The sequence below is a fragment of the Paenibacillus sp. FSL H8-0280 genome (assembly GCF_045040665.1).
Lineage (GTDB): Bacteria > Bacillota > Bacilli > Paenibacillales > Paenibacillaceae > Paenibacillus > Paenibacillus xylanexedens_A.
Genome location: NZ_CP150296.1, coordinates 2,537,542 through 2,595,212 on the forward strand (window position 1 = coordinate 2,537,542; position 57,671 = coordinate 2,595,212).

Below are 57,671 nucleotides of genomic sequence, written 5' to 3' on the forward strand. Positions count from 1 at the left end.
GCCTTGGAGGAACCAACGAGGAGGTGAACAGTATGAATCCTGCAATCACGATCGCTCTCGTTGTGGCCGCGCTAATCATTGGGTTCGGAGTAGGGTATTTTATTCGCAAATCTCTTGCAGAGGCTAAAATCTCTAGTGCGGAACAAGCTGCCGTACAAATCGTGGAGAACGCGAAGAAAGAGGCAGAGGCACTGAAGAAAGAAACGGTGCTGGAAGCGAAGGATGAAATCCATCGCATTCGTGCTGAAGCTGAAAAAGACACTCGTGAACGTCGGAATGAAATTCAACGACAAGAAAGACGATTGTTGCAAAAAGAAGAGTCGCTGGATAAAAAATTGGAATCACTCGAACGTAAAGAAGAGCAAGTGGCTAACAAAGAGAAACGAATTGATGAGACTCAGCAGCAGATCGAAATGATTTACAAAAACCAGGTGACAGAGTTGGAACGTATATCCAACCTCACCATGGAAGACGCACGCAGTATCATACTGTCCAACGTAGAACAGGAAGTCCGTCATGAGACGGCTCAAATGATCAAGGACATTGAACAACAAGCGAAGGAAGAAGCGGACAAGAAGTCCCGCGAGATTATTACACTCGCCATCCAACGTTGTGCGGCTGACCACGTAGCGGAAACAACGGTATCTGTTGTTACCCTGCCAAATGAAGAAATGAAAGGCCGGATTATCGGTCGTGAAGGACGTAACATCCGTGCGCTTGAAACCCTTACAGGGATTGACCTCATTATCGATGATACGCCAGAAGCTGTTATTCTGTCGGGCTTTGACCCGATTCGCCGTGAAATCGCCCGTACTGCCCTGGAGAAACTGGTGGCTGATGGACGTATTCACCCGGCACGGATTGAAGAGATGGTTGAGAAATCCCGCAAAGAAGTGGATGAGCGTATCCGTGAATACGGTGAGCAAGCTACCTTTGAAGTGGGCGTGCATGGTCTGCATCCGGATCTGATCAAAATTTTGGGCCGGTTGAAGTTCCGTACAAGTTACGGTCAGAACGTCTTGAAACATTCCATGGAAGTCGCTTATCTGGCTGGACTGATGGCTGGCGAACTAGGAGAAGACGTAACTCTGGCAAGACGTGCAGGTCTATTGCATGACATCGGTAAAGCGCTGGATCACGAAGTGGAAGGATCACACGTCGAAATTGGCGTGGAACTGGCGAAGAAATACAAAGAACATCCGGTTGTAATCAACAGTATCGCGTCCCATCACGGAGATTGCGAAGCGACTTCGGTCATTGCCATGTTGGTTGGCGCAGCAGATGCGCTCTCCGCAGCAAGACCAGGCGCACGCCGCGAAACGCTGGAAACGTATATCAAACGACTGGAGAAGCTGGAAGAAATCTCAGAGTCCTTCGAAGGTGTCGAGAAATCGTACGCCATTCAGGCCGGACGCGAAGTTCGCGTTATGGTACAGCCTGAGAAGATCGATGATGCTGAAGCCTTCCGCTTAGCCCGTGACATCACGAAGATGATTGAGAATGAACTCGACTATCCGGGTCACATCAAAGTCACCGTCATCCGGGAAACCCGTGCGGTTGAATACGCAAAATAGAGCATTACGGAAAAGTGGCCGCAGTAGTGGGCCACTTTTCCTGTTGATAGCCTGTTAAAAGGCAACTACACATCATGGAGCATGAGATAGAGTCCTGCAAAGGTTCAACATTTGAAGTAAGAGGACTTTGCAGGAATTGAGGAGGCAGTAATCAATGAAAGTTTTGTTTATTGGTGACATTGTAGGTAACGTGGGACGTAAGGCATTAAAGGAAAATTTACCGTACCTGAAAACGAAGTATAAGCCACATGTAGTGATTGTGAATGGTGAAAATGCGGCAGCAGGTCGTGGCATTACCGGTGCAATCGCAAATGAGTTTTTCAACTGGGGTGTACATGGTATTACACTTGGTAATCATACTTGGGACAATAAGGATATTTTTGATTTTATAGATGATGAGCCCCGCATGATTCGTCCAGCGAACTTTCCACCAGGCACACCAGGACGAGGGTACACGGTTGTCAAAGGCGAAGGGAAAGAGCTAGCGATTGTCAATCTTCAAGGAAGAACGTTCCTGCCTGCTCTGGATTGTCCATTCCGTGTAGCTGATGAAATTGTAGATGAGCTGCGTCAAGACCATAAATGTATTTTAGTCGATATGCATGCTGAAGCAACGTCAGAAAAGATTGCCATGGGATGGCATCTGGATGGACGTGCGTCTCTCGTTGTAGGTACACATACGCATGTACAAAGTAATGATGATCGGATTTTGCCTGGAGGAACGGCTTACTTGACGGATGCAGGCATGGTAGGACCTCGTGACGGCATATTGGGCATGGAGCGTGAGGCCGTGCTGCGTAAGTTCTACACCCAGCTACCTGTACGTTTTGTTGTGGATGATGGCAAATGGCACTTCCATGGTGTTTTTGTTGAAATTGATGAAGCCACAGGTGCGGCAACACGCATCGAAAAAATTCGTCTGATGGAGGACGAGTGGCGCATGGAATAGGGGTATTGTCCCAATTTGCAGGGAAACCCGTCTAAAAAGAAGGAATTTTTTTGCCTCCCGCGAATAACATCTAGTAAGTGGAAACAAACTTTCAACATTCCCAGGGAGGTACTTACCATGGATGTATTAAAAGTTTCAGCAAAGTCCAATCCTAATTCTGTAGCCGGCGCTCTTGCAGGGGTTCTTCGTGAACGTGGAAATGCTGAACTGCAGGCAATTGGAGCGGGAGCACTGAACCAAGCCATTAAAGCGGTAGCGATAGCCCGGGGATTTGTAGCACCAAGCGGAGTTGACCTGATTTGTATTCCAGCTTTTACAGACATTGTGATTGACGGCGAGGACCGAACGGCCATTAAGCTGATTGTGGAGCCCAGATAATACATGCAGTATGCATTGAACCTGTTTACGATGTAGACAGGTTTTTTTGCGTTTTTTTGCAATCACATATTGAGGAGGGTTTAAGATGTCCATGTCTGATTGGCGTGTAGCTGATTTTCACTGTGATGCACTGAGCAAAATTTTGATGCAGCCTGCTCTTTCATTCCAAGATGCTCCACAACTGGATGTGAACTTGCAACGTTTGAAAGAGGGGAATGTAGGGTTGCAGGCGTTCGCCATCTATTTACCCGAAGTGCTAGGCAGAGGCAAGTTTGAACATGTGATGGGGCAGTTGGAGATTTATCGTAGACGTGTAGAGAGAAGTCAGGAGCGGCTTGGTGGTACACAGACGTTGTTATGGCGTGAACAGGTGGCTCAGGTGGGGCAAACAGAGGGTCCGTGGGGATTAATCACACTGGAGGGTGTGGATGGCCTGGAGGGCAACCTGTTCTATCTGGAGTTATGTTATCAGATGGGCGTTCGAATTATTGGACTAACGTGGAATTATGCCAATTGGGCGGCTGACGGAGTCATGGAGAAGCGAGGAGCAGGTCTGACCGAGAAGGGGAAAGAACTGGTGCGCCAGTGTAATGAAATGGGAATGCTGTTAGATGTGTCACATTTGACGGAGAAAGGTTTCTGGGAACTGGCTGACTTGAGCAAACGTCCGTTTATCGCCTCCCACTCCAACAGCTATAGCGTATGTCCCCATGTGCGTAATCTGAAAGATGATCAGATTCAGGCCATCATTGCCCGGGAAGGGCGGATCGGACTGACGTTTGTACCCTGGTTTGTAAAGCAGGAGGGTGAGGTACGTATAGAGGACCTGCTGCCTCATATCGAGCAGATCTGTTCTCTCGGCGGGCAGAATCATCTGATGATGGGGTCTGATTTTGATGGGATTTCAACGTATATTCAGAGACTTGAACACTCAGGACACTATCCGAGAGTGACTGAAATCCTACTCAAGCATTATGATGAACAACTGGTACGGGGCTGGTTGTGGGGGAATGCGATGAGTTATCTGGGGGAACACTTGCCAGAGAGCAATCCGAAGATGCAGATGAAGGGGAATTCCATGAAATAGTGAACTGGTGTGTGCGTTGAATGGGTTGAATTGAAACTTGTTTTCCAAATAAAGGAGGGGAATGATGGTGAAATAAGTGTATTTCATGAATTTTCACCAGTTCGTTTTCATTTCACTCCAAAAAGGGGTATAATACCATTGGATTGTTAAGAGCCTGAGTACAGGCCATAGATAAACAAGGAGTGAATTTACAATGAGTAAAACAGTACCTGTGGGCGTATCTGCCCGTCACATTCATGTATCCCAAGAGCACGTTGAAATTTTGTTTGGCAAAGGTTATGAACTGACTGAATTTAAACCTCTGTCCCAGCCTGGCCAATACGCTGCTAACGAAACTGTAGCGGTAATTGGTTCGAAAGGACAGTTTGATAAAGTGCGTATCCTTGGACCTGTTCGCCCTGAAACGCAACTGGAGATCTCCATGACAGATTCATTTGCGATTGGTGTTAAAGCACCTGTACGTGAATCTGGAAGCATTGAAGGTACACCAGGAATCACAATTAAAGGTCCTGCTGGCGAAGTAACGATTGATAAAGGTGTTATCGTTGCTGCTCGTCACATTCACTTCCATACTTCTGATGCTGCTAAATGGGGTATCGAAGACAAACAATTGCTGAAAGTTCGCCTGGGCGGAGATCGTGGTCTGGTACTTGAAAATGTACTAGCTCGTGTATCCGACTCTTTCGCACTGGACATGCATATTGATACAGATGAAGCTAACGCTGCTGGCGCTCGTAATGGCGACACTGCTGAGATCATCGATTAATTACATGTAATAGCTTCAGCCCCCAATTATGGCGGTCTGAATAACATATAAACCTGAGCACAGCCAACAGGGGCCGATTAATTTCAGCCCTAACGGCAAGGCTCAGGTTTTTGTGTTTTCTGAGTGTTCTTCTGAGCATGGCATGTTTCGGATTAGACGAAGGGACATGCGCTTTGGATGTGGAACTACAGCCCAATTCATGCTATAATTTGCTGTAATGCTCTTTTAATGTTCCAAGCAAGATTTTCATGTGGAACAGGGATGAATGAACGATTTTTTATTAATAGAGGCTGTAAGGAGTGACCGAAGGAAATGGCTAAAGACTCAAAAAAGGATTACTCCCAATATTTTGATTTCTCCGATGCCAAAGTAATTTCGCAAGATGAATTCAGCAAAAAGATAAGAATCCGGGGCCGTGAGATTAACATCAAATCGGAACCCAATCATCGTCAGGAGAAACAGCGGGGCAAGGAAGACGTCCAAGTGCTTTACGAAAATGCCGTTCCCGATGAACTGAAAAACATAGGGAAAGGTAAACACTATATTGTATATACGTATGGATGTCAGATGAACGAGCATGACTCGGAGACCATCAAAGGACTCCTTGAGTCTATGGGATATCAGGCTACAGAGAATCGCAAAGAAGCTGATATTATTCTGCTCAATACGTGTGCCATACGGGAAAATGCGGAAGATAAAGTATTTGGTGAGCTGGGTCACCTGAAAACATTAAAACTCGAACGTCCGGGATTGTTACTTGGCGTATGCGGGTGTATGTCCCAAGAAGAAGGTGTCGTCAACCGAATCATGCAGAAACATGGATTTGTGGATATGATCTTTGGTACACATAACGTGCATCGACTGCCACATCTAATTCAGGAAGCATTGTTCAGCAAAGAAATGGTTGTTGAGGTGTGGTCCAAGGAAGGCGACATCATTGAGAACCTGCCGAAGAAACGTGAGGGTATGCGCGGCTGGGTGAATATTATGTATGGCTGCGACAAGTTCTGTACATATTGCATCGTTCCGTTTACACGGGGCAAAGAACGCAGCCGTCGTCCGGAAGATGTCATTGCCGAAGTTCGGGATTTGGCACGACAAGGCTTTAAGGAGATCACGTTGCTTGGTCAAAATGTGAATGCGTACGGCAAGGATTTCACCGACCTGAACTACAGCTTTGGTGACTTAATGGACGCCATTCGCCAAATTGATATTCCGCGAGTACGGTTTACAACCAGTCACCCACGTGACTTCGATGATCGCTTGATTGAAGTCCTGGCCAAGGGCGGAAATCTGGTGGAGCACATTCATCTTCCGGTGCAATCTGGCAGTTCGGAAGTACTCAAACGTATGAGCCGCAAGTATAACCGGGAACACTATCTGAAACTGGCTGACAAAATTAAAAAGGCCATCCCGGATGTTGTGTTGACAACGGATATTATTGTTGGTTTTCCGGGGGAAACGGAAGAACAGTTTGAAGATACACTTTCCCTTGTCCGTGAAGTAGGGTATGATTTTGCCTATACCTTTATTTATTCCCCACGGGAAGGTACACCGGCTGCGGTGATGGAAGACAACGTACCGATGGAAGTGAAGAAGGAACGTTTGAAGCGCTTGAACGAAACGATCAACGAATACAGCCACCGAAGCAATGAAGAGCAACGCGGCAAAATCGTTGAAGTGCTCGTTGAAGGCGAGAGCAAGCGGAATTCCGAAGTTCTGGCAGGACGTACACGCAGCAACAAGCTGGTGCATTTTGAAGGACCCAAAGAATTGATCGGTACTTTCGTACAAGTGGAAATCACCGATCCGATGACTTTTTATATTCGGGGCAACCTGCTCTCCGAGCCGGTAGCTGCCAATCAGTAATACACACAAAAAAATAAGATGAATGATTTTTTGCACTTAGCGGGGTTACGCCGAGCGTAGCGAAGGTGACGGAATCGATTCTGTAGAAGCGAAGCGTTCGCCTTTGTCTCCGAATTTTAACCTTGAACAATCTTAATCGAAAAAATTCGGAGACAACAGCGATCAAAAGAACGATCCGACACCGCAGCGGTCACTCAGCAGTCGACTGAGCTTAATGCAACATTGAGTTTTCATCTTATATCATCTCATAGAATGGAGCGATTTCAGTGGCGCAGGAAGAAGTGCAGTACAACCATTATGGAATGCCAACCTACGATACGCGCAATCTGGTCATACGCGACGACATTATGGGAAAAGCCAAAGAATTGGCTGATATGCTCGGAACGAGTGAGGAAGTTAGACAGTTTCAACAGGCTGAAACCAAAATTCGGGATCATGAGCGCATCCAGCAGTTGATTGCAACGATCAAGAAAAAACAAAAAGAAATTGTTGCTTTTGAAAGCTTCAAAAATGTGGAGATGGTCAGCAAAATTGAACAGGAAATTGAAGATCTGCAAAGCGAACTGGACAGTATTCCATTGGTTACGGAATTCCAGCAGAGCCAGAGCGACATCAACTACTTGCTTCAACTCGTGATCTCTGTAATCCGGGATACGGTTTCTGAAAAAGTAAACGTGGAGGCTGGAACGGATTCACCTCCGACCAGTTGCGGTTAAATGACGGAAGGGTGCGGACGCTGTCCGCGCCTTTTTTGACGATTATAGAATTATAAGTTTTCAGCGTAGCTGAAGGATTCGATAATCGCAAGAAAAGCAACTGCTAAACCACGAATGTGGCATCATCGATAAGGCTTCGATCGGAAGCTTTTCTTACATTACATAACCGTAAACGTGGAGTGGCTATCGCCAAGTACTCGGAATATAATTCCAAGCAAAGCTCCACGCTGTGGGGTTATTTTGTGTGGCGCAGCTGATTTTTAATGATAAAGGCACATGACATCAAGAGAGCTTGATACGTACAGTGAATAAAGGAGAAATGAATAATGAGTATTTTGGACAAAATGGTTGAAGACGGAGACGGACGATTCTGGGGATTTCTCGGCTGTCGTTATATTAAAGGAGACGGCAAAGAAGTACAGATCGCGTTGACAGCAGGCGAACATCATACCAACTCCATGGGGATTATTCATGGAGGTGTATTAACTTCACTGATGGACCAGGCGATGGGTATGGTCGCAACAGCAGCAATGGAAGTGGACGGCTGTGTGACAACAAATCTGAACGTACATTTTCTCGCACCAATGAAACAAGGGGAGTTAACGGTGACAGCTACGGTACTGCATCAAGCAGGACGCAGTGTTACGACTCAATCGGAGGTTCGCGATGCATCGGGCACGTTGGGATGTATGGCTACGGCGACATTCCGCATAGCACGCCCGAGAACGTAACGCACGAATCCTGCGGTTGACAAAAGATATTATTATGTCATAATGAAATTATCAAAATGAAAATAGTCGGTGGTGCCCATGAGCGAAAACTACGAACACTTCAATGCAGAGAGCGACGAACAAGCAGCACGTGCTTATAGTTCCAAAAAATATCGTACCCCCGATGGTGTTCCTGCGGATATCGTTATGTTTACCTTGACCAAGCGGGAACGCAAGACAGTGACGAAGACACTTCCCATTCGGGAACTGAAAGTGATGCTGATCAAGCGCAAAGGCTGGCCTTTTGCAGGCAGATGGGCATTACCCGGTGGATTTTGTCAGGAGAATGAATCCATCTATGGTGCAGCTAAGCGTGAGCTGATGGAAGAGACAGGTGTAGATGGTGGACATCTGGAGTACTTGAATGTATACAGTCAGCCGGGTCGTGACCCGAGGGGCTGGATTATCTCCCACGCGTTTTTCGCGCTTGTGGAAGAATGGATGTTGGATCAACGCCAAGCAGCAGATGATGCTGAGGATGTTGGATTGTTCACCATTCAGGAGGCGCTGCAAGAACTGGAACTGGCCTTTGATCACAGAACAATCATCGAAGACGCTTATCGACGTATTCAACAGCAGATGCTGGAAACGACGATTGCTCGTCAGTTCCTGCCACGTGATTTTACATTAAGTGAATTATATCAGGTTATTCAAAGTGTTGTACCGGATTTTGAAGAACCAAACTTCATTCGCAAAATTACGTCTACCCGCAGCCGTAAAGGCATTGTGGAAGAAGTAAGAGATGAAGAGGGGAACCTGGTGAGTTCCAACCAGTACTCGCAGCGTCCGGCGCAGCTATATCGTTTTACAGAACTCGTACCACGCCTGTCCATCTATACGTAATAAGGTGTAGATGTGTCAATCTGATTGAATCAGGATCAACCATTTCTGGGCTGAGGGAGTGTTGACGATGAAAGCACTGATTGTCATTGATTTTACGAAGGATTTTGTGACAGGTTCTTTGCCTGTAGGTCAGCCGGCAGTAGAGATCGAAGAGACGATTGCAGCTGTAACCGAGGCCTATTGTAAGAACAAACATGAGGTAATCATGGCTGTGGATCTGCACGAAGAAAATGATCCGTATCACCCGGAGACTGTACTTTTCCCACCTCATAACATCAGAAATACGGAGGGAAGACAGTTGTATGGTCGTCTTGCCCAAGTGATGGAAGAACGGAAAACAGATATACAGTGGATGGATAAGACGAGATATAGTGCATTCTGTGGGACCGATCTGGAACTCAGACTGCGAGCACGTGGTATTACGGATATTGCACTGATTGGGGTATGCACGGATATTTGTATATTGCATACCGCAGTGGACGCTTACAATAAAGGTTTTCATATTACGGTATATGAAGATGCAGTTGCCAGCTTCAATCCGGCAGGGCATGAGTGGGCACTTGGACATTTTCGTTCCAGCCTTGGTGCTTCGGTGGTTAAGGCGAGCGAGACGGTCTTGGCTTAATTTTCTCCATAGTCATGTTTGGCTAACTCCATGTTAGGAACCGGATGAATGTGGTGAATGGTGTATAGAGTTTTTTTCGGGAGACTTGTTTGTTTAATACGGATGAACAGAATCATGAAGAATAAGTCTCCATATGTTAACCCGTGTTCACAGATGAAATCTGGGGGCACGAGCGGAAGTCAGAGAGGATGAGACAAATGCAGACAACTAGCCTGGCTTTACATACGGATAAATATCAGATCAACATGATGTACGCCCATTGGGTGAATGGTACTCACAAGCGGAAGGCGGTATTTGAAGCCTATTTCCGTAAGCTTCCTTTTGGCAACGGATATGCGGTATTTGCCGGATTGGAACGGATTGTGAACTATATCAGCCAGCTTCGGTTTACGATGGACGACATCAAATTTTTATCCAAACAAGAGGAAAATTACGATCCGGTCTTTCTGGAAGAGTTGCTCCAGTTTTCATTTCAGGGGACGATTCATTCCATGAAGGAGGGTGCAATTGTTTTCCCTGACGAACCGCTCATTCGGGTAGAAGGCTCCATTATGGAGACACAATTGGTGGAGACGGCGATACTTAACTTCATGAATTATCAGACGTTGATTGCAACCAAGGCTTCGCGGATCAAACAGGTAGCACAGCAGGATATTTTGCTCGAATTCGGCACACGGCGTGCACAGGAAGCGGATGCTGCTATCTGGGGCGCACGTGCCTCGTATGTAGCAGGTTTCCATGCAACGTCCAATATGCTTGCCGGAGAGCGCTTCGGAATCCCAACAGCAGGTACACATGCCCATTCCTGGGTACAGAGCTTTATGAGCGAACAGGAGGCGTTTGACGTGTATGCCAAAGTGTTGCCTGATCAGGTTACACTGCTGGTCGATACCTTTGACACGTTGAACAGTGGGGTACCTCACGCCATCAAGACAGCCAAGAAGTTGGAGAGCCAAGGCAAAAAGATGAATGCCATTCGTCTCGACAGTGGTGACCTAGCGTACTTGTCGATTCAGGCACGTCAGATGTTGGATGAGGCTGGCTTGGATTATGTGAAAATTGTTGCATCCAATGATTTGGATGAAAATACGATTTTCAACCTGAAGGCTCAAGGAGCACGGATTGATACATGGGGTGTTGGTACACAGTTGATTACGGCTTCTGACCAGCCATCTTTGGGTGGAGTGTACAAATTGGTGGAGCGTGAAGTAGACGGTGCCATGCTGCCTACGATCAAAATATCTGCCAATCCTGAAAAGGTGTCCACTCCAGGTAAAAAGGAAGTGTTCCGGATCATTGATCCGAAACACGGCAAAGCGATTGCAGATTATATCTGCTATCCAGAGGAAGAGCAGCCGCTACAGGGCGGACCGCTCAAGCTGTTCAACCCGCTACACCCTTACCTGAAAAAGACGGTCACCCGCTACGAAGCAGTGAATATGCTGGAGCCAATCTTTGTGAATGGACGCAAAGTGTATGAACTGCCTAATCTGGATGAGATTCGGGCGTATCACCGGGAACAGATGAACCTCTTCTGGCCTGAATACCAACGGAAGCTCAACCCGGAGATCTACCGTGTGAACATCAGCCCTGCGGCATGGAATATGAAGCAGAAGCTCATTGCGGAACATGTGAAATCCACAGAGGAATGATCTACACATAAGAAATGCAGAGAGGCATAACCAGTGAGGGATACTGGCTTATGCCTTTTTGATGCCTATAAAATGTATACGTTCTTAGCGGAGTTGAACGATTCGATGATCACAAGCAAAATTTCCGCTATACGCGTTCTGTCTTCTGTGAAAGTACGCCGATAGTCTATGGACGTTATTCTTATATGATCCTTATGGGATGGGGATGGACCAGTGATGTAAGAAATCTCATGGACAGACTGCCAAGGTAGCAGGCTATACTGGATAATAGTCATGCCCAATTCAAGAGGTTGTAGGGGAAAAGTAGTAATTATTTCTCGGGAAAGCGCAGGAGCCGCCAAATTCTGCATCGCATTGTTTCAATCCCGCAACTGTAGGGGATGAAAGTAAGAGGAGGTGCAGACATGAGATGGATATTAGGACTGGTCTGGATCGCTTTTATTGCCTATGCATTGTTGTTGGCACCGGGACAGTCACCAGGAAGTGATCCGATATTCAAAGAACTGATTACAATGCAAAGCAAAGAACCTTGGTTACTTACGGTATTTTCGTGGTTAGGTATTTTCCCGGCAGTTTATGCCTGTATGCTGTTAAGAACATCTGTGAAAGAACGAGGCCGTGTACCGACTTGGCCTTTTGTTATACTTTCTTTCGGACTGGGTGCCTTTGCGCTGCTTCCTTATTATGCATGGTCGTCATCCGCGAATAGATCTTCGGGTTACGCAAGCTTACATTTTGGTCGTCAGCGGGAGTCGGGAATTGGACGGGTAGCAGCCCACAAGCTGACGCATGTAGTCCTTCTGCTGTTGACGCTGGGGACGGCATTCTATGCCGTGACGCAAGGTCATCCGGATGTATATATGGAAGCATTCAATCAATCTGCCTTTGTACATATCATGACGATTGATTTTGTAATACTGACCTTACTTTCCATGGTTGCGATATACAGGGATGCTAAAGCGAGTCGACGTTCACCAGCTTGGACCGCGGCAGGCATCATCCCTATTGTGGGTCCACTAGTCTATCTGTTGACGCTCAGGAGAGACAGAGCTTGATCAACAACATCTGACGAATCCAGAAGTAAAAGGAGCCGTTAAGCATGAATACGAACAATTCATGTGCTTAATGGAAAAATATACAAAATCCAAAAAAGGAGTGGCTATCGATGAAAAACCATTTTAACGCATATGTTGTCCGTAAAGAAGAACAGGGCGGAGTGAAAGCTGCTATAGAGCAACTGAAGAAGGAAGATCTGCCAAATGGAGATGTAACGGTACAGGTGCAGTATTCCAGTGTCAATTATAAAGACGGACTCGCGACCCTTGAGAAAGGCGGTGTCGTTCGTGAGTACCCGATGGTACCGGGGATTGATCTGGCCGGAACGGTAGAGGAGTCGGTCAGTGGACGTTTTGCACCAGGAGATCGGGTGATCAGTACAGGATTTGAACCTGGCGTATCCCACTACGGAGGGTACAGCGCGTATGCTCGTCTGCGCAGTGAATGGCTGGTGCCTCTGCCACCAGGTCTCAGTGAGAAAGAAGCCATGGCAATTGGAACCGCAGGATTTACGGCTGCACTATCGGTAGATGCGCTGTTACAGGCTGGAGTGACACCGGAGATGGGCAAGGTTCTGGTTACGGGTGCAACGGGTGGTGTTGGCAGTATGGCAGTTGCCATTCTGGCGAAACTAGGCTTCGAAGTAACAGCCAGCACAGGCAAGAAGGATCAGGAGGAGTCATTGCTCCGAAACTTGGGGGCATCAGAGGTTATTACTCGTGAAGAAGCTGATGCTCCAGTTAAAGGAGCCATGGGGAAACAGCTATGGGCGGGAGTTGTTGATCCAACAGGAGGACCGGCTCTTGCGGAGCGATTGAAACAGATTCAATACGGAGGTGCGGTAGCGGTATCCGGGTTAACTGGAGGCACAGCTTTTGAATCCACGGTACTTCCGTTTATTTTGCGTGGCATCCAGCTTATTGGTATAGACTCTGTATATTGTCCGATGGAACGTCGGGAACGATTGTGGAAATTGCTCGGCGGAGAATGGAAACCGGAGAGCGCGCTGGAACTGGGAATCCGCGAAATTTCTCTAGATCAATTGCCTCATACGCTGGAGACGATACTCCAAGGTGGTGCAGTAGGTCGTACGGTGGTCAATACGATATCAGATCTGCCATCCGCATAAGATTCTAAGTCCTTAGACATGCTAATTCTACCTGATTGGGTCACAGTACACGTGGCTGGAAAGGAAGGATTGGCATGTGGTTTGGTAGAAAAGGGCGAAGTCTGGTTGGAAGAACAATGAAGTTGGTACTTGTAAGTGGCGTGTTGATCACGAGTGTCTGGTCCCTGGTGGCTTGTTCGGCATCATCCATTGAACAGGAGCGGAAGGTCTACACCCGCGAAGCGACAGATGAAGGAAATGTGCGGGCACAGAGTCAAGGACACGGATTAAACGGTGAATTGGTGAGTGAGATCAGTAAGAGTTTTGAAGCAAAAGGCATTCAGCTGATGAATAATATGTTTGCCGATGACGGCCATGGTGGGATCTCTTATATGTATTTGTTAAATGGAAGTGGCAGACACATCGTGAAAGTCCATATTTTCAGTGATGCGACAACCCGGGCTGCCAGCATGAAACAAATGTATAGTGAGGATCGTGATGAGGCTGTCTTGGAGAATGCGCTTGGCCGGACAACGATTCGCAGCAAAGAGTACGTCTCACTCGTTTATACAGCTTCTGGTGGGGAAAAGGACAAGTATGAACAGGATGTGTTGCAGGTGTTCCAACATGTGTTGGAGCAATTAAGGTAAGAGAAGATGGGAGCACAGAAAACTTTCAATCCTTACCATACAGCTGAAAATAAACCCGAAAAACCCGTCTGATCTTTCAGACGGGTTTATATATTTCACGCATCACATGCCGCAGCTCGGGCAAAATGAGTTTTTCCATGGCCAATTTGACGGCTCCTTTGGAACCCGGCATGGAGAATACCGCTGTGCGTCCAATCGTTCCAGCGACGGCTCTGCTCAGGATGGCAGCGGAACCGATATCTTCGGTGTAACTGAGAAAACGGAAGATCTCACCAAAGCCCGGAAGTTCTTTGTCGAGTAGTGAAGACACCGCTTCGTAGGTTGTATCTCGGGGTGCAATCCCTGTTCCGCCGCTAAGTAACACGGCTTCGATATCATCACGAACAGCTGCATCTTGCAGGATGCTTCGAATGTTCTCCGTTTCATCTGGTGTGATGATGTATTCAACGATCTGATAACCTGCTTCATTCAGAAGCTGGTGCATGAGCTGGCCACTGGTGTCAGTGTCTTTAGTGCGTGTGTCCGATACTGTAACAATCATGCACGATACCGTGGTCGGAGCTTCCTGGCGATGTTGTTCCACTGAATTAGTCATGAAACTTCCTCCTTCAATCAACATGTCCTCATAGCATAGACCATCCGGTAGAATCAGGCAATGTACTTGGGAAGAGTTGAACGTTATTGCACAACGAATGCGGGATGGTGTACACTCGCTAGATATAGATAGATCAGGTTACAAGAAGGACAATCAGAGAGGTGTATACGCATGAATGAAACGATTTTAAAAGAACAATCCATACCTGTATATATACTGTCAGGTTTTTTGGGGAGTGGCAAAACAACACTGCTTGTTCAGTTGATCGAATATTGGCAACAGCAGGGTTTGCGTCCCGCAGTGGTTATGAATGAGTTGGGTGAAGTCAATCTGGATGGTCAGATTGTGGATTCCACCGTCCCGATGACAGAGATGTTAGGTGGATGCATCTGTTGTACCGTACGTGGTGACTTGGGATTGCAACTTGCCGATCTCGTTCAAGAGGAATCACCGGATGTGATTATCATTGAAGCAACCGGTGCGGCAAATCCAATGGAGATTCTGGATGCGGTAACGGAGACCTCACTCTACATGCGACTGGAACTGAAAAGTCTCATTACTGTTGTGGATGCAGCGCATCTATCTGGCCTATATCAGGAGCAGAAGGGGCAGACGTTCAAACTGATGCAGGAGCAGATTCGTTGTGCGTCTGTGCTTCTCTTAAACAAAACGGATCGGGTGAGTGCACAGGAACTGAAGGATCTGGAGCAGCTTTTGGCAAAATGGAATGGCTTCGCACCTGTAATTCCTACGGTGAAATGTGAGGTGGAGATGGATCTGTTGCTTCGCAGCGGGGCAGACGTACACGTGCGTGATTCAGCTTCTGAAGCAGGTAAGCCGGCTCACCAAGAGCATCATGTGCATACGGAAGCTTGTGGTACACATGGCTGCAATCATGGTCATGAACATACAGATCACACGGTCCAAGACGATGCTACAAATACTGACGCATCCCATAGCCATGTCCATGACCATGGTCACGAACATTCCGCGCCTCATGCATCACACGAACATGTTATGGTGTATACACATTATTTCAGTCATCCGGTGAACAGCGAAGCATTTGAACAATTTGTATCTGCTTTGCCACGGGATGTATATCGAGCAAAAGGCATCTTATCGTTTAGTGACACGGCGAGCCGCTTCTGGTTCCAGTATGCCTACCGTGAATCGGATTACATGAAGATTACACCTCAGGGAGATGTCCCTAATGTTGCTGTGTTTATAGGTGAACATTTTGACCAAACTGTCATTCGTGACCAATTACTGGAATTGGAAGCGATAAAGTAGGTTAGATGATTCAATATTCCTCCGAACTGGGTATTAAGATGCATAGCAAACTTTGCCTGGGAGGTAACTTTAAATGACACAACAACAATATCAACAATGTATCGATGCTTGCTTGGAGTGCATGAATGCATGCAACGTATGTTACATATCGAGTCTGAAAGAATATGATCTGGCGATGTTGCGTGATTGCATTCGTTTGAATCGGGAATGTGCGGAGATCTGCAGTTTTGCTGCACAAGCGATGACACGTGGAAGTGATTTCATTGCTGAAATATGCGAATTGTGTGTGAAAGCTTGTGAAGCTTGCGCCGCTGAGTGTGGCAAACACCACCATGATCACTGCCAAGCATGTGCAGAGGCTTGCCGCAGATGTGCAGAAGCTTGCCGGTTGATGGCAGCAGTAGCGTAAATATTATTTCACTGGAATATATAATTAAAACCGATAATGACCGTTGTCCCCTAAGGGAAGGCAGTGAACACAAGCATCTGAGACGATGTGCCTATGTGTTGCCTTTCAGTAGGGGATTTTTAATGCAGGTTGCCAATTCTGATCGTGGTATGTATAATGATGGCAATGAATTGAAACGAAGAATATCAATGATCGGGAGAGTAGCCAGATCCATACATGACAGCGAGCCGGGAGAGGTGGAAGCCGGTATGACATGACCTGAGTGAACCGCACCCGTGAGATGGTTATCCGAAAAGATGTACGTATCCCGATTGGGATAGACCATATCTGTCTGAGGGTAACCCGGCTTGCGACCGTTATACGCATCGAGCGGAACAGGTTCTACTGGTATGCATGTTGATGCATATTAGGAGTAGCTGTTCACCTAGAGTGGTACCGCGGGAACTGTTAATTCAGCTCTCGTCTCTTATTTAGAGACGAGAGCTTTTTTGTGTTTATTTTCAGCCAATAATGAATGGATAAGGAGTGTTTGACATGTTGATGAAGCAGGCTGCGGCCGATATTACCCCTTTAACGGGTTTGAATGAAGAAGAGGTTCTGAGATTACTGGAAGTCCCACCACAGGCGGAGATGGGTGATGCAGCATTCCCTTGTTTTGTATTAGCGAAGTCATTAAAAAAAGCACCGACAGTCATTGCGACCGAGCTCGCAACGGGATTGCAGGCATCTGGAATTGAAGCGACTCCCGCCGGGCCGTATGTAAATATCCGTTTTAACCGGGAGAAGCTCGCGCCGAATCTGCTGAAAGAACTGGGGAATGTGGCATTTGGTAAGCTTCAGCTTGGTCAAGGTTCGCGTGTTGTGATTGATATGTCTTCCCCTAACATCGCAAAACCCTTCGGAATTGGACATTTGCGTTCTACTGTAATCGGTGCAGCACTGTATCGGTTGTATAACGAAGCGGGTTATACCTCTGTAAGTGTGAATCACTTGGGAGACTGGGAACCCAGTTTGGCAAGCAGATCGCAGCATACAAACGGTGGGGCAATGATGAAGCGTTGCAGGCAGACCCGATCCGTACGTCCCTGGAACTGTATGTGCGCTTCCACGATGAGGCGGAGAACGATCCTTCACTGGAGATTGAGGCACGCGAGTGGTTCCGCAAGCTGGAGCAAGGGGATGATGAAGCACAGCGGTTATGGACGTTCTTTGTGGAAGTGAGCATGAAGGAATTCAACCGGATGTATGAACGTCTGAATGTGCAGTTCGACCATACGCTGGGAGAGAGCTTTTACAATGACAAGATGGGGGCAGTGGTTGAAGAACTGAAGGTAAAAGGTTTACTTGAAGAGAGTGATGGTGCACTCGTGGTACGTCTGGAAGATGAGAACATGCCCCCGTGCCTGATTATCAAAAAAGACGGAACAACAATCTATCCTACTCGGGATTTGGCTACGGCAGTCTATCGTCATGAGGTGATGAAGGCAGATCGGTTGTTATACGTGGTGGGAGGCGAGCAGAAGTTACATTTCCGGCAGGTATTTGCGGTCCTATCCCGGATGGGTCATGAATGGTCTGTGAAGTGTGAACATATCCCGTTTGGCTTAATGCGTTTTGAGGGACGGAAAATGTCTACCCGCCGCGGTAAAGTCGTCTTTTTGCAGGAAGTGTTGGATGAGGCAGTCGCTCGTGCCTTGCAGATTATTCAGGAGAAAAACCCGAATCTAGAGAACCCGCAGAAGGTGGCTGAGGCTGTTGGTGTAGGTGCCATTGTCTTCGGTGATCTGCGTAATAGTCGGTTAAACGATGTGGACTTCTCATTGGAAGATGCGGTGAGTTTTGAAGGAGAGACCGGACCTTATGTGCAGTATACCCATGCCCGGATTCAAAGTGTGCTTGCCAAGGCAGAAGAGGCGATCCGTATTGAAAATGAAAACCCTTTGACTAACGGCACGATTGCAGATGATGTAAATGACACAGGGACGACTTCATCCCTTATCGGCGATACCTCATGGGCATTGCTGAAACTGCTTGGTGAATATCCCGAGTATCTGGAAAAAGCAATTCATCGGAATGAGCCTTCGGTCATTGCCAAATATACAATAGATGTCGCTCAGGCGTTCAATCGCTTCTATCACGCCGAACGGATTGCGGATGCGTCATCTGATGTAAGATCCTTCCGGGTGGCATTGGCCAAACGGACTGCCGAACGCCACGCGTACAGTTTACATTTGCTAGGTGTGCAAGCTCCAGAGCGGATGTGATCCCAGGTGATAAGGAGTATACGTGGACTTTTCAAAAAAGCGGATCAAGATGTACCAGACTCATCAGGTCGAGGTATGTTGCTTCAACAAGTGAGCAAGCGATTAGGCAATGCTCAAGTACTGAATCAAATTAATCTGGAAGTGAAACAGGGCGAATGTGCTGTGCTTGTTGGCAGAAACGGCTCTGGCAAAAGTACGTTGCTACGTATGTTGGCAGGTATTTTGTTACCAGATACAGGATCGATCCAGCGCACAATGAAGGGTTCTGATGGGTATGCAGTAGATGGCCTGACACGTTTACCCTTTACCTCTGGAGAGTATTTGTGGGACATGGGACGGATTCGGGGCATTCGCCCCGAAATACTGCGTGAGCGGATTAGAGAACTTAGTGAACTTTTATATCTCGATACCGCGATCGATCAGAAGTTACCCTTATTATCGAAGGGCACACTGCAAAAAGTAAATTTGATTCAGGCCCTGTTACCTGGACCGGGTGGTCTTTTGCTGTTGGATGAACCGTTATCAGGCTTGGATATTCCAGCTCAAGAGGCAGTTGTATCCTTATTGGGACAATGGAAGGATGAAGGGACATCCATCGTTACAGCTTGCCATGAACCGTTGCTTATTGAACGTTTGGCAGACCAAGTAATTGTGTTGAAGAAAGGCAGCGTGCTCCGCTACTGGAGTCGTGAAGATATACTTCAAGCTGGCGAACCCGTTGTACGTATTCAAAGTCTAACGGAAGCCGGAGAGGATCTGGTTAACGATCTATCCATTGTACAACAACAACCGGGAGTACTGTCTTTAGTTCGTAATACAAGCTCAGGAATATCCAATTCTTGGTTGTGGGAGTGGAAAGTGGTTCAACAATCAACAGATGATGTCCTCAGAATAATTCTGGCATCCGGAGGTTCGGTTGTGTCAGTACAACAGGAAGAAAGTCAATTACATATGGAAAGTCTGCTGGAAGGACAACATCCAGCTGTACATGCGAGTCATAGAGGTGTCACAGAATCTGTGGACTTAAGCTCTTCCATGGATGATGCGGGGGGAGAAGCACAATGATCTATCTGACCCGATATTTGTTAAGGCATCACATTCGCTCACAGAAATATTTTGCACCGGTTATCTTTTATATCATCGCCATGCTGCTGATCTATTCTTACAAACCCAACCCTATTGCCGACAGTTACAGTGTTACGGCTATGCTGTCATTTCTGGCAGCTGCTTGGCTCGGAGTAATGGTGATGAATACCGAACCTGCAAAGCAGTATCAATTACTCGTCCTTCATGCAGGAAGCAGGCGTAAGGTTGTAATAAGTCAACTCATCTGTGCCTGGATAATGCAATTCATGCTCACCGCAATCACTGTGCTGTATCCCGTGTTCGCTGGAATGTTCGAGAGACAACCCACAGGTGAGGAGTGGATGATGACTTGGTTAGGACATCTGGGGTTATCACTGCTGGGATTAGGCATCAGTGTATTCTTTCAAAAATCGTACATTCCCTTGCTTAGTCGAAGTATGCCTGCCCTCATTATTGTATTATTACTATCGTTTATCCAAGGTTCCTTAAGTGAACGTTTGCCTGAATCGTTAGAATGGCTTGGCCGCATTCTTCCACCAGCCTTTTATCTGGTTCGTGAGATGATGTTATTTGATGAATCAAAGATGGACTCTTTTGTTTCGGTTATGCTGTGGACTGTGCTCTATGCATTAGGGTTACTTATCATCCATGTGTGGCTGTCCGGAAGAAGAGATCTGCGGAGTTAGAAGACGCGCTTCCCGATAACTTGAATGTTGCTCTTGGTTTGGTTAGGATAGAGGGACATGGAATGGTTAACATTGTACGGTTGAAGGGGGCGCTCGCATATGCAAAATACAGATATCCAGAATGGTGACATGCTGGACAGCGAACACTCCAGGGAATTGTTTGCCTATTACGGATTGGCAGTGTACTACGGGCAGGCGCTTGAACAGCAGCTGGTCAATCTGATTTTATTAATGAAAATGTCTCAGGGCAAAGCCGTGTCTGAAGAGGATCTCGAAGATCTGTACGAACGAAAAATGAGCAGTTCACTGGGGCAGCTCATTCACGAAGTGCGCCATCATTTTACATTCTCTGAGGAAGAGACTCGCCAGTTGAATGAATTATGGCAGCAACGTAACCGTATTGTACATCATTATTTTAAGGAAAGAATTCATGAGACATTCAGTCCGGAAGGACGATCACGCATGATTAAGGAATTGGAGGATTTCAAAGACCGTGCACAGGAGTTGGAGATCCGTCTTCAGCAATATACGGGTGCCTGGATTGCAGAGCTTGGTCTGGATGCCGAATCCGCAGCAGCTCTGCAAACGCTGGAGCGTATGCATACCGAGAGTATGCAAGCAAGGGCTTTGGAAGAGGATGAATGACAAGCAAACGGATAACGAAACGCTGGATATTAATTACGGCTCTGGCTGTAGTATTGGTTGGAATCCTGTGGACTGTGGTTACAGCAATACGTATATCTGCATATACGGATGAGGATTCATCCAGGATATCGGACGCAGCAATCATTCTGGGCGCAGCCGTGGCGGGGGATAACCCTTCACCTGTATTTCGCGAACGTATTGAACACGGGATTGAATTATACCGTCAGGGTACCGTTCGTAATCTGCTTTTCACAGGCGGGTCAGGTGATGATGGAGAACATACGGAAGCTGAAGTGGGTCAGAAGTATGCCATCGCACATGGAGTAGATCCTGCGGACATTCGCATCGAGACCAAATCCAGAATTACCGAGGAGAATCTGGTCAATTCAATTCCAATTGGTGAACAAGCCGGTTATCAAACCTATACAATTGTGAGTGATCCGCTGCATATGAAACGGGCCATGAAGCTGGCTGCCGGGCTGGGTATGGATGCCGTACCATCTCCGACACGAACAACGGCTTATCGAACCTGGCGCAGCAAGTTTCCTTTTCTCGCAAGGGAGACTGTGATGTACATGGGATATACGATCAAAGGATGGATAGACAATTCGCAGCAGCCGTGAGGTTGCGCGCGGATTGTTTTTTTGTCTGGACGAAATAAACAGTAACCGAACATGCCTTCAGATGAAAATACAAAAAAACCGATCTACACCGCAAACCCTGAGGTAGCTGTGTAGATCGGTTTTTGTTTTGCCGTCGAGTACATCATTTTGATTGGTTACTTAAAGAGCTATCTGTTTTACTCTGTTATGCATTGCCTCCGGCAAAGGAGGTTGAGGTTGGAATGATCTCACCCGACGGATTCTCGAGAGTTGCGACCGCTGCTGCTTGCGCACCTTGCTGAAGCTGATACATCTTATAATAGCGGCCTTTAAGCTCCATCAGTTCATCATGTGCACCTTGCTCAACGATACGCCCACGATGCAGAACCAGAATCTGATCTGCCGAACGAATAGTGGACAGACGGTGAGCAATGATGAAGGTGGTACGTCCTTTTTTGAGGACTTCGAGTGCGTTCTGAATCAAAGCTTCTGTTTCCGTATCGATATTGGCTGTCGCTTCATCCAAAATGAGGATGGCCGGATCAAACGCCAGTGCCCGAGCAAAGGAGATCAACTGACGCTGTCCAGCAGACAATGTGCTTCCTTTTTCGATGACAGGTTCGTCAAAGCCTTGAGGCAAATGAGCCAGGATACGTTCAGCGCCTACATCACGCAGTGCCTGTTCAATTCGCTCACGGGAGATCTTCTCATCGCCGAGACTGACGTTGGAAGCAATGGTGCCTGTGAACAGATACGGGTCCTGCAATACAATCCCCATATGCTCGCGAATCCACTGTTTAGGCAGATCTTTGACGTTCTGACCGTCAATCGTGATCTTGCCTTTTTGCGGATCATAGAACCGGAATAGCAGGTTGATGATTGAGCTTTTACCTGAACCGGTGTGACCGACCAGAGCGACCGTCTGACCTTGGGATGCTTTGAATGAGATATTGTTAAGCACGTAATCTTTTTTATAGGCAAAGGATACATCATCGAAGACAACATTCCCTTTGTATCTTGGCATGGAGCCATCGGTTACAGCTTCTCCCTTTTCATCCATCAGCTCAAAGACGCGACCAGCGGATACGAGGGAGGAGTCCAGGTTGGCGAGCTGATTCACCATGCCGGTAATCGGCTGGAACAAGCGGCCCAGGACATCAACGAAGGCATACAGAACACCCAGGGAGATAATACTTGTGCCATCCAACACACTGGAACCGAAGTACCACAGGACAACCGCAAAGGCGATATTCCGTAATACGTTAACCAAGTTGTGTGAGGTGAAGGCATTCAGGTTAAGCATTTTGTTCTGGTGTTTCATATAGTCATCATTCAGATCTTCGAATTCCTGTTTGGTTTGTTTCTGATGGCGGAATACGCGGATAATGGACATCCCCTGAATGGACTCGTTAATGATTGCATTGATCTCACTCAGTCGGGATCGAATGATCGTGTTGTAGCGAGTAGCGAATTTGCGATAGAGCACAATCCATGTAATGAGCATCGGCACAACGAATAATGAGATTAGACCCAGGCGAACATCGAGCAGGAAGAGTGCGACATACACACCTGTAATCGTGATGATTCCTGAGAAAAAGTTCGAAAGAACGGCAACGAACAGATCCTTGACGGCTTCTGTATCGTTTGTGACCCGAGATACAACTTTACCTGCGGGCAGGTTATCAAAAAAGTGCACCGGCAGTCGCTGAATATGGGCATACACATCGTTACGCAGTCTTTGAATGACTTTGTTGGCCGAGGATTGCAGCCAGAAAGTTTTACCAAACTCCATAATGACCGAGATCACAAGGAAGATCATGTAATACACAATTAATTGATAGATGCTGGGCATCTCCGGTTTGTAAAAAGCAAACAGTTCACCAGCGGACAGGGGTGTTGCCGCATATTGGCCTGTTACCTCACCTGCGCGTGTAACCGTGAGGGTTCCATCCGTATATGTGCGGTCCCCGTCAGGTGCGCTTACCGGTTCGTTTACAAAATAAAAACTTCTGCCGGCTTGTAATACCCGCACTTCGGAACCTTTGTTTTCATCCGGTTCGAACAAGCCTTCGCGTTTGTAGTTCTTACCGTTGTAGACTGCGGCTTCATCTGAAGCTGTCGTCTCATAGAAAGGCTGCTCAATCGCGAGCAAGTGATTGTCGATCATGGATTTGGCGATGAACGGCCCGGCAAGCTCGGCTGCAACACCAATGGTAAGCATAATTAATGCAGCGATAAATGTTCCTTTGGCTTTCAAGGCGTAATCAAGCAGCCTTTTGCCTGTATTAGACTTCAATGAATTGACCTCCTACGTGGACAGATTGGACTCGACCTGTTGCCGTTCATACTGTTCACGGTACCAGCCGTTCATGGCTAACAGTTCCTGGTGAGTGCCTTCTTCCGTAATTTTCCCGTGCTCCAGTACGATGATTCGGTCAGCATGTTCAATAGCAGACAGGCGATGAGTCGAGATCAGCGTGGTTTTGCCCGAGCGTTTGTTGCGTATATTTTCAATAATTTTGGCTTCAGTACGTGCATCGACCGCAGATAAGGCATCATCGAGGATCAGAATATCAGGATTAGCAATAAAGGCACGCGCCAGCGATACCCGCTGTTTCTGTCCACCGGACAGAGAGATTCCTTTTTCACCAACGAGTGTATCCAGTCCATCGGATAAGGTTCCCAGATCCCCGTCAAAAGCGGCGGTACGAATGGCTTCCATGATGACTTCATCACTGGCCCCAGGTTGACCGAATTGAATGTTTTGACGAACTGATTTGGAGAACAGAACTTGTTCCTGTGGTACGTACCCAATCCAGCTGTGCAAGTCATCTTTGGCGATATCCTGAATCGGATGACCCGAGATGCTTAATGTGCCCGAACCGGCAGGGTATTCATGAAGCAGTTGTTTGAGCAAAGTAGACTTACCGCTACCCGTACGACCCACAACACCCAATGTTTGACCCCGTCGCAGCGAAAAGCTGATATGACTGAGATTGTCGACAGTGGAACTTGGGTAACGGAATGTAACATCCTGCATCGCAATTTCTTCCGGATTCGTAACGTGGGCAGGTTGCTCCACATCTTGTACGGCAGGTTCTACGGATAAAGTCTCGTTGACCCGATCAAGCGAAGCGCTACCACGTTGCATCAGGTTAATTAATTCGCCGATGGCAAACATGGGCCAGATCATCATCCCCAGGTACATGTTAAACGATACGAGATCCCCCAGGGTAATTTCATTATGAAATACAAGATAAATGCCGTAGGCAAGTGCAATCACATAACTGAGTCCTACGAAGAGGCGGATGGTGGGTTCAAATAGGGCATCCATTCTGGCAACAGCCAGATTTTTGCGATACACATCTTCGGTCACGTCGGCGAACCGTTTCTCGTCCAGACGTTCCTGCACATAAGCACGCACGACACGAATCCCGGCGATGGATTCCAGCACCTGGTCGTTCATATCTCCGAATGCATCCTGTGCCAGGGTGTAACGTTGATGTACAGCTTTACCATAGATCATCATGGCAATGGCGATAAAAGGTAATGGCAGGATTGCCGCCAAGGTTAATTTCCAACTAACCAGGAAACCCATGGCGAACAATACGGTGGCCAGAAAGGCTGTAGAGTCTGTTAAGGTCAGCATGCCGAAGCCTGCTGTAGTGGCAATGGAACGAAGATCATTGGTGGCCCGAGCCATCAGATCTCCTGTTCTGTTTTTCTCAAAAAAGGGAGGAGTCATCCGTAACAAGTGGTCCATAAAGCGTGAACGAAGCAGCCGCTCCACCAGATTGGCACCACCAAACAGTTTGTGCATCCAAACGTATGTAACGAGATAGATAATGATGACTGTTCCCAGAATAAGCAGAATATAACGCGTAAGTGAGGTGCCGGTAATGGAACCGCGCACAATCTCGTCGATGGCATTACCAAGAAGACGAGGAGGCAGCAGTTCGGCAATGCCCACCAGAATAAGCAAGATGACACCGGTTAGGTATCGTTTGCGTTCCAGCCGGAAGAACCAGGCCAGGTTTTTAAGTACAGAGAACAAGTGTTATCCCTTCCTTTCGATGTCCGAGAAATGCAAATTCCGTTCATGAATGCCGAAATGTACCCACAAAAAAAGACATACCGCACGCAGGCGGTATGTCTTCATATAATCATACGGCAGCATGGCTCAGAGAACAGAGCCGCCACCATATATAAGTTCGATTGTGAGTAAACATCACAGAGGCTCTAATGAAAGATCGCCTGTCATGCCGACTTATGAACGGAATAATGATTTCGGGTGTGCTCCGGTATTTAGTTGTGTGCTGAATTGACCTATCATATGTTTGTTAAACACCGTAATCACCCTTTCTTTTTTTGGAAATAAATACAATGTAGACCTCGTATGTTTGCATCTTAACACCGGCTTTTACAATCTGTCAAACATTTTTCACAACTTATTTTGTCTTTATGTGGTCACTCGGGTTTGTATTCAAGTCCCTGTCGAGATATGATGGAACATATATATACAGAAGGAGCTGACACCAAATGAGTACCATACATGTATCCGATCAAGCTGCTCGCTGGTACAAGGAAGAGCTGAATTTGAACGAAGGAGACAGCATTCGATTTTTTGCACGTTATAGCTCTGGCGGAGGTCTTCACCCTGGATTTTCGCTAGGTATTGCTGTGGAGAAACCAAGACATCCTGCGGATCAAACAGAAGTGTCGGGGATTCAATTCTTTATGGAAGATCACGATTATTGGTATCTGAAAGGGCACCAACTGCATGTGGATATCGTTGATGAAGGTCAGGATATCGAATATCGTTACACGGAAATCTAATCCTTGAAGTATTCTGCTAAGCAATAGATGGATTACAGGTCGCCACCGGCTTCCGAGTAGGAGGAGGGGATAAGCAGTGAATCTGCCACCACGAGATTTGGCCCAGTATATCGCAAAACGCTCTCATATTGTTGTAAAAGCGGCGGTGCGGGCTGAGAACGAACAAGGTGAATTACTGCTGATTCAGCATGCTGAACATGGTCACTGGCGGTTGCCAGCAGGTGAGATGCGCCCGGGTGAGGCTATTGAAGATGCTGCACATCGGGAGTTATGGGAAGAGACAGGTTGGACTGCTGATACCATGACACTGGAAGGTCTCTATTCGGGGCCTGACCTTCGGTATTTGCATTCAAGCGGAGATGAAGAGTATTATGTCATTGCCCTGTTCCGGACAGTGATCATTCAGGATGACCTTGTGGAGTCGCGTGTAAATAGTGATGCAGGTCTGAAGTTTTTTGCTTTGGAGTCGTTACCACCTCTTAATCAGATTAGCCGAGTCCTGTTAGCGCGGGATATTGCAGAATAAAATAAGTGTTGACGGAAAAATGACCTTGGCATGCACGATACAGTGGATGCCAAGGTCATTTTTTTTTAAAAATCCGATTTAAGTGCACAGAGCATGAATTACACCTGATCCAGTGGTTCATCATCCATCGCAAAATCAAAATCATCAATATCAAATACCTGTACAGGTGATTCAGACTCAATTATGCGTGCAATCAGTTCAACCTGATCGGTGAGAATCGGGATACTCAGGCGCTGAGATGTCAGCAGCAGTTCGGTCTCAATGGGATCGAAATACTCCCCGTACTGTGCCGTATCTATTGCATTGATAATGGCAATGGATACTTGGTCACCAAATAAAATGGAGGGGCTTTTAGCCCATGGAACAAGTAACGCACGCTCTATTTTTTTCTTATTCAGCGGTTCCTCGAAATAAGAAATCATTTCATTGATTTTGGATTTTACATGCTGATCATCTGCCGGGTTATCCATCATGGGATCAGGACTGGTCTGGAATTCATATAGCTCAAGGATGGTGGTATAAGGAACAATATATTCAACAGGCGCGGGCGGCGCTAGCAATTGACCGTAAATGGCCACCATCACGGCTTCTGTAATAAACTGACGTGACATGGTTCCTTAATCCTCCTGCGCCATTAATAGTTGCAAAGTGAATCTATACGTTTATGCAACAGCATAACCATAATAGTACGTGTTCAAATAGGACGGTTTTCAGTACCGAGAAGATGGGATGAAGCTAGAAATGGAGTAGCGGAGCGTAGGGAAAACTACGTGAGCAACCAAAATGTTTCCTTCGGAAACATACTTCGTAAGCCTCCCGCTTATTTCGGCTGAATTCCATATTCGATGCTGATGATGCCTCTGGGCATCCTTCGTAATCAAAAGCGGACTTTTTGAACAACCTCTAATGTGGATTATTCTGCTGTAGACTCGTGTACATGATTTGCATGAATAGAAGTATATCACACAACGGTGGGAAATACAGCCAATCTGCATAGCATGTCAGGTTACAACCTTCACAACTTGAATCAGGATTTGCCCAGTAGTAATGATAAAATTCCCGCCGCAATCAATGGACCCACAGGTACACCCTTGAATAGGGCAACCCCAAGTACCGTTCCGATTAACAGCCCGGCAACGACAGTTGGCTGTGTACCCATCAGCGTAGCGCCACGTCCTCCGAGATATGCCACCAGTAATCCTACGCCAATGGCGAGCAGGGACTTCCAGTGCAGGAAAGACTCACCGATCGTCTGCAAACTCATCTTGCCACTGGCAAGAGGTGCCATCACGCCAATGGTCAGAATGATAATGCCCAGTGTAAGTCCGTATTTTTCAAGCCATGGGAATGCCTGATTCAGGTTCAGGACTCGTAGCAACAACAGAAATACCATCGCTACGGTCACAGGTGTGTTGCTGCTGATAATCCCGAGAGCCGCAAATACGAGCAACAGCAGGGAAGTCATATCCATTGTTTTCATTTCCCTTCAGTCTGTCCACGTTGTTTGCTAACGATATGTTCCGCAATGTAACGTCCATGCCAGCGCCCGGATTCAATAAAGACTTCATTGGCATTACGACCCGAAGCGATGACTCCGCCCACATATACACCAGGTACGCTGCTTTCCATCGTTTGTGCATCATATAGAGGTTTATCCATATCATCAGACATCTCCACACCTACCGACGTGAGTAGTTGACGATCTGGACGGAAACCGGTCATTGCCAGTACGAAGTCATTATCCAGTTCCCGAGTGGAACCGTCCGTGTGTATCAGACGAATCGAATCATCGAGTATTTCATTCACGCGTGATTCCAGGTGGAGTGTGATATGACCTTTTGTCACCATGCTCTCGAATAGCGGACGTACCCATGGTTTAATATGCTGGGACAGACCACTGCCGCGATAAACCATATCAATATGTGCTCCGACCCGAACCAGTTCCATGGCCGCATCCACGGCTGAGTTGCTTCCGCCAATAATGGCGACACGTGTACGGGTATACGGGTGGGCTTCCCGGAAGTAGTGGGTTACTTTATCTTTATCTTCTCCAGGGATGCCCAGATAGTTAGGATGGTCAAAATAACCGGTAGCTACAACTACATTGCGTCCAACATGTACGATGGCCTCCCCGCGGCGATTGAGCGTATGTACCTCAAACGTACCATCATCCTTGCGTTTAATTTCACGGGCTTCCTCATAGTTATGAACACGCAGACCAAAATGTTCGGCTACCCTGCGATAATAGGCAAGTGCTTCATAACGAAACGGTTTATCATTAGGTGTGCTGAACGGAACGTTTCCGATCTCAAGCAGCGGGGCTGTGCTGAAAAACTGCATATGGGTTGGATACAGATAAATAGATTGAACGATATTGTATTTCTCAACGATCACAGCGGACAGTCCCAGCCGCTCACATTCAATGGCAGCAGACAGACCGCATGGGCCTCCGCCGATAATAATGACATCTTCCATGTTCTTAATCCTCCTTATTTCAAGCAATATAATCCTACCGTAAATAACGAGCCAATGCCAGTTCAAGCGTGGAGTTTAATTAGACAAGCTTACTTGAAACCAAAGGAGTTGACGTGCAGAGAAGAAAAGACTAATATCAAATTAGATATATATCTAATTGAAAGCGAGATGAAGGATGATGCAGCTGGAGAAAATTGTGGCTTATCATAAAGCGTTGGCTGACCCGACCCGGCTTCGCATGCTGCTGTTGTTGGCACAGGGTGAACTGCACGGACAGGCACTTGCCGAGCGGCTGAATCTGTCACAGCCAACCGTGACACATCATGCATCCAAGCTGAGAGAGGCGGCGCTGATTAAGGAACGACGGGAGAAAAATACAGTGTATTTCACACTCAATCCTTCGTTTATCCGCGAGAATGCACAGGCTTCGGTTGATTTTATCTTTAATCGAGAGGAGGTCACGGATATGAGTGATGTGAACGAAACATTGAAAGCGTCGGTTATGAGAAATTTTTTCTCCAAAGATGGACGACTGCGTCAGATTCCGGCTCAATACAAGAAAAAACTGATTGTACTTGGTCATCTGGTCGAGCAGCTTGAATGTGGTCGGAAGTATACGGAAAAAGAAATCAATACATTTATAAAGCAATACCATGAAGACTTTGCCACGATTCGGCGGGAATTTATCATGCATCAGTTCATGTATCGGGAAGAGGATATCTATGAATTGAATCCGAAGGAAATGTGGACACGCTGGGATCAGGTCAAATAGAATAGCTGGTGGTAAAAAAAGTTTGGGCTTGACAACTGTAAAGCTCAGTGTGTAACATAATGGATAATTCTACAAGGGAGGCGATTGTTTATGACAAACTTAAATGCAGTATACGTTAATTTGAATATGAACAGCGTCTCCGGAACGGATCAAAGCATGTAATTTTGCGTTAGCTGGATAGCAGTATCCATTGTAACGTAAAGTATGACATGCTCAGATGAAGCCACGGGTGACGCACCCGTGGCTTTTTTGTTTGCCGATAAAAGGGTGTTCCTGAATGGTTTATATCGGAGGGTTAAGTATTCTATCCGGTAGATCTACAAGAAGGGATGATCTTTGATTCGGCTAACTACTTATTGCCGCGGGTGTATTTCTACTCGTGGTTTTTTGTTTTGATCTGAACCGGAGATGATTGTTCACTCGGCTTGAACGAAGTAAACAAACTTATTTTGGGAGGAATTTTTATTTTAGATAACCATATTGAGAAGTCCGGCTGGTCTGCAAAGTGGCAGGAACTGTGGCAAGAGACAGGGATGGAAGAGCAGGAGAAAAAGCCAGCCAGAATTATCGCAGACCATGGACATCTGCAACGTTTGATTACAGAAGAGGGCGAATGCTGGGGAAGAATTTCGGGCCGAATGCGTCATGATAGTCTGGAGACCAGCTTGGTACCAGCGGTTGGAGATTGGGTGGCCATTACAGGTCAGGCAGGTGAAGAAGCAATTATTCACAATCTGGTGCCCCGTCGGAGCAGGGTATCGAGACAGGCGGCAGGTCCAGTGACCAAGGAACAATTAATCGCCGCAAACGTAGATACACTGTTAATCGTGGCTGCACTTAATCATGATTTCAATCTTAGACGACTCGAAAGGTACGTGATGATGGCTTGGAATGGTGGCGTAAGGCCAGTCATCGTCTTGAGCAAAAGTGATCTGTGCAACAATGTGGAAGAACAGATCCGAAGTGTAGAAGGAATAGCCCCGGGCGTTGAAGTGCTTGCGATATCTGCAGTGGAGGGTCAAGGTAAATCCTTACTGGAACGATACTTGCAGCCAGGGCTGACTGTTGCGCTCACAGGATCTTCTGGCAGTGGCAAGTCTACGCTGGTGAACTGGATGATGGGTGAGGATGTGCAGCTTACGCAATCCGTCCGCGAGGGAGACAGCCGTGGGAGACATACAACAACACACCGGGAGATGTTTGTACTTCCACAGGGAGCCGTATTGATCGATACTCCAGGAATGCGCGAGCTTAATCTCTGGGATGAGGGCAATGATGGGCTGTCGCATGCGTTTGGAGAAATTGAAGAACTTGCGGCCACGTGCAGATTTCTGGATTGCAGTCATACGCGGGAAGCTGGATGTGCAGTGAAAGAGGCCATACAGGATGGTTCATTGGATGAAAAAAGACTGAATAATTATCTGAAAATGCAGAAGGAATTGCAATATCAGCAACGCAAGGAAGAAGTGGCATCCAGAAGGCGTACTGCTTCCAGCAAACCGGCCAATAGTCGCAAACCCAAGCACTCCCGTAGTGTGAAAGAGTGGGAGGAAGCCTGAAATCAGGCGGGCATCATCCGGTATCTTGCATAAGATAGGTCAGGAGGGATGTCATTATGCCAGATTACAGGATTATTGTAGATCTTTCTGACCACATGTTATATCTTCTGGACGGCAATCAGGTGATTAAGGGCTATCCCGTAGGCACCGGCAAGATGCTCACGCAGACTCCAAACGGGGAGTTCACTATTATTAACAAACAATCGAATCCAGGTGGGCCATTTGGCGTGTTCTGGATGGGACTGTCTGCTCCCCATTATGGGATACACGGAACCAATGAGCCTTGGTCTATTGGCAAATCCGTCTCCCATGGTTGTATACGCATGTACAACTCGGATGTACTGGATCTGTCTTCCAAGGTATCTGTAGGCACGAGGGTAACGATCCGGCCGTAGGGCCGGATTTTACTTTATAAGAGGTAGTTCAAAAAGTCCACTTTTGATTACGAATCATGCCTAGCGGCATCAGGACTGAAGTGGATGAATTTGGAATTATAGAAATAAGAACATATAATATGGTAAAACTACGGCAGTTACGAGAGAAAGCGAGTGATAGCTATGCTGATCAGGCGGGCGCGTGAAGGGGATGCGGAGGGGATAGCCCATGTACATACGGAGAGTTGGAAAACAACGTATCGGGGAATTGTGCCCGACGATTTTTTTGGATCATTTGACTACAGAATCAAGATTGTCCCAGTGGGAAAAGAATATTCGCTCTGGCGAAAAGGATCAGATTCTGGTAGTAGCTGAACAGCCTGATGGGAACATTGTCGGATTTGCTTGTGGGGGTAAGGAGCGTGAAGGCAAATTAGCTTATGATGGAGAGCTGTACGCCATATATTTGCTGAAGGAAGTGCAACAAACGGGCATAGGTCAGAGACTGTCTACACATGTGGTTAATCATCTGCGAACCCTTAATATGAAACGTTTGATCATATGGGCTTTGGAGCGTAATTCAGCTTGTCGCTTCTATGAAAAGATGGGAGGCACTCCAGTCCAAACACAGTCCATCCGCATCGGTGGTCAAGATCTGATCGAAGTTGGCTACGGATGGGAAGACTTGAGCCTCTTTGGAGAGAAGAGCCTGCCTGACAGATGAAAGACTTACAGGGCGGCAAAATACTGTGGATTGTGTTGTTTCCTTAAGCTTAAGGAATGGAAGGTTAATTCAGGTCTACACGTTTGCGTAATTCTGAACAAGGTTAATGATGTATTACACCGTTGTGCAGGTGTGACATTTAATCTTGATCAGGAGGCGTATTCACATGACTTTAATGGACACTGAACATACAACATGGACGAAACAATATATTAATGGCAGCTGGGTAGATGGCTCCGGTGAGAAAACAATGGAGAATATCAATCCTTATACGGGAGAAGTTATTGCCACATGGCGTTCTTCCAATAAGAAAGACATAGATAAGGCTTATGAGTCAGCTCAGAAAAATTCGATTGAATGGGCGAAGTCATTACCTGCTGCGAAAGAAGAGGTATTGCGTAAAGTTTCATCCCTGATGACAGAGCGAAAAGAGGAGATTATTCAGCTGCTGATCACGGAATCCGGGAGTACCCGAATCAAATCGGAGGCGGAGTTTGCAGCGGCTAAACGCATTGTGGATGAAGCAGCATCTTTTCCTTATCGCATGAAGGGTGAGATTATTCCGTCCAATACTCCTGGCAAAGAGAACCGTGTGGTTCGCGAGCCGAAGGGAGTGATTGGTGTTATCGGGCCGTGGAACTTCCCTTTGCATCTATGCCTGCGATCTGTAGCTCCAGCGATTGCCCTTGGTAATGGTGTGGTGATTAAACCAGCATCAGACACTCCAATTACGGCAGGCTGGCTCATCGCTGATTTGTTTGAACAAGCTGGTCTGCCTGAGGGCGTGCTGAATGTCGTTGCCGGAAGTGGTAGCGAGATCGGGGATTACTTTGTTGCTCATCCGGTTCCAAAAGTAATTTCATTTACGGGTTCCACAGAAGTTGGACAGGGGATCGGTAAACTGGCGGGTGAACATTTAAAAGAAACGGCACTGGAACTAGGTGGTAACAACGCCATGGTTGTGCTGGAAGATGCGGACATTGAACGTGCTGCCGAAGCGGCGGTCTTTGGCAAGTTTCTGCATCAGGGACAGATCTGCATGGCGCTGAATCGTATCATTGTGCATGCCGATATTTACGATAAGTTCGTCGAATCATTTGTTGCCAAAACGAAGAATGTTCAGGCAGGTGATCCGGCGGATGCTAACACACTCGTGGGTCCTCTCATTCGGGAAAAAGAGGTAGAACGATTGCTGGAGCTTGTGAACAAAACCAAGGCCGAAGGTGCACGGTTATTGCTCGGGGGGACCAGTAAAGGCAGCGTGCTGTCTCCTACTGTACTTGCCGATGTTAAACCTGAACAGGATATCGTGCAGCAGGAATTGTTTGGCCCAGTGGCAGTGATCATGAAGGCTCATGATGAGCAGGAAGCTGTACGTTTGGCGAATGATACTCCTTATGGACTTAGTGGTTCTGTATTCACCAAAGATCTGAATCGAGGATATCAGGTTGCCCAGCGCATTGAATCGGGTATGGTGCATGTAAATGATCAGTCTGTGAACGATGAAGCACATGTGATGTTTGGCGGTGAAAAAGCTTCAGGGATTGGACGTTTCGGTGGGGATTGGGCCATTGAGAAGTTTACACGTACGCGTTGGATCAGCATTCAGCACCAATATCGGGAATATCCGGGAGTGAAATAAGTCGAAAAAGAGTGAACTGGCAGGGGCATTTATGAATGATTAGAGTGGGTTATAAAAAGATCGACAAATGATGCGAAAGTCCGTCTCCAGCTTGGTGGGACGGGCTTTTTGCACAATATTACACCTTGGCAAAATACGGCTTAATATAAGAGTTGAAAAGCTGTTTGGGGCTGACGCTATCTGGTTATTTATGGATACACGGAAGAATCGATCCGTAAATCCAATGGCAAAGGGGCTTAAATTCATGTCCATTGACCGCTTTATTCTGAGGAAACTGAATACCTGTCAGGAAGAACATACACGTGCCAATTTGGTTCGGCTGTTTGTCATTCGTATTCGTAAAGCCGAGATTGCGGAAGAACATGATGCCGCCTATGTCCTGAGCAAACTGCACTGAGTGATGGCTGATATAAATTCGATCCGCTGTTAACGTGTATACAACTCAAAAAAGGAAGCTTGTCTATAACGACAGCTTCCTTTTTCATGTCTTGTAATGAAAGTAGCTTGAATGACTCCTTTTAATATAACGATAAAGCAAGGGAGTCGTTTTCACTTCGACTGTGGAGAATGGCTTCTCCATTAACAATCTCAATACTAATTAAAGAATGCAGACATTTTTGAATGGCGCGTTTACCGTTGCTAATTTTATGCTCAAGAGCACTGCTAAGCAATCTTAATGTCTTCTGCATAGGTTGTTTGTTTTCTTGATTAAAATATACAGGGATTGATTTGTTTTGAAAGGTTATTAGGGTTCTCACTTGAAATCACCTCACGGTTGTTATTTCATACAGCTAATATTAAATTCCAATGCTTAAAATTACCTTAAAATCAGCTTATGAAAACATAAAGGTGGGTAATGTTTGAAAAGTGTTCACAATTCAATTGTGAGCGAAGGAATAAAAGTCCTGAAAAACGTAACTTAATTACCATTTAAATGGAACAAAAAACGAAAGTTTTCGTATCCTCGCAATAATTAATTGCATAACTGCCACGAAAGTTCTGAGTCGAATGTACGATATTTTAATATATACGTGGGTCATATGTAACAAAATTACAGGTGGTACATTGCAAACAGGGTGTTTATGTAAGAAAATAGGGTTGATATAACGATTCATTCTCTTTTTTTTGATTTAATCTGACATTAGGACAATTTACATATGAGACCATGGGAGGGATTCGGATGATTCTAACCGTGTATTCCGGACGCGAGGAAGGAGAATGGTTCGACATTGATGTTCCGGACGAATGTACCATTGAACATTTGAAGACATTACTCGGCGTTCGCATTTTTGGACAGGCACCGGGAGACGGCATTCAGTACATCCTTGAAGCCAAGTTTCCGGAAGGTCTGTGGTTCTCTCCGCAGAACGCACAGCAGTTAATGGAAACAGGGTTGCGACAAGGCAGTTGCGTACGTGTCCAGCGGGCTTTTTCAACAACTTCGGAAGAAGCGCCTGTATATGGAAGACGTTCATTGTTTCAACAGGACAGCAACAAATAGGGCTTTTGAACGTATACATTCATTATTGAACGAACTAAAGGAGGTCTTCTCTTCGTGAATGTGTTATATCAGCGTTCTCCAAGAATGACACCGGTTCTCAAGGAAGAGAGACTCGAAATACTCAGGCCTCCAACAGAACCGAGCAAACCCACGTTTTCCATGATATCCATTATTGTGCCGATCATGATGACTATGGTCAGCATTGGTTTCTACGTATATATCAATATGACCGGCAAAATGGGCAACAGCAATTATATGATGTTTCAGATGATGACGGTCATGATGATGCTTACTTCTTACACCATTCCATTCTTCGTGTATCTGAGCAACAAGAAATCATATCGCAAAAAATTGGAAGAACGTAAAACAATGTATCTTGCCCAATTGGACAAACACCGGGAAGAACTGAAAGAAGCTCAGGCGGAGCAAGTGAAGAGCCTGTATGAAATCCATGGTGATCCGGGTGTATGTCTTCAAGTGGTGAAGAACCGGAACAGTTCCTTGTGGGAGCGTTCACCAGAGGATGATGATTTCCTTCAGGTGCGCATTGGTACGGGAGAGATTCCATTCCGCATCAAACTTCAGGTTCCGCGGATTGATGGTTATGAGAAGGATGAGCTGATTGAAGCGGCCCATGAACTTGCGGCTGAATTTCAGACGGTACCGGATGCTTCCATTACATTACCTTTGTTCCAATCGAAGGTTATGGGACTTGTCGGTGATCGGGAGGAAGTGCTTGCTTCCCTGCGAGTCATCATCTCACAACTGACGGTACGCCATTCCCCGGATGAATTGAAGCTTGCTGCTTTCTATGAAGAAAAGGACAGCAAGGAATGGGACTGGCTTCGCTGGATGCCCCATATCTGGGATGAAGACCAAGGACAACGCTATATGGCCGACAGGCACAGCGGTGCGCATCAATTGGCGGACAGCTTGTTTTCCGTGTTGAACCGGCGTCGTAACAATAAGGAAGACCGCTACAAGAAAAGCGTACAAACACCATGTTACGTTGTAATTCTCTCCGATACGCAATTAATTGAAGAAGAACCGTTACTCCCCTTGCTGCTGGAATCGGCTCAGGAAATTGATGTATGCACTATCATACTGGCTAATCGCAAAGAGTCTCTACCGATGCATTGTCAGTTGATTATGGATGCCTCCAAAGGCAAAGGGGTGTATATCAAAAAAACGGAAGATGCAGATGTTATTCAACAAGCGTACAAGCCTGATGTGATCTCGAAAGAGATGGCAGAGGCGCTTTCCCGTTATATGTCACCGATCCGGTTAAAGCGGTCATCTGCTTCGGATATCCCACAAGTACTTCCGTTATTCGATATGCTGAGCACGTCACGCGTGGAAGATCTGGATGTGGTGTCCAGGTGGGGACAGACGAGATATCCTGACACACTGCCCGTACCAATGGGTGTACGAGCTGGCGGCAAAAAAATTGCGATAAACCTGCATGACAAAATTGAACGTCAGGGTCATGGTCCCCATGGTCTGATTGCAGGTACAACCGGTTCAGGTAAAAGTGAAGTCATCCAGTCCATCGTAGCTTCACTGGCTGCTGAATTCCACCCCCATGATCTGGCCTTCATGCTGATTGACTATAAAGGTGGCGGGATGTCCAATACATTTGTTGATCTGCCTCATGTGGTGGGGACGATCACCAATCTGGATGGAAATCTGATCGAGCGGGCAAATATCTCACTTCGGGCCGAACTGGTCAGAAGGCAAAAAATATTAAATGATGCGGGAAACCTCCAGCATATTGATGAATATTACAAGATTCTGCGTTCCAGACATGAACAGCCACTGCCACATCTGGTTATTATCATTGACGAGTTTGCTCAATTGAAGCGGGACCAGCCGGAGTTCATGGATGAATTGATCAGTATAGCGGCCATTGGCCGGACACTTGGGGTTCATCTAATTCTGGCAACTCAAAAGCCAGCTGGTGTTGTAGACGATAAAATATGGAGTAATTCGCGCTTCCGGATCTGCCTTCGCGTACAAAGTGAGGGAGATAGCAGGGACATGATCAAGATTCCAAATGCTGCCTGGATTACAAAGCCTGGTCGCGGATATTTCCAGGTTGGTAGTGATGAAGTGTTTGAAGAAATGCAATTTGCCTGGAGTGGTGCACCTTATAACCAGCAGGAGGATTCAACAACGGTATTGCCTGTTATGGAGGTGCGCCTGAACGGTAAGCGGGAGCCACTGTTAACTGGAGAGCGCAGAGCCGTTCTCAAAGGTGAAGATGTTCCGAAACAGCTTCAGGTATTTATTGATTATGTTGCGCAGTCTGCAGCGGATGCGGGTATCCGTCGTTTGCCAGGACCATGGTTGCCACCTTTACCAGAGACACTGGAATGGGAAGGTCTTCAGGAATGGCAGGAAGAAGAGAATCGGGATCTGCTGCTTGATGGCGGAGCGAGTGGTCTGAAACCACTGGTTGGTTTGCTGGATGATCTCCCTAATCAGCGCCAACAACCGCTCGCATTGCCTGTGGATCAAGGACATCTGGTCGTGTACGGCATGCCAGGACTGGGCAAAACAACATTTGTTCAGACCTTGCTTATGTCTTTGGCCCGTTCCCATAGAACTGAGCCTTGGCATGGTTACATTATCGATATGGGCCGTATGATGAAAGACTTTGCAGCATTACCTCAGATCGGTGGCGTGATGATGGCTGAAGAGGAAGACCGGATCAAGCGGTTATTCCGCTATATTCTTAAGCTGTCAGCACAACGTAAAGATATCATCTCGGAGGCGGGGGTTAAAACGATTTCGGCCTACCGCCGGACAGCTCACGCGGCTGTCCCGCAGGTTGTGGTCGTTATTGATGGTTATCTTTCATTCCGCAATGCCTATCCGGAAGAGAATGAACTTCTGGAGACGATCTTGCGTGAAGGCGGAAGTCTGGGTATCACCTTTGTGCTCACCGCCAATCGGGTAACAGATGTATTTGAAAAATTCAGAAGCAATATTCCCAATGCGGTTTCATTTGAGTTATCCGATCCAAGCGATTATTATTATGCCGTGGGAAGACCTTCCAAGGCGCCAAGCCAACTTCCGCCAGGAAGAGGTCTGGTCAAAGGGCAAGTGCCTCCGTTAATGTTCCAGGCGGCATTACCTTCTTCCGGGGCAGATGAGGGCAAGCGTTCATCGGCACTGCGCCGTACGATTGCTGAGATTCGCCAAGGCTGGACAGGGGAAGAAGCGCCGCAGATTGCTCCACTTCCGGAAGAGATTAAACTGAAGGATCTGCTCATTCGGACAGGAACATATGGTCAGGCTTGGGATACATCGTCTGTAACTGTCCCTGTGGGACTGCTTACGGATGATCTGGAGCCATTCGAGCTTAATCTGCGTGAAGGTCCGCATTTCATGGTAACGAGTCCGATGGAAGGCGGCAAAACGACATTTTTATTGACATGGATGTTATCACTGGCTTATCATGCTTCTCCGGAAGCTGTGCAAATATACACAGTAGATATGCGTTATGGCTCAGGTGGGCTGGGGGAAATCAGCAGTTTGCCCCATGTCCGTGGACATGTATCGCGAGAAGAACAGCTTGCACCTGTCATTCAACAGTTGTACGATGAAGTTCTGAAAAGAGGCGAGATTTCCGGTGGACCGGAACTTGTGCTCGTCATCGACGATGCGGACACTTTGTCCAAGCAGCTAAACGATTTTAATGTAAAAGATCAATTGGGAGCGATTGTTCGTCAAGGAAGGGATCGCGGTGTACACGTGATTCTATCCGGAGTTCCGGCAGACTTCCCAACCTTTGGTTCTGACTGGGTAACGGATGTGAAGGCTTCCCAGAGCGGAATGCTGTTCGGGACTTTAGACCCTAACGATCTCTCGTTCTTCCGTATACCTTATTCCGAATCCGGAGGTAGTTCAGGTGGGCTGAAGGTACTGCCTCCGGGTCAAGGTTATTATGTGAAACGTAAATATTCCAGGGTTAAAGGTGCAGTTCCATGTGATGACAGCTGGAAAATGACCGATTGGATTTCTGAAATTCGTGACCGATGGCATGTTGTAGTTTGAGGGGAGGTGGCTCATAATGTTGACGGTTCATGATTCTAAGCAAAAGGTAGTCACGTTGCAAACAAAGGAACTTTTTTTCCTGGCTGGTATTCTCGGTTCAGACCGACTGCTTGGTGTGGAAGATCCGTTTCGCGGCTATATGGCGGAAGATATCGCGATGGAGTGGGAGCGTGTCAAAACCTCCCTGCTTGACAAAGGATATCTGATTCGGGATCAGGATACTGATGAGCTGATCATGACACCGACCGTTTTCTCCAGGGTAGCCATTGCCGGATTGTCCGACAGAGCTTGTTGGATTCGCTACACGATCAACGGCAAGTCGTATGAGAGTTATATACATTGCACGGATGAGCGGGTCGTTGAAGTTTCCCGTGTTGACGACGTACCGGACTCGTTCCGGCTCAGCGATCTGGGAAGTGTTCGTGAAGCCATTGATGTTCTGATAGAGCGGATGAAATGGAGCGGCCATTCTCCTGCGGAGAAACCGGCCCTAATGTGCTCCAAGAAAAAATTTTATGATGTCATGAATGAGCTCGAAAACAGCGGAGTACAGACCGTAGCAGCGGAACTCGAACAGGAGACAAGTGATCCTGAGGGCTCACTTGCACTGGCACGCTGTCTGGTGGGTAAGGAGTCAGACGGGGAGCTTAGGTTGCTTGTTTGGAATGAAGACGGGTGGAAGTCGCAGTCCGCAGCCTTTGCTGCAAGTGCGGTATCCAACTGGTTGTTCCGGATGAGCACTGCGGCTTCAGATGATTGGCTAGTTGCAGCACTGACGACTAGAGAACAGTTTCACGAGATGCTGCTGGACTGGCTTAAACAGCCTGCAGGGGAAGAGGAAAGGTGATGGTAAATGCGCATTCGTGTGGAACCGGATGTGCTTCGGGCACTGAGCAAGCAGATTCAGTATGCAGCGGAGCAAATACAGCAAAAGATGACAGTGTTGGATCAGGCGATTCATTCGCTGGAGTGGGAGGTTGAATCCCGCGCAGCGGTGATGAATGAATGGAATCACAGTAAACGACTGGGCGAGGATGCGCTGCGTCGATTAATGGACTTAAGCGTACAGCTGGGACGCAAAGCGTTGTTATTCCAGCAGGCAGACATGGAGTATCGTTCCGTGCTGAGTCATGTGAACACAGCCTATGGTAATGCGGTCAATATGCTGAATGTTCTTCAGAACAATCGTACAGGAGAAATCATGCCTGCACATTCTGCAACTGTAGCTGTAGTATCCGATCCCCTTTCCGCAATGGCGGCCGTATATCGTGTACAGGATGCCGCTCCGCCTGATGGCTCCCCGGCTACACTGGTGCAGGCTATGCAGCCTGAGCCTGTAGCATGGAGATTCACAGATCCTTCCTTTCGGGGAAGAAGAGGGACCGAGCCTGTTGTTTCCTGAACAGGGTGAATAAAAGTAACAGCAGAAAGTGAATCTTTTTTTGTAAATAGGCTGTTAGGAGAAGTTTCAAGTGCTGAAAATGGGGTAAATAGGATTAGGTCCTTCGGCTTTTGTCCGATCGATCCTGGTATAGTACAATTTGAACAAGTAAAAATTTAATTGCACAAACCAAGGAGGAATTTACAAATGGCAGGACGTATTTTAGTTACCCCAGAGCAGCTTGATCAGGTTTCCAACCAATTTAAACAAAGCGGTGAGCAAAGTCAGCAAATCGTATCTACATTGACTCAATCCATCACAAGCATGGAAGGACAATGGGAAGGTATGACAAAGCAACGCTTCTTCCAAGAGTTCCAAGAAGCTAGCAAACAAATGCAATCATTCGTTCAAACGCTGAACAGCATCAGCGCTGAACTTACAGCTATTGCTAACAAATTCCGTACAGCTGACCAAGCTCGTTAATCTGCTTTACATAGATCAGGCCGATGTGAAGAAGTCTGAATTCGTCCTGAATTATAGGTGGATAGCAAGCTGAAGATGTACAACTACAGCAAAAACCGGGCGTTGTCACAACACCCGGTTTTTGCTGCAACTATGACACTAGGACAGAGAGAGGGATAAGCATGTCTTTTCAACCAAATCCCGGGGATGAAGTGGTGATTAACGACATTGCCTATACGATTGGGCAACATCCGGCAGCGCCGGGTCTGGCTTATGCCCAAGCCGGAAGGCAGGGGATTGTTTATCAGTTGTTACCCCGAAATGGTTCCATTCATGGGGCCAAAGCACTAAAAGTATTTTTTCCTAAATTCCGTATTCCGGCTATGGTTTATCAGTCTGAGCATATGGAGTCTTATAGTGAACTGCCAGGTTTGCAGGTATGCAAGCGTGATGTGCTCACTCCGGAAAGAAACGGAGCGCTCATTGGAAAACATCCCGATCTGTTATATGCGGTGTTGATGCCATGGGTGCAAGGTCAGACCTGGTTCGATGTGATCAGTGATCAGAGACAGTTGACGGCTGAGGAGAGCCTGAAGCTGGCTAGAGCGCTTGCTGGAACAGGTTCGGCTATGGAACAACGTGGACTGGCTCATTGCGATATGTCCGCTCCCAATGTAATGATTCCGTTTTTTTCCGAAGTGGAGAACCTGGGGAAGATGTCTGCGGTAGAACTTGTGGATGTCGAGCAGATGTACGGTTCCAAGATGGATCGTCCGGATGCCCTGCTTGCCGGGTCCCCCGGTTATGCAGCCCATCGAACAGTGCACAGCGGTTTGTGGAGTTCATATGCTGACCGATTTGCCGGAGCGGTTATTATTGCTGAAATGTTAAGCTGGTCCGACCCTGTGATTGTAGAGAAAGCGTGGGGCGAAAGTTATTTTGATCAGCATGAAATGCAAACGGTGAGTGAACGGTATTATGCGATGCGGGAGTCCCTTGAGAAGCGTTGGGGTTCCAAACTGTCCGATCTGTTTATTCGAGCTTGGGAAAGTCACGATCTGAGCAGCTGTCCGACGTTTGGTGAGTGGTATGTTGCATTGGCTGCGGTAGACGTGGATCAGGCTAATGCAGCGGCTGCTGTGACAGCGGAAGAAGAAGCTGCCAATTCGTCCGAAGCTGATGTGAATCTGAAAAAGAGCTCAGAACCAGTAAGTGAACCGGTGAATACGCAAGACGGGAACCGTCCTCAAACGCCGCACTCTCCCGATCAGGAAGCGGTTGTGAACCGTCTGTTCCTGCAAGCAAGAGCCCTGGAGGATGAAGATAAACCGGCTGCAGCACTGGAAGTGTACCGCTCGCTTTATCATTTTATTCCTCATAACAGCGCGATGCAGATGGAAGTCGAGGCTGCAATTAAGGAACTGGATGCAAAGCTTAATCCAAAAGAAGACACAGACAAACCTGTACCTGTGCCATTCTACAGATCCAAAAAGTTCATGATTTCCTCCGCTGTGCTTATTGTATTGCTGGCAGGTGGCGTGCCAACGGTCAAAATACTCGCCGATCAGGCAGAGGTGAAACAGAAAGAACAGCAGGAAGCCACACGACTGGCAGATATCAAAGCTGCGGAAGAGGCTGAAGCAGCAAAGGCAGCTGCGCTCAAACAGCAGGAAGAGCAAGAGAAACAAAAGGCCGCAGATGCTGCAAAACTGGACGCAGAGGAAAAGAAAAAACTTGCTGAAGCCAAGCAGAAGGAAGCTGAAGCAAAGAAAAAAGAAGAAGAACGTAAGGCGTTACAGGCCAAGTACGACAAACAGGCGAAATATGAGGCCTTTCTGGTGAAGCAGGAACAGCAGAAGAAAGAAGCCGCTAAGAGAGCGCAGCAGGAGAAGTACGATAAACAGGCAAAATATGAAGCTTATCTGGTCTGGAAAAAAGAGAATGATGCGAAGCTTGCAAAACAGGAAGCGGAGCGTAAAGCGGCAGCTGAAGTTAAACGTCAACAGGAGATTGCTCAGAAAGCAGCTCTGAAGAAAAAACGTGCCCAGAATGTGGTCACGCTGATTGCTCATTACAATAAAACGTATAACGCGCAAAAAGGCAGAAAAATTGAAAATGCGGAAGCGTATGCCCGTGATTTTAAAAATCTCTACAATACAGATGCTTCCTATTTCAAAGGTGTCGGCAAAGTGGCCGCTCGAATGAGTGCCATTAACAAATTCCTGAGCAACAACAGTTATACGTTGCCCAACTTATAAAATAACACGTGAATGAATGATGGAGGTGACTCACCCTAGATGAACTACACAATTCAAGCATCACAGCGTACACCTGCACTTATTATATATTTAATTGATATTAGCGCCTCCATGAACATGGTTCTGGAAAATCGTCGACGGATTGACGTCGTCTATGATGCCTTATCTCTCGCGATCCGCCAAATGGTATTTCGCTCTACAAAGGGAAATCGTCTGACACCTCGCTATCGTATAGCCATATTGGCTTACAGCGATGATGTATATGACTTGTTGAACGGAATCAAAGGGATTGACGAAATCGCTGCCGTTGGTTCTTTGCCTGACCTGACTCCGAGACGGTTTTCAGATTCTGCGAAGGCTTTCCTGCAGGCGGAAAAGATTCTACAGGCCGAAATTCCGAATATGCAGGACTGTCCTGCGCCACTTGTATGCCACATGACCGATGGGGTAGCCACGGGTGAAGATCCCGAACCTATTGCCAAAAGAATCATGGGTATGAGTGTACCTGACGGCAATGTACTGGTGGAGAATATTTTTATATCGGATCATCTGCTGGAAGGACCAATTGCTGAACCTAGAAGATGGAAGGGAATCTCTTCGGAAACGAATCTACAGGATGAGCATGGAGAGAAGCTGCGGAATATGTCATCTGTCCTGCCCGAAAGTTATCGGGAAATGCTTGTTGAAGCTGATTATTTGCTTGCACCCGGTGCACTCATGATGCTGCCAGGTACATGTGCAGAATTGGTATCAATCGGATTCCAGATGTCCGCTGCTACGCCTGTGAGATAGGAGGGGAATCATGAGAGCGATGCGTTTGGCAACATTGTCTGCTGGAGATAAGGGGGGCCATGCCGAGCAACGGCATGGCAACTTTCGCTATGTGAGTGTACAGACCGGGGAACAGCCGCTAACTCGCTATCAAGGCACATTTAAGTGCAGATATGGTTATGGCAGAGCGGCTGAGACGGTTCATCAGGGAGATACCGGACAGGACTTTGCTGCGGTACGTATGAAAGGGAATATCTGCAATTTTGTTTTGTGTGATGGGGTAGGCATGAGTTACCTGGGCGATTTTGCAGCGCGTTTTCTGGGGAATGCTTTGCTGGATTGGTTGGAAACGACGCAACACACAACGGTAGAGGGTGTTGAGCGTCTTCTCCATGATCTAACCCTTCCCGCATCGGAGCAATTGGAGAAATTACAGCCACTGGAAAGTTCCCCTTTGTTGCTGCGTGAAGTGTTGATGGAAAAGCGAAGTCGGGGCAGTCAGGCCATGTATGTGTGTGGGCGGATCGAGCTCACGGGAGGCGGCCGCAAAAGCCGTGTATGGTTAGCGTGGCAAGGAGATTCCCGTATTCGCCTGTGGCGTAATGGTCAGGAACAGTCTGAATTATTTCAGACTCACTGCAAGACAAATGAGCGTTGGTCTACACTTGAAGGACCTGTTGGTGGTAAGCCGCACATCTGCGAGATGAAAGGGTCGGCAGGAGATTCGCTGCGTCTTCAGTTATATACAGATGGATTAAATGATCTGGATGCCATTCAAGCCTATGTCCCGGATGAACACATTCAGGTACTACTGGATGCTACACATACGGGCGGACTTGAAGATGATGCCGCTTTCATTGAGCTGGAATGGTGAGTGCCGGATATCAAGTTGTGGATCGATCCTGATGAAGCTGTGACAGCGGCGAAGATCAACTCTGAAAAAACTTGCTGGTGTTGATTTAAAAGACACTCTTTTTGGGTAATCTTGTGAAGAATTGACTTGAAGTACAACCTCTTTAACGATGAGCTTGAACGTACATTCTTACATAATTGCTAAAATGAAGGAGTGGAATGGATAATGACACAACATAACGGCAAGTCACGGTTCCAGGGTAAGGTTGCGATTATTACCGGAGCAGGCTCCGGTATCGGGAAAGCCACTGCGGTCAAGCTGGCTAAAGAGGGTGCACATGTTGCATTGTTTGATCTGGTGAATGATCGGATCTCGGAAACGGAAGCAGAGATTAATGCGCTGCACCCTGGTGCGGCAAGAGCATTTGATGTAGACATTTCCGACCCGGCACGTGTGGAAAAGGCTGTACTGGAAACCGTTGAGTTATTCGGCGGTTTGGACATTGTTTTTGCCAATGCGGGCATTAACGGTGTATCGGCACCCATTGAGGAAATTCAGGTTGAAGATTGGCAGCAGATTATTACAACCAATCTGAATGGTACATTTTTCACGATTAAATATGCATTGCCTCACGTGAAAAAACGGGGTGGCGGCAGTATCATCATCACAAGTTCAATTAATGGCAATCAACGCTTCTCAAGCTTTGGCATGTCGGCGTACAGCACGTCCAAGGCAGGGCAGGTTGCTTTTGCCAAGATGGCTGCACTTGAGCTGGCGAAGTTCAAGATACGTGTGAACGTGATCTGCCCAGGAGCGATTGCGACAAATATCGATCAAAGTACGGTCAAAACGGATGATCTACAGCAGATCATTATTCCGATGGAGTTCCCGGAAGGTCAGCAGCCACTTGCAGACGGTCCGGGTCAGCCGGAACATGTTGCCGATCTGGTAAGCTTCCTTGCATCGTCCGAATCCAGACATATTACCGGAGCAGAGATCGTGATTGATGGTGCAGAATCATTGCTCAGCTAAGTGAGCATTCTGGATAAATTTCATTTTTGCTAAGGCGCGTCTTAGGGTGTGTCTGCGATAGTCGTTCCTCTGGAACGGCTTTTTTTGTTATAATGCTAACATTCGATTAAAGATGCTGAAGAGCATTAGGGTACATTCATTAGGAGCGATCATATGCATATAGAGTTACCGATACAAGAGATTATTCCTGAGTTAAGACAGTTATTTCGGGATCAAGATACAGGTGTGTTAATTGCAGAGCCGGGGGCGGGAAAAACAACTGTTGTACCGCTGGCTTTGCTGGAGGAGCCGTGGGTTGTGGGACGGAAAATCATAATGCTGGAACCCCGAAGGCTGGCTGCGCGTTCGGCTGCATCGAGACTGGCGGCTACGCTTGGGGAAAAAGCGGGGCAGACCGTAGGATACCGTGTACGCATGGATACCAGGGTGAGTCAGGGGACACGCATTGAAGTTGTGACGGAAGGGGTATTGACCCGGATGTTGCAGCAGGACCAGGGGCTTGAGGATACGGCGATGATTATATTCGATGAATTCCATGAGCGGCACCTACACGGGGACTTGGGTTTGGCTCTGGCACTGGAATCCCGAGCGATGTTACGTCCAGATCTGAAATTGCTGGTGATGTCGGCTACCCTTGATCCTGATCCTGTCTGTGCATTGCTTGGCGAAGGTACAGGATCAATTCATTGTCCGGGTCGCACGTTTCCGGTGGAAACACAATATGTGCCGAGACCAGCAGCCATGCCACTGGAACAATTCACGGCTCAGACGGTGACCAAGGCATTAGCCGAACAGGAGGGGGACGTGCTTGTTTTTCTTCCTGGCGCAAGAGAGATACACCGTACAGAGCGGGAGTTATCGAATGGTTCTCTTCCTGGACATGTGAAAGTTCATTCTCTGTATGGCAGTATGCCGGTGGAACAACAGGATGAGGCCATACGTCCGGCGGCTGAAGGCACACGCAAAGTGGTACTGTCCACCTCCATTGCGGAATCCAGCCTCACACTTGCTGGAGTTAAGATTGTGGTAGACGCAGGGCTGAGCCGTGCATCGGCATTCTCGCCGCGCACGGGCATGAGCCGACTTGTCACCCTGCCGGTGTCCAAGGCGTCAGCCGATCAACGGCGGGGTCGTGCAGGGCGAATTGCCCCGGGGGTGTGTTACCGGCTATGGAGCGAAGAGGTTCATGGGGGACTGCCTGAGGCAGCTCGCCCGGAGATCACCTCCGCGGATCTTGCGCCGCTGGCGCTGGAGCTTGCCGTCTGGGGTGTCCAGTCCCCAGCAGAGCTGCAATGGCTGGACACCCCGCCTGACGCCGCCTACGGCCAGGCACAGGCGCTGCTGCGCCAGCTGGGCGGCCTTGACGACGCAGGCCGCATCACGCCCTTCGGGCGGCGGATGAACACGCTTGGCGTGCATCCGCGACTGGCCAGCATGCTGCTCCGCGCAGCGGAGCTTGGGCTGGCCAGCTACGCCAGCATGCTGGCGGCACTGCTGCAGGAGCCTGCGGGCCTCCGCAGCAGTGGTAGTGCAGGCGCGGGCACGGACCTCCGCCCGCGCGTAGAGGCGCTGCTGACCGCGGACAGCAGCGGCATGCCGCAAGCGGCAGCGGCTGTCGCAGACGGCGCGGCCGTGCGGCGCATGCTCCAGGAGAGCCGCCAGCTGCGCTCGGCGCTCGGCCCGGCGGCCGATCCGGTGCGGCCGGATGAGGACAGCTGCGGATTGCTGCTGTCCTTCGCCTATCCGGACCGGATCGGGCAACGCCGGGAGGATGGCCGCTATCTGCTGAGCAGCGGCCGCGGCGTACGGCTCGCAGCGACAGAATCGCTGAGCCGTTCAGCGTATCTGGTCGCAGCCGAGGCAGACGACCAGGGCGCAGATGCGCGCATCCTGCTGGCTGCGCCGTTGCAGGAGCAGACCTTGTTGCAGGTAGGTCAGCACTTGCTGCACAATGAAGTGCAAGTGGCCTGGGATTCCAATACCCGCAGCGTACGGGCACATAAGAGACTTCGTATTGGAGCCCTTGTGATTAAAGAAAGCAGTATTGCACAGCCGCCTGAAGATCAGGTGCTGGAAGCACTGTTAAACGGGATACGGATGGAAGGACTGGATTGTCTGCCCTGGACAAAAACGTCCAGACAACTTGCGGACAGGCTGCGGTTCCTGCATCTCCATCTACCTGAGTGGCCTGACCTGATCGAAGATGATCTGACCGAAGAGTTGGCAGAACATCTTACCCCTTATCTGACAGGCATGCGATCGGCAGCCGACCTGAAGAGATTGTCGATGCAGGATGTATTACTGGGTGGATTGAGCTGGATGCAACGACAACAACTGGACGATGAAGCGCCGACGCATATACAGGTGCCCAGTGGTTCACGTATTCCCGTGGACTACAGCCGTCCAGAGGACCCGGCGCTGGCGGTGAGATTACAGGAGATGTTTGGACAACAGGAGACACCGCGTATAGCGGGTGGGCGAGTCCCGTTGACCATCCATTTGTTATCGCCGGCTCAGCGACCTGTACAGGTTACACGAGACTTGGCCAATTTCTGGCGAGAGACGTACTTTGACGTCAAAAAAGATCTGAAAGGTCGATATCCGAAGCACTACTGGCCGGATAATCCACTTGAAGCGGTCGCCACAAATCGGGCCAAACCACGGGGGAAATAGATGAATTATTTCGTTTTTTCAAATATCAACGATTTGGCTCCCAAAGGGCGCTCTTCATCAGGCTTAGACTGTGCTGGAACAACGGTAGGTTTTGTAGCTGTTCGATAATTCTCTAGCTTAAAGCATCACTCATTAACCAGGACGTGTCTCAAAACTCGCTGACGTGCATCTTTTACTATCTTTTTGCCCAATGTTACGTCACTTTGCCTTTTCGCTCCATGCTGCGTTACCTTCCCTTGACGTGCTCGGCCTCGCATGCCGAAAACTTCCGGCATGGAACGAGAATGCGGCAAAATCTGCTTCCTTCGAGGTTGAAGCTACACCCCAGAGCGTATCTTCAAACCTGCCGAAGCCGAAGCGTAACTGCACGTGCCTGGGGAGCTGAACATGGAGCAGAACCATGGAGCGGAGCGCTAACGAACTTGTGACGTCTTATTCAGCGATTTGAAGCGCCCGCAGTAATCTAAGGAATCTGAAACACCTTATATTTGAATAACCAGCCATTTACAACGGGTTTTCAGGTGATTTTGGTAAATAACGTGTCTCATGTTCCTTACAAAATAAAAGGAGGACCCGAAGGCTAAATAAGACGTCCTCGGTTCCTTAGAAAATCGTCTGGGACAATCCGCCAGGATCAGCCAGCCTAGACTTCAAGATGTTTTGGACCCCACGTCCTTCAACGTAGAGCATGCCTGACAACGTATCACATACCTGAGTTTGAAGGCACACCCTGATGAGGATTAAAAAGCAATGAACCTCAGTAATTTTTTACTATCAACACATAGTATATTGACTTGCAAACGTTTAAAAGAAACTTAGGCGGGTAATAACATAGCGAACCACTCAATAATATGAGGAGGAATTCACTATGCAGAAGAAAATCGTAGGTGTGTTTAATACAGAACGTGAAGCATCGCAGGCTATCGAGGGTCTGAAAGCACAAGGATTTACTTCAGACGAAATCTCCGTTGTTACACAGGATCGGGATGAACTGAAGGCAATTCGGGAAGAGACAGGTACCAAAGCCCCTGAAGGCGTGGCTGCTGGTGCAGCAACAGGTGGTGTACTTGGTGGCGTAGCCGGTCTGCTCGCAGGTATCGGTGCACTAGCCATACCCGGCATAGGACCGATTCTGGCCGCAGGTCCTATCGCAGCAGCATTTACCGGTGCAGCTGTGGGTGCAGGAGCTGGCGGATTGGTGGGTGGACTTGTGGGTCTTGGTATTCCGGAAGAGGACGCTAAACAGTATGAGGAGTATGTACAGAATGGTAAAATCCTGCTGCTCGTAGATTCTACGGATCGGGACTCCGATGTGTACGATGTGTTCAGTGGCAACAGCCAGCTTAACCGAGACAGAGCCGAAGCAGCTCATCGCGGAGATGTGCCAGCCGAACGTCCGGATCTGGATATGGAAGAACGCAGATTGGAAGCCCAAAACAAGGCAGCGCGATTCGGTAACAATACATTCCTGTAATCTTGCCGCGAATTTAATCGATATGAAATAAAACCCAATGACTTATTATCTGTAAAATGGAATGACATATATGATCCACCAGATGGTCATTAGCCGGTTTCCTTAAGGGAAGCCGGCTTTTGTCCCTGTGTTGCATATGGGTGGGTGTCAATAATGTCGGATGGTGTTTTTACCCAGTCAAGCAGGGAATAACAATACATATAACAGTACAGCCAAAGCGAGTCCAATCACCAGTAGCATCATGGTAAGAAACCGGATTAATCCGGTCGATGCCTGAAACGTCTGTTCATTGATTTGGGTACGCTTCCGATGATAGGCTGCTGCCGAATACACAATGATGGATATGCCGCCAATCAGAGAAGTGATACCCGTAATAATCGCCGCAATATGTGCAAGCCGATCATACGCCGACGAATTGAAACCAAATCCGGCAGCAAGAAAGCCGATGCCCGCCATGGCAATACCCGTGCGCACCCAGGCCAGAAAAGTTCGCTCGTTAGCCAGATGTTGTTGGACATACTTGGAATCGGTAGTAGTTACGTCTTTGTCTGTTAAAGAAATGTGAATCAACTCCGTTCATTAAATCTACGGCTTCATTTTCATTATATCTCTTATCGCAAAACCAAGAAAGGATGGCTGAATGTATGCCTCGCAAAGAACGAATTACAGAAATAGAGAGCTTAAGGGGAATTGCCTTTGGTGCGGTGGTTCTCCAGCACTCCATCGCACATTACTCTCTGGTCCCGGAAACGAAACTGGAGGATGGCGTGTTACTGGCCATACTGCTGATGCTCTCCAAATTTGCAGTTCCTTTATTCATATTCATAACAGGGATGGTGCTGTTTTATAACACGGGAGACAAGCTGCATTACGGCAAGTTTATGAGAAAAAGAGTAACCGACGTGATCGTGCCTTACCTGATCTGGTCACTCATTTATTTTACACTTGCACCGCGTGGCTGGACCGGATTTGGATGGAATGACATCCCGGACCTAGGCCTGAAGTTGCTTACGGGCAAAACGACTTCACACTTTTGGTACATCATTATGTTGATTCAGTTTTATCTGTTATTTCCGCTCTTCTTGCGTGCCATTCGTTATGTATATAACCGATATGAGGCCAAGGGGCGCTTGATCGCATTATTGATTTCTGGTGTGGTGTATCTGGTACTTGCAGATCAATTAAGAAACATCGCCAAATTCATGGAACGGGTGAATATCCCGGTGCTGACAGATGCTTTTACAACGTATGCAGACCGTAATTTCCTTTATTTTTTTATTTATTTTGTGCTAGGTGCAGCCGCGGGGTTATCCGTCCAGCATTGGAATGAATGGATTCATCGATTGCGCTGGATATACTGGACAGTGTTTATTGTTCTGGGTCTGCGGTTTACTTATTTATTAATGCTGGAGTTTCAGAAGCCGGAGGGAATCAAAATTACGTTCTACACGGTCAGCTTGATCCGCCCTGATATGGCACTCTTTCTGATCGCTTCCATTATGGTCATGTACCAGCTGGCCGGGAAACTGCATAACCTCAGGGCTACACGATTGCTGGGATGGATTGGTGGTGTATCGTATGGAGGTTATCTGATGCATATGTTGATGCTGCGGTATAGCTACATTCCGGATGAGTTGTTTTACGTTGCTATGGGCTGGAACCCTGTCGTTCGAATGATCATCACCTGGTTGTTGGCTCTTACATTATCCTGTGTAGTGACATGGCTTATCTCTCGTGTAAGCTGGGGCAAATGGATTGTGGGAACCGTACCGAAGTCTGTCCGCGATAAATAAATCCATCAACATATGAAAAATTCATAATAGATCACCACAGCCGCACAGAAGTGTACGGGAGTACGAGAGTATACGAACACAAGATACAGGAGCACAGGTATTACAGCTTTTGCACAGACTTTCTTGTCATTAAAATTCGATCTCACGACGCACTGAGCCCTGAAATAAACAAACTTTCGAATCACTTTCATAACTCACTAGAAATGGATTTCGTAACTGGATATAGACAAATTGAACCGTTTCGATCTATATCCAGCCTTGATTGAAGCAGCTAAAGGTATTATGAAATTGATTCTTTTGAATTACAATTAAAATTTCATTACATGAAAAATTCACAACAGAAAACCTTTTTTCGTGCTTCCCTCAGGTTAACGCGTATCCACACGATTTCTTGCTCGCCCTCCTTGAAGATAGATAAAAGGGAGGCAAAGCGGAGAAAGATGGCAGAACCCGAACATAAGTTTTATAATACTAGATATATAGGTTCTGACAGGAGGGGAATGAACGTGGCTTTTATGATTGCACAGCGGGCATTTATCAAGCTGTATCTGATTACGATGGTTGAACAGCACAGGGGGTATGGTTACGAGATGCTGGAGGCGATGAAGCAGGAATTCAAAGACTACGGTTATGTACCACCCCAGAGCGAGGTATATCGGGCACTGCATGAATTGGTACAGCAAGGTGTTTTTTATCGCACAAAGAAGCTGAAGGGCAATGATCCAAAGGTCGATTTTCAGGAAATCGTTTTATATCATTTCACGGATGATGGTGCGGAAAAAGCTGAGTTATACAAAAAACAGGTCAAAACGGATCTGGATCGTTGTCTCGGCATGTTACACAAGGCAGAAGAGGACAATTACGGTACGAAAGGAAGATGAGCATGAACAGACAGTTACAGTGGGGTGTACTCGGTACGTCAACCATTGCCAAAAATGCAGTCATTCCTGCGATCCAGCAGTCCGAACGTGGTGAGGTGTTGGCGATTGCCAGCCGCAGCAAAGAAAAGGCAGAAACCCTTGCCGAAGAACTCGGCATTGCCAGATCGTATGGCAGTTATGAAGAGCTCATCGCTGATCCGGACATTGAAGCCGTCTATATTCCTTTGCCTAACCATATGCACAAAGAATGGACCATCAAAGCGGCACAGGCTGGCAAACACGTGTTGTGTGAGAAACCGGCTGCCTTGAATGCAGATGAATCGGCAGAAATGATCGAGGTATGTCATCAGCATGGTGTTCTTTTTGCAGAAGCGATTATGTATCGATATCATCCCAAGCACAGACGTGTGCAAGAGATTATAGCTAGTGGAGAGATTGGCATCGTCAGAGCCATCCATGGTAATTTTACCTGTAATACCGCTGATGACAAGGAGAATGTAAGGTTCAAAAGAGAGATGGGCGGCGGATCATTATTCGATCTTGGCGTGTATCCGATCTCGGCGGCCCGGATGTATCTGGGACAGGAACCGGAAGCGGTGACAGTTCACGCTCTATTCTCGGACGAGCATGATGGCGTGGATATGATGGCGTCTGGACTGGTAGAATTTCCGAATTCGGTAGCTTTAACTTTTGACTGTGGCATGTGGGCTTCAGGTCGAGCGGAGATGGAGATTCTCGGGACGGAAGGGCGGATTGAACTGCCAAAAGTATTTGGCTGGGAGAACAGCGATATTCCACCTCAGATTATTGTGCACACCGATTCGGTCAGCCGTGAGGAGCGTGTATCCGTGTCGAATTCCTATGTGCTTCAGGTGGAAACGTTTGCAACGGCTGTGCTTGAAGGAGAGGCCTTACCTTTCAGTCCGGAAAATACCATTCAAAACATGCGCGTTATTGATGCATGCCTGGAATCGGCTCGAACTCGTCAACGTGTGCAACTGATCGATTAGGTCAGGTCAGATTAAACATACTAGAATAGTAGACTCCATCTTCAGGGATGAGAGTCTTTTTTTCTGTCTTAAAATGTTACCATTATAATATTTTACAATTTAAACGTCTGAATTTGATATTTCTACCAAATTGATGTGATATAAATAGTCATGAGATGACTTGTTTACTATAATCTAGCAGAACGCACAACTAGAAAGTTACAGCTTGCAGGATGCAAATCGTGACAACGTTCATCTACTATGAGGGATCGGGAGGCCGGATTGATGAAAAAGTTGATATCCACCGCATTACTGGCATTGTTGTTAACGTTTGTTTTCCTCACAGGTTCACAGTTCACTCCAGTCGGACAGCAGAAGGCATCTGCTGCAACATGTACCATCATCAATACGTTTACAGGTGTAGCAAACTATTTGAGTGCAAATGGAACGTTGCCATGTAACTTTATTACCAAATCACAGGCAACAGGACTCGGCTGGGTAGCTTCACAAGGAAACTTGGCTGTAGTGGCTCCTGGGAAAAGCATCGGCGGAGACGTATTTGGCAATCGGGAGGGGCTTCTGCCTTCAGCAAGTGGACGTACATGGCGCGAAGCAGATATTAACTATACTTCCGGCTTCCGTAATTCGGATCGGATTGTGTACTCCAATGATGGACTCATCTACAAAACGACAGATCACTATGCATCATTTACACGCATGAAATAGAGGAAGGAGTAGCCATGAACACCGTGATTCTGGATGGAGAAGACTTTGCTAGTAGCGCTGAACTTCATCAGCAATTAAAGGATAAGTTGAAGCTGCCAGATTTTTATGGGGGTAATCTCGACGCTCTATGGGATTGCCTGACGGGTACGATTGAACTTCCACTAGAGCTAAAATGGACCAACTACCGAATTAGCGAAGAACGACTGGGGAATGAAGCAGGCCGGGTACGTGATTTGATGTTGGAGGTACAGGCTGAACAGTCTGGATTTCAATTGCATGTTGAGAAGTAGGCAGCAAATAAAGGCAGTTCAAATACAATCAATCCGTCCAGCCGAGCAGACCACATGTGGTCTGTTTTTTTGTGTTATAGGAGGTTGTTTAAAAAGGTTGTTCAAAAAGTCTTTGTGTTGATTACGAATTATCTGAAAGCAGAGCGGATTTTTTACTTTGCTTACTTGTCGTTAAAATTATTTTCACGGAGGTATTGATTTCTGCATAACTTACGTTAAAATAAAATTAACATGAAAAATATTTTAACGTTGAGGAGTGAAAAGGGATGAGCGATAACACAGCAGTTGGCAAGCAAGGTATGGGTGAGTTAATACGAATCAGACCGTACATGCAATTTATGCTTAGTAAAGTTGTATCCAGATTTGGTGATTCGATTGATTCGATTGCTTACAGTTGGATGGTGTACATTCTGACCGGTTCGAAAGTGCTGATGGGTACATTGCTGGCGGTGAATTTTTTGCCCAATATCCTTCTGGGTCTGTTCGCCGGGGCTTTGGTTGATCGCATGTCTCCCAAAAAAGTGATTGTGATTACCAACACCGGTCGCGGGTTGTTCGTTGGGATTACAGCTCTGTTGTTTGGATTGGGGCAACTCGAAGTGTGGCATCTATTTGTCATTACAATTCTGAATTCTTTGCTGGAATGCTTCACTACTCCTGCGGAAGTGTCCAGTGTCCCCCGATTGCTTCCCCAATCGATGCTGCTTTCGGGTAATGCCATGTCTTCTTCCGCAACCAGAGTGGCCGAACTCGCAGGACTTGCAGTGGCTGGTGCCCTTATTGCTACAATAGGCATTGCCTGGACGATCCTGATTGATGCGGGGTTGTTTGCGCTAAGTGCTTTAATGATGAGCCGAGTAGGCTACCCTGAAGTCTTGACATCTGCTAACAATGAAAATAAAACATCAACTGAAATGAATTCTCTTTCATCCGACAAAAGTAGCATATTCTCCGAAATGGCGGAAGCTTTTCATTTTCTCCGTAAACATGCCTTATTGTTAATCGTCTCCATCCTGTTTGCCTTCGTTAATTTCTGCCTGATGCCGTTTAATGTTCTCCGTACACCCTATGTCATTGAAACGTTGCATGCTGGCGCTGGGGGATTAAGTCTGCTCAGTGGGCTGATGGTGGGAGGTATGTTGCTTAGCGGTATATGGTTGACACAAAGGGGAGCGAATTATCGTAAAAGTGTGGTGATCATCAGCGGTATTGTCATGTTGGGTCTCAGTTATGCGATGACGGCACTACCCGCTTATATGACTTCCTTCCAACTGCCGGTTGCAGCGGCCTTTTGTCTACTGATGGGTATGGGGATTCCGCTGGCCACAACACCGCTTGGTACCTATCTTATGGAAGTTACCCCTTCGGAGATGCTGGGCAGAGTGTATGCCCTTCAGACTATGCTTGTCTTGAGTGTTGCACCACTTGGGAGTCTGGTTTCGGGAGCACTTGCAGATTGGCTGACCATGCCGGTTCTGTTTATCGTTTTTGGTATTATGCTTGCCATGTCAGCAGGTATGCTGTTATTTAGCAAAAGTTTTCGAAGTGCTCTGTGAAGATAATCAGAAGAAGTGATCATTAGCCGATTTTCTGTATCAAGTCATTTCCGGCTCGTTTTGACCGAAGTCCTGACGCAGCGGTATAATAGAGACATCGATGGACAATAGGTACCCCGGAAATGAGGATACAGGGATGGAGCACAAGGTTCTTTCAACAATTGAAGAAATTAAAATCTACTCCGATCCGTATCGGATACAGATTATGAATATGTTTAACAAGCAGGGTAGACCATCCACTGTCAAAGAGATCGCCGACCAGATGGGTGAGGTGCCAGCCAAAGTTCACTATCATGTAAAAAAGCTGGAGAAAATTGGTCTACTGACGATTGTTTCCACGCGTGAGATTAATGGGATTATCGCAAAATATTATGAACCATTCACCGGAGAGATCCATCTCCGTCATGAAGATGAAGATAAGGAAAACTCACCATTGAAACAGGT

General features: G+C 47.3%; 55 protein-coding genes and 1 pseudogene (1 of these 56 running past the window's edge). 48 read left to right on the forward strand and 8 right to left on the reverse strand.

The annotated features are described in order from the left end of the window. Positions 1-32: 32 nt before the first annotated feature. The 14 genes from rny (at position 33) to MHI12_RS11490 (ending at position 14,043) form a co-directional block, all read left to right on the forward strand. Positions 33-1,574, forward strand: coding sequence for a ribonuclease Y (rny, locus tag MHI12_RS11425; RefSeq protein WP_036609258.1), 1,542 nt, complete (start codon positions 33-35; stop codon positions 1,572-1,574). Between the two features lie 154 nt (positions 1,575-1,728). Next, positions 1,729-2,523: a TIGR00282 family metallophosphoesterase gene (locus MHI12_RS11430; RefSeq protein WP_024630289.1), complete on the forward strand. Its 795-nt coding sequence runs from the start codon at positions 1,729-1,731 to the stop codon at positions 2,521-2,523. 117 nt (positions 2,524-2,640) lie between these two features. Then, positions 2,641-2,901, forward strand: a complete 261-nt coding sequence (locus tag MHI12_RS11435) for a stage V sporulation protein S (protein WP_007430104.1) — start codon at positions 2,641-2,643, stop codon at positions 2,899-2,901. Between the two features lie 85 nt (positions 2,902-2,986). Then, positions 2,987-3,988: a dipeptidase gene (locus MHI12_RS11440; protein ID WP_405172399.1), complete on the forward strand. Its 1,002-nt coding sequence runs from the start codon at positions 2,987-2,989 to the stop codon at positions 3,986-3,988. 193 nt (positions 3,989-4,181) lie between these two features. Continuing rightward, positions 4,182-4,754, forward strand: coding sequence for a phosphate propanoyltransferase (gene pduL, locus MHI12_RS11445; protein WP_053783855.1), 573 nt, complete (start codon positions 4,182-4,184; stop codon positions 4,752-4,754). A 312-nt stretch (positions 4,755-5,066) separates the two neighbouring features. Beyond that, positions 5,067-6,623 carry a tRNA (N6-isopentenyl adenosine(37)-C2)-methylthiotransferase MiaB gene (gene miaB, locus MHI12_RS11450; protein ID WP_307413632.1) on the forward strand — a complete coding sequence of 519 codons (1,557 nt, stop codon included), beginning with the start codon at positions 5,067-5,069 and terminating at the stop codon, positions 6,621-6,623. Positions 6,624-6,925: 302 nt separating this feature from the next. Beyond that, positions 6,926-7,339, forward strand: a complete 414-nt coding sequence (locus MHI12_RS11455; RefSeq protein WP_197997748.1) for a RicAFT regulatory complex protein RicA family protein — start codon at positions 6,926-6,928, stop codon at positions 7,337-7,339. Between the two features lie 326 nt (positions 7,340-7,665). Beyond that, positions 7,666-8,070, forward strand: coding sequence for a PaaI family thioesterase (locus MHI12_RS11460; protein WP_036609249.1), 405 nt, complete (start codon positions 7,666-7,668; stop codon positions 8,068-8,070). 78 nt (positions 8,071-8,148) lie between these two features. Next, on the forward strand, positions 8,149-8,952 hold the full coding sequence (locus MHI12_RS11465) for an NUDIX domain-containing protein (protein WP_062833857.1): 804 nt from the start codon (positions 8,149-8,151) through the stop codon (positions 8,950-8,952). A 67-nt stretch (positions 8,953-9,019) separates the two neighbouring features. Next, complete coding sequence (locus tag MHI12_RS11470) at positions 9,020-9,577, forward strand: cysteine hydrolase family protein (protein WP_036609245.1); 558 nt, start codon at positions 9,020-9,022, stop codon at positions 9,575-9,577. A 197-nt stretch (positions 9,578-9,774) separates the two neighbouring features. Next, on the forward strand, positions 9,775-11,229 hold the full coding sequence (locus MHI12_RS11475) for a nicotinate phosphoribosyltransferase (protein WP_074094596.1): 1,455 nt from the start codon (positions 9,775-9,777) through the stop codon (positions 11,227-11,229). A 404-nt stretch (positions 11,230-11,633) separates the two neighbouring features. Then, complete coding sequence (locus MHI12_RS11480) at positions 11,634-12,284, forward strand: hypothetical protein (protein ID WP_405172400.1); 651 nt, start codon at positions 11,634-11,636, stop codon at positions 12,282-12,284. A 110-nt stretch (positions 12,285-12,394) separates the two neighbouring features. Next, positions 12,395-13,414: an oxidoreductase gene (locus MHI12_RS11485; RefSeq protein ID WP_405172401.1), complete on the forward strand. Its 1,020-nt coding sequence runs from the start codon at positions 12,395-12,397 to the stop codon at positions 13,412-13,414. Positions 13,415-13,488: 74 nt separating this feature from the next. Beyond that, positions 13,489-14,043, forward strand: coding sequence for a hypothetical protein (locus MHI12_RS11490; protein ID WP_405172402.1), 555 nt, complete (start codon positions 13,489-13,491; stop codon positions 14,041-14,043). 76 nt (positions 14,044-14,119) lie between these two features. On the opposite strand, the gene MHI12_RS11495 is transcribed toward MHI12_RS11490, so the two are convergent. After that, a complete protein-coding gene (locus MHI12_RS11495; RefSeq protein WP_047842524.1) occupies positions 14,120-14,638 on the reverse strand; it encodes a molybdenum cofactor biosynthesis protein B in 519 nt (172 codons plus the stop codon). Positions 14,639-14,809: 171 nt separating this feature from the next. On the opposite strand from MHI12_RS11495, the gene MHI12_RS11500 reads away from it, so the two are divergent. The 8 genes and pseudogenes from MHI12_RS11500 to MHI12_RS11535 all read left to right on the forward strand — a co-directional run bounded on the left by MHI12_RS11500 (position 14,810) and on the right by MHI12_RS11535 (position 21,641). Then, entirely contained in the window at positions 14,810-15,928 is a 1,119-nt protein-coding gene (locus MHI12_RS11500; RefSeq protein ID WP_405172403.1) for a CobW family GTP-binding protein, read from the forward strand. 73 nt (positions 15,929-16,001) lie between these two features. Beyond that, a complete protein-coding gene (locus MHI12_RS11505) occupies positions 16,002-16,337 on the forward strand; it encodes a four-helix bundle copper-binding protein (protein WP_036609230.1) in 336 nt (111 codons plus the stop codon). A 122-nt stretch (positions 16,338-16,459) separates the two neighbouring features. Next, the gene (locus tag MHI12_RS11510) at positions 16,460-16,594 is read left to right on the forward strand and encodes a hypothetical protein (protein WP_280523088.1); all 135 of its coding nucleotides are present in this window, start codon (positions 16,460-16,462) and stop codon (positions 16,592-16,594) included. A 283-nt stretch (positions 16,595-16,877) separates the two neighbouring features. Further along, positions 16,878-18,601: pseudogene (gene argS / locus MHI12_RS11515) on the forward strand (arginine--tRNA ligase). A gap of 6 nt (positions 18,602-18,607) precedes the next feature. Continuing rightward, complete coding sequence (locus MHI12_RS11520; protein ID WP_405172404.1) at positions 18,608-19,666, forward strand: ATP-binding cassette domain-containing protein; 1,059 nt, start codon at positions 18,608-18,610, stop codon at positions 19,664-19,666. Then, complete coding sequence (locus tag MHI12_RS11525; RefSeq protein WP_405172405.1) at positions 19,663-20,373, forward strand: hypothetical protein; 711 nt, start codon at positions 19,663-19,665, stop codon at positions 20,371-20,373. Before MHI12_RS11520 ends, MHI12_RS11525 begins: the two co-directional genes overlap by 4 nt. A 99-nt stretch (positions 20,374-20,472) precedes the next feature. Beyond that, entirely contained in the window at positions 20,473-21,018 is a 546-nt protein-coding gene (locus MHI12_RS11530) for a hypothetical protein (protein WP_053061520.1), read from the forward strand. Continuing rightward, positions 21,015-21,641 (forward strand): YdcF family protein, encoded by a 627-nt coding sequence (locus MHI12_RS11535; RefSeq protein WP_405172406.1) that lies wholly within the window; start codon positions 21,015-21,017, stop codon positions 21,639-21,641. The genes MHI12_RS11530 and MHI12_RS11535 overlap by 4 nt, the downstream gene beginning before the upstream one ends. A gap of 184 nt (positions 21,642-21,825) precedes the next feature. Here the strand turns inward: MHI12_RS11535 and MHI12_RS11540 are convergent, their stop codons facing one another. Continuing rightward, positions 21,826-23,916: an ABC transporter ATP-binding protein gene (locus MHI12_RS11540; RefSeq protein ID WP_405172407.1), complete on the reverse strand. Its 2,091-nt coding sequence runs from the start codon at positions 23,914-23,916 to the stop codon at positions 21,826-21,828. Between the two features lie 12 nt (positions 23,917-23,928). Further along, complete coding sequence (locus MHI12_RS11545; protein ID WP_036609220.1) at positions 23,929-25,674, reverse strand: ABC transporter ATP-binding protein; 1,746 nt, start codon at positions 25,672-25,674, stop codon at positions 23,929-23,931. A 485-nt stretch (positions 25,675-26,159) separates the two neighbouring features. Here MHI12_RS11545 and MHI12_RS11550 point away from each other — a divergent pair, with 485 nt between their 5' ends. Both MHI12_RS11550 and MHI12_RS11555 read left to right on the forward strand, forming a co-directional pair. Then, positions 26,160-26,456 carry a HesB/YadR/YfhF family protein gene (locus MHI12_RS11550; protein WP_017689086.1) on the forward strand — a complete coding sequence of 99 codons (297 nt, stop codon included), beginning with the start codon at positions 26,160-26,162 and terminating at the stop codon, positions 26,454-26,456. 76 nt (positions 26,457-26,532) lie between these two features. Continuing rightward, the gene (locus MHI12_RS11555; protein ID WP_405172408.1) at positions 26,533-26,982 is read left to right on the forward strand and encodes an NUDIX domain-containing protein; all 450 of its coding nucleotides are present in this window, start codon (positions 26,533-26,535) and stop codon (positions 26,980-26,982) included. Between the two features lie 98 nt (positions 26,983-27,080). Here MHI12_RS11555 and MHI12_RS11560 read toward each other — a convergent pair whose 3' ends face one another. The 3 genes from MHI12_RS11560 to MHI12_RS11570 all read right to left on the reverse strand — a co-directional run bounded on the left by MHI12_RS11560 (position 27,081) and on the right by MHI12_RS11570 (position 29,457). After that, on the reverse strand, positions 27,081-27,593 hold the full coding sequence (locus MHI12_RS11560) for a hypothetical protein (RefSeq protein WP_036609214.1): 513 nt from the start codon (positions 27,591-27,593) through the stop codon (positions 27,081-27,083). 416 nt (positions 27,594-28,009) lie between these two features. Then, complete coding sequence (locus MHI12_RS11565) at positions 28,010-28,453, reverse strand: DUF441 domain-containing protein (RefSeq protein ID WP_036609212.1); 444 nt, start codon at positions 28,451-28,453, stop codon at positions 28,010-28,012. A gap of 5 nt (positions 28,454-28,458) precedes the next feature. Further along, positions 28,459-29,457 carry a YpdA family putative bacillithiol disulfide reductase gene (locus MHI12_RS11570; protein WP_076249782.1) on the reverse strand — a complete coding sequence of 333 codons (999 nt, stop codon included), beginning with the start codon at positions 29,455-29,457 and terminating at the stop codon, positions 28,459-28,461. Between the two features lie 178 nt (positions 29,458-29,635). Between MHI12_RS11570 and MHI12_RS11575 the strand changes: the two genes are divergently transcribed. From MHI12_RS11575 to MHI12_RS11600, 6 genes are all read left to right on the forward strand, one after another. Then, positions 29,636-30,229, forward strand: coding sequence for a metalloregulator ArsR/SmtB family transcription factor (locus MHI12_RS11575; protein WP_405172970.1), 594 nt, complete (start codon positions 29,636-29,638; stop codon positions 30,227-30,229). Between the two features lie 533 nt (positions 30,230-30,762). Then, complete coding sequence (gene rsgA, locus MHI12_RS11580) at positions 30,763-31,788, forward strand: ribosome small subunit-dependent GTPase A (protein ID WP_405172971.1); 1,026 nt, start codon at positions 30,763-30,765, stop codon at positions 31,786-31,788. Between the two features lie 56 nt (positions 31,789-31,844). After that, on the forward strand, positions 31,845-32,183 hold the full coding sequence (locus MHI12_RS11585) for a L,D-transpeptidase (RefSeq protein WP_036609207.1): 339 nt from the start codon (positions 31,845-31,847) through the stop codon (positions 32,181-32,183). A 208-nt stretch (positions 32,184-32,391) separates the two neighbouring features. After that, a complete protein-coding gene (locus tag MHI12_RS11590; protein ID WP_405172409.1) occupies positions 32,392-32,886 on the forward strand; it encodes a GNAT family N-acetyltransferase in 495 nt (164 codons plus the stop codon). A 166-nt stretch (positions 32,887-33,052) separates the two neighbouring features. Next, positions 33,053-34,528, forward strand: a complete 1,476-nt coding sequence (locus tag MHI12_RS11595) for an aldehyde dehydrogenase family protein (protein ID WP_405172410.1) — start codon at positions 33,053-33,055, stop codon at positions 34,526-34,528. 244 nt (positions 34,529-34,772) lie between these two features. Beyond that, positions 34,773-34,925: a hypothetical protein gene (locus MHI12_RS11600; protein WP_164783094.1), complete on the forward strand. Its 153-nt coding sequence runs from the start codon at positions 34,773-34,775 to the stop codon at positions 34,923-34,925. A gap of 121 nt (positions 34,926-35,046) precedes the next feature. Here MHI12_RS11600 and MHI12_RS11605 read toward each other — a convergent pair whose 3' ends face one another. Next, positions 35,047-35,286 carry a hypothetical protein gene (locus MHI12_RS11605; RefSeq protein ID WP_074094612.1) on the reverse strand — a complete coding sequence of 80 codons (240 nt, stop codon included), beginning with the start codon at positions 35,284-35,286 and terminating at the stop codon, positions 35,047-35,049. 422 nt (positions 35,287-35,708) lie between these two features. On the opposite strand from MHI12_RS11605, the gene MHI12_RS11610 reads away from it, so the two are divergent. The 11 genes from MHI12_RS11610 (at position 35,709) to MHI12_RS11660 (ending at position 50,992) form a co-directional block, all read left to right on the forward strand. Beyond that, the gene (locus MHI12_RS11610; RefSeq protein ID WP_221825192.1) at positions 35,709-36,029 is read left to right on the forward strand and encodes a hypothetical protein; all 321 of its coding nucleotides are present in this window, start codon (positions 35,709-35,711) and stop codon (positions 36,027-36,029) included. A 54-nt stretch (positions 36,030-36,083) separates the two neighbouring features. After that, the gene (gene essC, locus MHI12_RS11615; RefSeq protein ID WP_405172411.1) at positions 36,084-40,088 is read left to right on the forward strand and encodes a type VII secretion protein EssC; all 4,005 of its coding nucleotides are present in this window, start codon (positions 36,084-36,086) and stop codon (positions 40,086-40,088) included. Positions 40,089-40,104: 16 nt separating this feature from the next. After that, entirely contained in the window at positions 40,105-40,935 is an 831-nt protein-coding gene (locus tag MHI12_RS11620; protein ID WP_047842537.1) for a hypothetical protein, read from the forward strand. A gap of 6 nt (positions 40,936-40,941) precedes the next feature. Then, positions 40,942-41,490, forward strand: coding sequence for a WXG100 family type VII secretion target (locus MHI12_RS11625; protein ID WP_017689072.1), 549 nt, complete (start codon positions 40,942-40,944; stop codon positions 41,488-41,490). Between the two features lie 186 nt (positions 41,491-41,676). Continuing rightward, a complete protein-coding gene (locus tag MHI12_RS11630) occupies positions 41,677-41,952 on the forward strand; it encodes a WXG100 family type VII secretion target (RefSeq protein WP_017689071.1) in 276 nt (91 codons plus the stop codon). Positions 41,953-42,113: 161 nt separating this feature from the next. After that, complete coding sequence (locus MHI12_RS11635) at positions 42,114-44,189, forward strand: hypothetical protein (protein WP_338708516.1); 2,076 nt, start codon at positions 42,114-42,116, stop codon at positions 44,187-44,189. 39 nt (positions 44,190-44,228) lie between these two features. Continuing rightward, positions 44,229-44,981, forward strand: coding sequence for a vWA domain-containing protein (locus tag MHI12_RS11640; RefSeq protein WP_017689069.1), 753 nt, complete (start codon positions 44,229-44,231; stop codon positions 44,979-44,981). Between the two features lie 10 nt (positions 44,982-44,991). Beyond that, positions 44,992-45,834 (forward strand): protein phosphatase 2C domain-containing protein, encoded by an 843-nt coding sequence (locus tag MHI12_RS11645; protein WP_036609194.1) that lies wholly within the window; start codon positions 44,992-44,994, stop codon positions 45,832-45,834. A gap of 204 nt (positions 45,835-46,038) precedes the next feature. Further along, positions 46,039-46,845 carry an SDR family NAD(P)-dependent oxidoreductase gene (locus tag MHI12_RS11650; protein ID WP_017689067.1) on the forward strand — a complete coding sequence of 269 codons (807 nt, stop codon included), beginning with the start codon at positions 46,039-46,041 and terminating at the stop codon, positions 46,843-46,845. Between the two features lie 153 nt (positions 46,846-46,998). Then, positions 46,999-49,518, forward strand: a complete 2,520-nt coding sequence (gene hrpB, locus MHI12_RS11655; protein ID WP_405172412.1) for an ATP-dependent helicase HrpB — start codon at positions 46,999-47,001, stop codon at positions 49,516-49,518. 868 nt (positions 49,519-50,386) lie between these two features. Further along, positions 50,387-50,992 (forward strand): general stress protein, encoded by a 606-nt coding sequence (locus MHI12_RS11660; RefSeq protein ID WP_017689064.1) that lies wholly within the window; start codon positions 50,387-50,389, stop codon positions 50,990-50,992. A 177-nt stretch (positions 50,993-51,169) separates the two neighbouring features. On the opposite strand, the gene MHI12_RS11665 is transcribed toward MHI12_RS11660, so the two are convergent. After that, the gene (locus MHI12_RS11665) at positions 51,170-51,562 is read right to left on the reverse strand and encodes a YidH family protein (RefSeq protein ID WP_017689063.1); all 393 of its coding nucleotides are present in this window, start codon (positions 51,560-51,562) and stop codon (positions 51,170-51,172) included. A gap of 74 nt (positions 51,563-51,636) precedes the next feature. Between MHI12_RS11665 and MHI12_RS11670 the strand changes: the two genes are divergently transcribed. The 7 genes from MHI12_RS11670 to MHI12_RS11700 form a co-directional block, all read left to right on the forward strand. Beyond that, positions 51,637-52,785: an acyltransferase gene (locus MHI12_RS11670; protein WP_405172413.1), complete on the forward strand. Its 1,149-nt coding sequence runs from the start codon at positions 51,637-51,639 to the stop codon at positions 52,783-52,785. 506 nt (positions 52,786-53,291) lie between these two features. Beyond that, the gene (locus tag MHI12_RS11675; protein ID WP_036609188.1) at positions 53,292-53,666 is read left to right on the forward strand and encodes a helix-turn-helix transcriptional regulator; all 375 of its coding nucleotides are present in this window, start codon (positions 53,292-53,294) and stop codon (positions 53,664-53,666) included. A gap of 2 nt (positions 53,667-53,668) precedes the next feature. Continuing rightward, a complete protein-coding gene (locus tag MHI12_RS11680; RefSeq protein ID WP_076318555.1) occupies positions 53,669-54,676 on the forward strand; it encodes a Gfo/Idh/MocA family protein in 1,008 nt (335 codons plus the stop codon). A gap of 264 nt (positions 54,677-54,940) precedes the next feature. After that, on the forward strand, positions 54,941-55,381 hold the full coding sequence (locus tag MHI12_RS11685; protein WP_091031755.1) for a ribonuclease: 441 nt from the start codon (positions 54,941-54,943) through the stop codon (positions 55,379-55,381). A 14-nt stretch (positions 55,382-55,395) separates the two neighbouring features. Then, on the forward strand, positions 55,396-55,671 hold the full coding sequence (locus tag MHI12_RS11690; protein ID WP_405172414.1) for a barstar family protein: 276 nt from the start codon (positions 55,396-55,398) through the stop codon (positions 55,669-55,671). 266 nt (positions 55,672-55,937) lie between these two features. After that, positions 55,938-57,227 carry an MFS transporter gene (locus MHI12_RS11695; protein WP_405172415.1) on the forward strand — a complete coding sequence of 430 codons (1,290 nt, stop codon included), beginning with the start codon at positions 55,938-55,940 and terminating at the stop codon, positions 57,225-57,227. Positions 57,228-57,363: 136 nt separating this feature from the next. After that, positions 57,364-57,671: the 5' end (the start) of an ArsR/SmtB family transcription factor gene (locus tag MHI12_RS11700; RefSeq protein WP_405172416.1), read on the forward strand. It continues 385 nt past the right edge of the window; 308 of the gene's 693 nt are visible here — the first part of the coding sequence; its start codon is at positions 57,364-57,366; the stop codon falls past the right edge of the window.

Bases quoted from the DNA above. Each gene is read 5' to 3' on its own strand.
- MHI12_RS11610 (WP_221825192.1), top strand. From the start codon at position 35,709: ATGATTCTAACCGTGTATTCCGGACGCGAGGAAGGAGAATGGTTCGAC.
- MHI12_RS11465 (WP_062833857.1), top strand. From the start codon at position 8,149: ATGAGCGAAAACTACGAACACTTCAATGCAGAGAGCGACGAACAAGCA.
- MHI12_RS11570 (WP_076249782.1), bottom strand. From the start codon at position 29,457: ATGGAAGATGTCATTATTATCGGCGGAGGCCCATGCGGTCTGTCTGCT.
- MHI12_RS11505 (WP_036609230.1), top strand. From the start codon at position 16,002: ATGACACAACAACAATATCAACAATGTATCGATGCTTGCTTGGAGTGC.
- MHI12_RS11430 (WP_024630289.1), top strand. From the start codon at position 1,729: ATGAAAGTTTTGTTTATTGGTGACATTGTAGGTAACGTGGGACGTAAG.
- MHI12_RS11635 (WP_338708516.1), top strand. From the start codon at position 42,114: ATGTCTTTTCAACCAAATCCCGGGGATGAAGTGGTGATTAACGACATT.
- MHI12_RS11645 (WP_036609194.1), top strand. From the start codon at position 44,992: ATGAGAGCGATGCGTTTGGCAACATTGTCTGCTGGAGATAAGGGGGGC.
- MHI12_RS11480 (WP_405172400.1), top strand. From the start codon at position 11,634: ATGAGATGGATATTAGGACTGGTCTGGATCGCTTTTATTGCCTATGCA.
- MHI12_RS11565 (WP_036609212.1), bottom strand. From the start codon at position 28,453: ATGGATATGACTTCCCTGCTGTTGCTCGTATTTGCGGCTCTCGGGATT.
- MHI12_RS11640 (WP_017689069.1), top strand. From the start codon at position 44,229: ATGAACTACACAATTCAAGCATCACAGCGTACACCTGCACTTATTATA.
- MHI12_RS11650 (WP_017689067.1), top strand. From the start codon at position 46,039: ATGACACAACATAACGGCAAGTCACGGTTCCAGGGTAAGGTTGCGATT.
- MHI12_RS11680 (WP_076318555.1), top strand. From the start codon at position 53,669: ATGAACAGACAGTTACAGTGGGGTGTACTCGGTACGTCAACCATTGCC.
- MHI12_RS11485 (WP_405172401.1), top strand. From the start codon at position 12,395: ATGAAAAACCATTTTAACGCATATGTTGTCCGTAAAGAAGAACAGGGC.
- MHI12_RS11525 (WP_405172405.1), top strand. From the start codon at position 19,663: ATGATCTATCTGACCCGATATTTGTTAAGGCATCACATTCGCTCACAG.
- MHI12_RS11470 (WP_036609245.1), top strand. From the start codon at position 9,020: ATGAAAGCACTGATTGTCATTGATTTTACGAAGGATTTTGTGACAGGT.
- MHI12_RS11620 (WP_047842537.1), top strand. From the start codon at position 40,105: ATGTTGACGGTTCATGATTCTAAGCAAAAGGTAGTCACGTTGCAAACA.
- pduL (WP_053783855.1), top strand. From the start codon at position 4,182: ATGAGTAAAACAGTACCTGTGGGCGTATCTGCCCGTCACATTCATGTA.
- MHI12_RS11600 (WP_164783094.1), top strand. From the start codon at position 34,773: ATGTCCATTGACCGCTTTATTCTGAGGAAACTGAATACCTGTCAGGAA.
- MHI12_RS11460 (WP_036609249.1), top strand. From the start codon at position 7,666: ATGAGTATTTTGGACAAAATGGTTGAAGACGGAGACGGACGATTCTGG.
- MHI12_RS11690 (WP_405172414.1), top strand. From the start codon at position 55,396: ATGAACACCGTGATTCTGGATGGAGAAGACTTTGCTAGTAGCGCTGAA.
- MHI12_RS11490 (WP_405172402.1), top strand. From the start codon at position 13,489: ATGTGGTTTGGTAGAAAAGGGCGAAGTCTGGTTGGAAGAACAATGAAG.
- MHI12_RS11685 (WP_091031755.1), top strand. From the start codon at position 54,941: ATGAAAAAGTTGATATCCACCGCATTACTGGCATTGTTGTTAACGTTT.
- MHI12_RS11625 (WP_017689072.1), top strand. From the start codon at position 40,942: ATGCGCATTCGTGTGGAACCGGATGTGCTTCGGGCACTGAGCAAGCAG.
- MHI12_RS11495 (WP_047842524.1), bottom strand. From the start codon at position 14,638: ATGACTAATTCAGTGGAACAACATCGCCAGGAAGCTCCGACCACGGTA.
- MHI12_RS11560 (WP_036609214.1), bottom strand. From the start codon at position 27,593: ATGTCACGTCAGTTTATTACAGAAGCCGTGATGGTGGCCATTTACGGT.
- miaB (WP_307413632.1), top strand. From the start codon at position 5,067: ATGGCTAAAGACTCAAAAAAGGATTACTCCCAATATTTTGATTTCTCC.
- MHI12_RS11695 (WP_405172415.1), top strand. From the start codon at position 55,938: ATGAGCGATAACACAGCAGTTGGCAAGCAAGGTATGGGTGAGTTAATA.
- MHI12_RS11435 (WP_007430104.1), top strand. From the start codon at position 2,641: ATGGATGTATTAAAAGTTTCAGCAAAGTCCAATCCTAATTCTGTAGCC.
- MHI12_RS11590 (WP_405172409.1), top strand. From the start codon at position 32,392: ATGTACATACGGAGAGTTGGAAAACAACGTATCGGGGAATTGTGCCCG.
- MHI12_RS11535 (WP_405172406.1), top strand. From the start codon at position 21,015: ATGACAAGCAAACGGATAACGAAACGCTGGATATTAATTACGGCTCTG.
- MHI12_RS11670 (WP_405172413.1), top strand. From the start codon at position 51,637: ATGCCTCGCAAAGAACGAATTACAGAAATAGAGAGCTTAAGGGGAATT.
- MHI12_RS11575 (WP_405172970.1), top strand. From the start codon at position 29,636: ATGCAGCTGGAGAAAATTGTGGCTTATCATAAAGCGTTGGCTGACCCG.
- MHI12_RS11595 (WP_405172410.1), top strand. From the start codon at position 33,053: ATGACTTTAATGGACACTGAACATACAACATGGACGAAACAATATATT.
- MHI12_RS11630 (WP_017689071.1), top strand. From the start codon at position 41,677: ATGGCAGGACGTATTTTAGTTACCCCAGAGCAGCTTGATCAGGTTTCC.
- hrpB (WP_405172412.1), top strand. From the start codon at position 46,999: ATGCATATAGAGTTACCGATACAAGAGATTATTCCTGAGTTAAGACAG.
- rsgA (WP_405172971.1), top strand. From the start codon at position 30,763: ATGGAAGAGCAGGAGAAAAAGCCAGCCAGAATTATCGCAGACCATGGA.
- rny (WP_036609258.1), top strand. From the start codon at position 33: ATGAATCCTGCAATCACGATCGCTCTCGTTGTGGCCGCGCTAATCATT.
- MHI12_RS11440 (WP_405172399.1), top strand. From the start codon at position 2,987: ATGTCCATGTCTGATTGGCGTGTAGCTGATTTTCACTGTGATGCACTG.
- MHI12_RS11585 (WP_036609207.1), top strand. From the start codon at position 31,845: ATGCCAGATTACAGGATTATTGTAGATCTTTCTGACCACATGTTATAT.
- MHI12_RS11530 (WP_053061520.1), top strand. From the start codon at position 20,473: ATGCAAAATACAGATATCCAGAATGGTGACATGCTGGACAGCGAACAC.
- MHI12_RS11455 (WP_197997748.1), top strand. From the start codon at position 6,926: ATGCCAACCTACGATACGCGCAATCTGGTCATACGCGACGACATTATG.
- MHI12_RS11500 (WP_405172403.1), top strand. From the start codon at position 14,810: ATGAATGAAACGATTTTAAAAGAACAATCCATACCTGTATATATACTG.
- MHI12_RS11550 (WP_017689086.1), top strand. From the start codon at position 26,160: ATGAGTACCATACATGTATCCGATCAAGCTGCTCGCTGGTACAAGGAA.
- MHI12_RS11660 (WP_017689064.1), top strand. From the start codon at position 50,387: ATGCAGAAGAAAATCGTAGGTGTGTTTAATACAGAACGTGAAGCATCG.
- MHI12_RS11510 (WP_280523088.1), top strand. From the start codon at position 16,460: ATGCAGGTTGCCAATTCTGATCGTGGTATGTATAATGATGGCAATGAA.
- MHI12_RS11475 (WP_074094596.1), top strand. From the start codon at position 9,775: ATGCAGACAACTAGCCTGGCTTTACATACGGATAAATATCAGATCAAC.